This is a genomic window from Salinivibrio sp. IB643 (assembly GCF_001996105.1).
Taxonomy (GTDB): domain Bacteria; phylum Pseudomonadota; class Gammaproteobacteria; order Enterobacterales; family Vibrionaceae; genus Salinivibrio; species Salinivibrio costicola.
Genome location: NZ_MUFF01000018.1, coordinates 1 through 52,440 on the forward strand (window position 1 = coordinate 1; position 52,440 = coordinate 52,440).

The window sequence follows — 52,440 nt, forward strand, 5'->3', positions numbered from 1 at the left end:
GATTTATACAAAACAAACCATAAGAACAACACTTATCACGAGCGAAAAAGCACCGATAACAGTCCGACATTCATGCAAATGACATGTCTGTTCTTTAATGAATTATCGTCACTCCCTCACACTTTTTCGATTTATTATTACATTCATGTTATATGTTATAGCCAGCGCTTGACTGCCTAAAAGTATCTACTAAAGTGGATTGTGTGGTAGATAAATGACCAAGTTGGCTTCGGTCAGTCTGCGCCAGGGGGAATCCCAAGCTCAAGGCTAACCAGAAGCTGACAAGGCGTTTATCACGAGGTATGCAAAGTTTGATGCAAGAAGGATGTGTCGCATGGAAACTGGTACAGTAAAATGGTTTAACAATGCAAAAGGATTTGGCTTTATTTGTCCAGGAGAAGGGGAAGGAGACGTATTCGCTCACTACTCTACGATTCAAATGGATGGGTATAAGACATTAAAAGCGGGGCAAACCGTCAGCTACGAAGTCGAGGAAGGACCCAAAGGCTACCATGCCAGCCAAATTGTGCCAGTCGATCAAGAGGCAGTGAAATAGCACTGACCCCGATCGGCCAAATGGAAAAAAAGGCGAGCTGTTGCTCGCCTTTTTTGTCTTTTCAGTGTGTCACACCGGTTCCATTGCTCAGAGCAGTCCGAGCATCTGCTTGTAGTGGCGACGACAAACAGACACATAACGTTCATTGCCCCCAATCACAACCTGATCGCCATCTGCAATCGCGTTGCCTTCAGCGTCTTGCCGAATGACACGACTGGCTTTACGCCCACAATGACACACAGTTTTAAGCTCCACCAATTTGTCAGCCCACGCGAGTAAGTACTGTGACCCTTCAAATAATTCACCACGAAAATCGGTACGCAAACCATAACATAGGACAGGGATCCGCAATTTATCCACGACATCGGTCAGTTCCAGTACTTGCTGCTTAGTTAAAAACTGGCTCTCGTCAATTAACAAACAGTCGACTTTGTCCTGAGATAAAATGGCCGCCACATGCTCAAACAGCGACGTTTGGTTGTCATACAGATGTGCATCCGCGTCCAGGCCTATACGTGAACTTATTTTACCTTGCCCATAGCGATTATCGATCGCGGCGGTGAACAGTAAAGGCTGCATCCCACGCTCTTGATAATTGAACGCAGATTGCAACAAGGTGGTCGATTTACCGGCATTCATTGCCGAATAGTAAAAATATAACTGGGCCATAACTGTCTCTACACGTAACGCCCTACTTCAGGGCCAACATCATTCAATACACCGGCATGCTACCGAACCCGCAGAAAAAGAAAAGCCCCGTTTATGCGGGGCTTGAACGACTATCCTTTCAATTGACAGGGCCGCTTTTTAAGCCAAAGTAACCCAGAGCACAAAAGAATGAACGCCAGCGTCGACGCGGCTAATGACCATAACAAAGAGGCGGTAAAGCCAAGCACTAAGAAGCCAAATGTCGCAACGACTGCGCCTCCGATTGCATAAGGTAGCTGCGTGGCGACGTGGTCAATAAGCCCACAGCGCGCCCCTGTTGAGGATAAAATAGTGGTATCTGAGATAGGAGAACAATGATCGCCAAATACAGCACCAGCTAATACCGCAGACAGCATCGGCAACATCAGCGCAATATCCGTCGCTGCCGCAAGATCCCCCGCAATCGGGAGCATAATACCAAATGTGCCCCACGACGTGCCCGTGGCGAATGCCATCACTGCCGCCAATAAAAATAAAACCACAGGTAACAATTGAGCAGGTAAGTTACCTTGCACTAACGAGGATAAATATTTACCCGTTTGTAAATCACCAATGATATGGCCAATCGACCAAGCAAATAGCAATATAAGAATCGCACCAAACATTGATTTAGCGCCGACCCATAACGTCTTCGCAATATCGGGCTTAGCAATGCCTTGTTTAACCGTCATCACTAGCGCAACAAACAGGCCGGCCAGTCCGCCCCACAGTAATGACATGCCGACGTCGGTATTCTCAAACGCTCCCAGGATAGAGAATGCATGATGATCAGCTGCTAAAGATTGCGCACCGGTGTAAATCATGGCGCTAATCGTGGCGATCACTAGCACGACTATCGGAGCCACCAGATCCGCTACACTGCCATTTTCACTTTCTTCGATGCCTAAATCATCGCAAATATCAGCACAATGTTCGCTTTCATCACCTAATCGGCTGCCTTTTTTGGCTTGGTATTCAAATTGGCGCATGGGGCCAATATCAAGCTGAAACCAGACCACGGCAAACACTAACAGCAGCGCAAAAATGGCATAAAAGTTCATCGGAATCATGATGACAAACGCACCCAGTGCGGTGTAATCGGTAACACCATGCGCAACCAAGATAGAGCCAATAACGGTAATGATATAGGCTCCCCAGCTGGAGGCTGGTGTAATCACACACATAGGCGCCGCGGTCGAGTCGAGAATATAGGCAAGTTTTGCCCGTGAAACATGAAAACGATCCGTGACTGGGCGAGAAACGGCCCCCACCGCTAAGCTATTAAAGTAATCATCAACAAAGATGAATACCCCAAGAAAAGCAGCCAGTAACTTCGCACCACGTTTACTCTTAATCCGGCTTTGTGCCCAATTCGCAAACGCGCGCGTCCCCCCCGATAAGGATAATAACGCGGTAATCATGCCCAATAATATTAAAAAGGCGAGGATACTCAAGTTCCAGCTGTTTAAACCGCCATCAGCTATAAATAAGCCAGTGATCACGTTCAGTAAATACTGACTAGCGGGCAAAAGTGAAAAATCCGTCATTAATACGGTGCCAAGGATTATCCCCATACCCAACGACAGTAAGACACGTCGAGTTGCAATCGCGAGACCCAAGGCTAGCAACGGAGGAAGCAGTGATAAAGCGGATGAAGAAAAGTCTGTTAAGTTCATGATCTCAATATCAACCCGGTGGTTGGAGATCTACTGCAGAAACGAAGACGGTAAGGCGTGGTATTACACGGCAAACAACTTGCCTCCTACATACAGTAGCGCTCCATAGTGTGTTTCTAAGTACTATGGCAGTGCTGCTCCTATTCGGTAACAGCCCCAGCTCAATCGGTGTGATGACCTGATTGGCTTCGGCATTGTTTCCTTTTATGCGCCCTCATCGGTATCACCCTCTTGCGCACGACTCATAAACAACGCACCTCTACGTTAAGCGAAGAGCATTCTACACGTCGTGCTCACTATCGCAACTGTTTATGTTTGAAAAATCATCGGCTCGTTGTCAGGCGTTCTATTCCTTTTCCATGCCAATGATAAACGACGCGCATTCTATTTTTTTAGACACAAGAATCAAAATGCCAATAAAACTATACGCTAGGATTGCGAATAACTTGCAAATAATGAACAATGTGGCCTATTAATATATGTAATATTGTATATTTCATTTATACTGTTATCATTCTTCTATTAACAAATAAATTAAACAGGAACCAATAATGTCTGATGCAATGAAAGCATTACTCAACCTACGTAGCTTACGCGCTCTTGCCAAAGAGATGTCAACCGAGCAACTAAACGAAGCGTTAGAGAAACTACATACCGTGGTTGAAGAACGTAAAGAAATTGATCGCGAAGAAGAAGCAAAAGAACAAGAGCGTTTAGAAAAGCTAGAGAAATACCGCGAAATGTTAGTGGCCGATGGTATTGAGCCAGAAGAGCTCATGAAGCTATTAGGTGGCAGCACTAAAGCGAAAACACCAGGAAAGCGCGCAGCTCGTCCAGCTAAATACCAATATACTGATAATGATGGTTCACATAAAACATGGACAGGTCAAGGCCGTATGCCTAAGGTTATTCGCGAAGCGACGGAAAGTGGTTCTGCAACACTCGACGATTTCCTCATCCCTGGTCAAGAAGCATAAACTTTTTACCAAGGAAAAAGAAAAAAGAGGCCAAGGCCTCTTTTTTTTATAAAGTATCAATCAAATTTAATTCTATCGGCTAAATGACTAACCGCCAGAGCAAAGTAATGCGAGCGGTTCCACTTCAATAAGCTTTGATAATTATTGTAGACCAAATACGCTCTCCCCTTTTCATCATCAGGCTGAATCAGCCATGCTTTGATGTCGACCTTGGGTAACGCTTGGCCGTTCATGCGTCTTACGCCTTTCGTCTGCCAGTCACTTAACAATAAGCCCTTGTCTGCTCCGGTACCGAGTAGAGACCGATCAAGCTGTTCTGGAACTTGAACTTGCCGACCCCATGTATAGGTATCATCCCAACCGGCTTGTTTCAGATAATTCGCTGCCGATGCAAAAACATCGGCCTCCGTTTGCCAAATATCTTTTTTACCATCTTGGTTGCCATCCACAGCATAATTAATAAACGAACTGGGCATAAACTGAGATTGCCCCATTGCTCCCGCCCATGATCCTTTCATGTCTTCGGGGGCAATATGACCTTGCTGTAATATTGTCAGTGCTGCCATGGTTTCTTTACGGAAAAAAGCTTCTCGACGGCCATCAAATGCCAATGTCGCCAATGCCTCAATCACATTATAACTGCCTTGGAGCTTGCCAAAGTTACTTTCAACGCCCCACAGGGCAACAATAAAACGTGGTTGCACCTGGTATTGTTCACCCACTTTTTTTAATACGTCATAATGCTGATTGTAGAGCTTTTTCGCTTGCGCCACTTTCCAGTCTGGTACCGCTCGGGGAATATACTCGTCTAAAGTAAGGCGCCGCTCGGGTTGATTTCGATCTGAGCTCACCGCGCGTTCATGATATTCAATCCCGTCAAACGCTCGCTCGAGCAATGCATCGCTAATCCCTGCCTCACGAGCTTCATCTTTTAATGAGGCCACATATTGTTCAAATCCTGGCTTGGCCATCACTGGGCTAACGATTAATGCAGCCGCCATACAGGCTGAAATCATACCTTTGCGCATAGTCTTCCTTTTACAGTTTTTCGTTTCTATTACGAATAGCCTGCAGCGCTACGTCCGGAGGTGGGGGCAGCTGTACAAAAAACCCCTCCTCTTGCAGGCTTTGCTTTACCTTGGTGATATTGACCACCGCAAGCTTTTCACGCTTGTCTAAGTCAATCATCATTGCGAACTCTGGTTGCCCAAAGCTGTTCATCAGCGCCTCTGGCACGTCATCAAATTTATCTTTCTCTGCAAGATAAAGATAGGTGCCTTCTTTCTTTTTGCTTCGATAAATTGCGCAATACATCTCAAAAGTCCTCACGAGCATGCCATAAAACAGGCGATAAATTGTCATCCTCGGGCAAAGGTTTGTTAAACTTTACCGCAAAGTGTATCAAAACACGTATTTGCGGTGGTTTCTCACTATAAAGCTAAAAAACATCATTAAAACGAGAAATCTGACTCGAAAAGCAAACCTTGCTTGCCGCATCCGTGCTGTGAATATACCATGCTATTCAACGTCTGATAATGCGCGTCTGACTCGTGTTTTAACGACAGAACCGGGATCGAATCACATGCTTAAACAACCGGAGTTGAAAGGCTCTACTTTCACCCTATCCGTCCTCCATCTTGTTGACGATAACTTCGCCGCGGCGGCTGATGTGCTGGCCGAGAAGGTCACTCAAGCACCTGGTTTTTTTGAAGGTGCCCCCGTTGTGGCTGATGTTCAACGCCTTTCTCAATGTCCTGACATCAGTGCGTTAAAGCGCTGTTTACAGGCAACGGGAATGATTCTTATCGGACTGACTGGGGTCACGCACAACCATACACGCCAGCTTGCGCTAGACTCGGGACTGGCCGTGCTTAAATCAAGTAAGCAGTCACGGATCGCAGATCCGATACAAACGCCAGCAAAAGTGGTCACCGCGCCTGTTCGTTCCGGCCAGCAAATTTATGCTAAAAACGCAGATTTGGTCATCTTGAATCATGTTAGCGCCGGGGCAGAAGTGATTGCCGATGGCAGCATTCATATTTATGGCGTGCTACGAGGCCGAGCAATTGCCGGGGCATGCGGACAAAAACAAGCACGTATTTATTGTCAGAACCTTCAGTCAGAATTATTGTCAGTGGCAGGTAGCTATTGGCTGAATGATAAGATTCCACCAGAACATGTTGAGCGGCCAGCCATGGTGTCGCTTAATCAAGAAAGCTTACAGATTGACCCCCTCACGCTATAACAGAATAAGGACGAGGAATGGCACAAATTATTGTAATTACTTCCGGCAAAGGTGGCGTGGGAAAAACCACCTCAAGTGCAGCATTAGCGACCGGATTAGCATTAACAGGCAAAAAAACAGCGGTTATCGATTTTGATATCGGTTTACGTAACCTGGACTTGGTGATGGGGTGTGAACGCCGTGTTGTCTACGACTTTGTTAATGTCATTAATGGTGAGGCGAATCTCCATCAAGCATTGATTAAAGATAAACGCGTAGAAAACTTGTTTATTCTACCCGCTTCTCAGACACGCGATAAAGATGCGCTGACCAAAGAAGGGGTTGAACGTGTTTTAAAAGACATGGACGAGCTTGGTTTTGAATACATTATTTGCGACTCTCCTGCGGGCATCGAGGCTGGCGCATTAATGGCGCTGTATTTTGCTGATGAAGCAATTGTCACTACCAATCCTGAAGTGTCATCTGTACGCGATTCTGACCGTATTCTTGGCATTCTTGACTCTAAATCACGCCGCGCAGAAAACGGTGAGGAGCCGGTTAAACACCACTTATTAGTCACTCGTTATAACCCTGCACGTGTGACCAATGGCGAAATGCTAAGTGTCGAAGACGTTGAAGATATTCTACGCATTCCTCTGCTGGGCGTGATCCCGGAAAGCCAGTCGGTATTACACGCCTCGAACAAAGGTGAGCCTGTTGTGCTTGACCAAGAGTCTGACGCAGGCCAGGCCTACGAAGATGCCATCGCTCGTCTGCTGGGTGAAGAGCGCCCCTTCCGCTTTATTGAGGAAGAACGTAAAGGTTTCTTAAAACGCTTATTTGGAGGCTAATGTGGCATTGCTAGAATTCTTCCGGCCCACTAAGAAAAAGTCCGCCAACATCGCGAAAGAGCGTTTACAGATTATTGTTGCCGAGCGTCGTAGTGCCGATAGCCCTGCTCCAACCTATCTGCCTCAGCTTAAGCAAGATATCTTAGATGTCATCCGGAAATATGTCGATATTGCGCCAGACCAGGTATCGGTTAGCCTCGAGCAAGGGGATGATGATCTGTCTGTTTTAGAGCTAAATGTTACGCTCCCCGAGGAAGGAAAGGACCACTAATACGGCCCCTTTTTCTCAAAAACACGAAAGCGGTGCACGAGCACCGCTTTTTAGGTTTAGGCGGTTGGCTTTTTGGGAATAACCGCTAACAGGGCATCGCCAATTAATGTGTAACGCCATCCTTTTGCTAACTCGGGGCGTTTCTCTTCTTGACAATCGTCTCGCCATACCCAAGTAATCAGCTGATTCAGCTGTTTTTTGGATCCAATAAACTCTGGCGCTAATCCAGCGTTATCAGCCGCTTCTTGCACTTTTTCTTTAATTGCTTTGATCACCGCTTTATAGCCTGGTTCATCGACCAATCGTGTCAGCGCTGGCGGGCATTTATCCGCAGTCATCTTGTCAGCCTGTTTTGCGATTTTTATCAGTGTTTGTGCATGATAGCGAATTTCAAAGCGATCAAACCCATGTTCCTGCATTTGCTCTACTGTGCGTATATCGTATCGCGCCATTTTCCAAAGGTGCTGTTCTTTAACGATAAAATTAAGCGCCATGTCACGACGTCGTGCCTCTTTGGCTCGCCATTTTGCCAACGCTTGCAATACTGCCAATTGTTGTGGATTCAACTGCCACGCATACTTAATCTCTTGATACACGGCCTCATCCGATTTTGATTGATGCTTTTTACAGCACAGCTGTGCGCATTCCTCAACGAGAGCGTCTTGCCACGGTGTCTGCGCTAAGGCGTCAGACAACGCCTGATAAAGTGGCATCAAATAGTAAACATCTGCTGCGGCGTAGTGCTTTTGCTTGTCGGTCAGTGGTCGTGCACACCAGTCAGTGCGTGACTCGCCCTTGTCCAGCGCCACACCGACATAACGCTCAACTAAGCTTGCAAACCCTTCCGATACACCATGGCCTAAAAATGCTGCCATGATTTGGGTATCAATCATTGGTGTCGGTAGCGCACCCGCATGGTGTAGAAACACCTCTAAGTCTTCACTGCTCGCATGTAGTACCTTGGTCACGCTGACGTCGGCCATCAGTGCCCACAAAGGCGATAAATCGTCAATCGCGATAGGATCGACTAGCGCGAGGCACTCCCCGTCATAAAGCTGAACTAAGCCCAGCTGAGCATAGAAAGTGCGAGTGCGGACAAACTCGGTATCGACCATCACGGTTGCTTGCTGACGAAGACGCGTGCATATAGCCACGAGTTGTTGAGAAGAGGTGATCAGTTGATAGTTCACAAAAAAGCCCATAAAGAAAATGCCGGCGATGCCGGCATTTCGTGATTCGTTATCGCTAGTTTACCCTTTTCTGGGTCGGTTCGCATCAAGCCGACGCTTTTTGCGCAGGCGCCTCAGGCTCGTTCCTTAACTCACGACGCAAAATCTTACCAACATTGGTTTTAGGTAACTCATCCCTAAATTCCACTACACGCGGTACTTTATAGCCCGTAAGATGCTTACGACAGTGGGCAACGAGATCATCTCGCGTGAGCGAGGGATCTTTTTTCACCACACAGATCTTCACCAACTCGCCTGAGTTCTCGTCAGGCTGGCCAATCGCTGCAACCTCGAGCACTTTTTCGTGCAGGGCGACCACGTCTTCCACTTCATTTGGGTAAACATTGAAGCCTGATACCAAAATCATGTCTTTTTTGCGGTCAACAATGTGCAAGAAACCATCATCATCAAACTGCACCACATCACCGGTCGCTAACCAGCCATGTTCATCAATGCTCTCCCGTGTGGCTTCAGGCCGATTCCAGTAGCCTTGCATCACCTGTGGGCCACGTACTAGAAGCTCACCGGGTTGATTATCGGCGACATCGTTACCTTCATCATCGACAATACGGACCTCAGTCGAGGGCACGGGCAAACCAATTGAGCCATTGTAGTCTCGCAAGTCGTACGGATACGCGGCAACCAAAGGTGAGCATTCGGTTAACCCATATCCTTCGAGTAAGTGCTTACCCGTCAGTTTTTTCCAATTTTCAGCCACGGCACGCTGTACCGCCATGCCTCCTCCCACGGTCAAGCGTAGGTTTGAGAAATCGAGCTCATGGAAATCCTCGTTGTTGAGCAAGGCATTGAATAACGTATTCACGCCGGTGATCGCGGTAAAGGGATATTTTTGTAGCTCTTTCACAAAGCCGGGAATATCACGCGGGTTAGAAATCAGTAAGTTCTGCCCCCCCATCTCGATAAACAACAGGCAGTTTACGGTCAACGCAAAGACGTGATAAAGCGGTAATGCAGTTACCACCACTTCTTCACCGGCATTAAGCACCGGCTGGTAGGTACCTTTTGCTTGATAAACATTCGCCAACATATTGCGGTGGGTTAAGATAGCGCCTTTCGCCAACCCAGTGGTGCCACCCGTGTACTGGAGGAAAGCGACATCATCGCCTTTCAAGAAAGGCTTAACGTATTGCATCCGGCGACCACGACTCAAGGCTTTACGCATCGAAGTGGCATGCGGCAAATGATACTTGGGTACCATTTTCTTCACGTATTTCACCACGAAGTTCACCAAGGTGCCTTTGGCGCGCGGTAGTTGCTCGCCTAAGCTGGTCAAAATCACATGCTTGACTGGGGTATTGTCGACCACTTTTTCTAATGTATGGGCAAAGTTACTGACAATCACGATAGCCTTTGCTCCCGCGTCCGTCAGCTGGTGCTCTAACTCACGAGGGGTATATAACGGATTGACGTTAACAGCAACACAACCGGCACGTAAAATGCCGAATAAAGCAATCGGATATTGCAGCAGGTTTGGCATCATGATCGCGACACGATCGCCTTTTTTCAGCTTCAGCTCATTTTGCAAATAGGCCGCAAACGCGCGGCTACGCTCTTCCAATTTACGAAACGTCATCACCTGCCCCATGTTAATAAAGGCAGTTTGGTCGGCGTACTGCTGAACAGAATGTTCAAACATCTCGATAAGAGAGCGATGGGCATCTGGATCTATTTCCGCCGGCACATCCGACGGGTAACGATTAAGCCATACTTTTTCCACTGGCTTTCTCCTATGTTTTAGCTTGCAGGCTATATTGCTTGCTTCGATCGACGAGGCATAATTCAAACAGATGTTTAACCCGCCCACCATAGCGTTAACATTATTGTTACACGAGCATTTTAAGTGCGCGTTTGAATTTTAGTCACAAAATCTGTTATCAACGACACAGTTTGTTGCGGTTGTTGAAGGTGACAATGATGGGTGCCGGGAAGCTCAGCGAGGGTGAGTTGTTGAAACCACGTTGCCCGGATGGCCGCATCTGTTGAGCGAAATGCAGGATACCCATCTGTCGCTCGAATCGCCAGTACTGGGCAATTGATCGCTCGAATAATCGACTCACTGTGAGCTGGCGACATCCGATAAAGCGGTTCTGCGCCTAATTTGCGGTCATGACGCCAGCGTACGCCTTGTGTGCATACCGAAAGTCCTCGAGCCACCAAAGGCAGAAGTGACTCAAGTGACACTTTATTTATCGAGGCGCGTAACCGTAACGCCTTAAGCGCCGAATCAAAGTAACGGGGGGCCTTTGCTCGTAACATGGCCCGTTGATTCAAGCTGTTGGCAAAACGTTCAGTGACCGTCTGCTCAGGTTCCGCGATCGGGCCGAGCGCTTCAATGGTCACCATGGCATCAATACTATCGGGGAAACTAGCCGCATAACAGCTAGCGACTACCCCACCCAATGAATGACCCACCAGCACCACCGGCCCTGTGTGACCAAGCAGCGAGAGCGATGAGTGGTTCAGCACTTGGTGCAGATCATCAAGATAATCAAAAAACGGATAATAATAGTCACCCGGCTTGTGTTCCGATAAACCATGCCCTGGCCAATCAAACAAAATGAGCCCAACATCTTGCGGCAATAAAGGGAGCAGCGAATGAAAACTCGCAAGGTTATCTTGCCAACCGTGCATAAACACCAATGTCGGGGCGCCATAACTGGGCGTCCGCACAGCCGCCACTACCTGAATGTCTGCAAGCGGGATAGATGTGGCGACCAACCCCGAGCAAAGGCCCACTTGCTCGGGGGGCTGGGCTAATAAAGCATCAAGCTTTGCACTTAACGGTGTGGATAGCATGGCGACCCGTTATGGGTTAAGGAAGGGTAATCACGCTTTGCACATGCCCGGTACCGACACCGATACGAAGTCGAGAGCAATACAACCCGTAACAATACGGCCTGTCATCATCAATCACTTGTTGCTCAATATTCCATAATTGATGTCCTTTCACCTTCAGTACTGGGTAATCATAGGAATATGCATCAACCATCCCTTCTTGGCGTGAATCAAAGTCACCTAGAATGGTAATCGGTCGCCCTTTGGCATAGTCAGCAGGCTCCACAAACCCATCAAAAACAGCTTTAAATCGCCCGAGGGATGAGGCCTTTATATCGGGACGTCCCGCATCTGATATTGGTAAAGCTACGATCTCGACAACCGAGTCAGACTCCCGGTTGTTAACACTGACAATCAAACCGCCTAGGCGCACTTCTTCACCTTGTTGCGCCTCAGTCATTTTCGCCACAACGGGATATTCAGTCACGGGCTGATCCATGCGTCCTTTGAGTGTCTCTGGCAACGTTGAGCAGCCGGTTAAAGCCAAGGCACCAAGAACAACTAGCCAATAAAGTTTCATACAACACACTCCTTTTGTGCACCATTAAACGTATATATCGACCCCAACCAAGCTTAACAGTTCCTCTCGCCGTGTTTGGTTTAACACGGCGAAGTAAGATTCCATTGCCTGCCGACCTCGACCATCAGGTAAATCATATTGCACCTGTTGCTGCGCTTGCTCAGCCTGCGCAACCGACACTGGGTCAACGCGCTGGCGAACCGCGTTGGCAACTTGCGTCGTCTTCGGCGTTTGCTTACGTGTGACTTTCTGTTTGTTTGCCGCACGCTGGGATTGATTAGATCGGGTCGTCTGTGGGGACGATATACCGTTAATCGATACCATATTCGCTTCCTATGCTCACCGACCGACTACCGGCCTACTCTCGCCCGGGTAATTTCTTCCACGTGACTTTATCTCGCAAATAGGTAGGGCTGGCTAGCTCGGCGGCCACCGCTTCTCCTGACTGATACGCGTGTTGTGCAATCGCGATCATATCTTGCGCTTGCGGGTACAACACATCTGACCTGACGCTTTGCAATCCCAATTGGGCCTCTAGATCAGGATAGGCAGGCCAGCCGGTTCCTGCCAATGTCCAAACACCTTGGTTAGAGTGAGGTAAAAGCGCATCAGGTGCGACGACCATTTCCTCACCTAAACACTGCCAACGACCTGTTTGTGTGCGTTGGTACTGACCGACATATAACTCGCCCATCCGCGCGTCAATCGCAGCGAGGACATGGGTTGCGCCGCTCATTCGGTAGCTTTGTGCCGCCATCGCCTCTAGCGTCGACACGCCAATCATGGGCAAATCCGCGCCAAAAGCGAGTCCTTGGGCAATACCAATACCAATGCGTACACCGGTAAAACTGCCCGGCCCGCGGCCGAACGCCAACGCATCCACCTGGCTGAGTGCGACGTCGGCTTCTGCCAGGACTTCATCAACCATCGGCAGGATCTTATTCGTGTGTTCGCGTGGGGCGATTTCACTGCGTGAAATAACATGATCGCCACAACTAAGTGCCACTGAACAATTCTCCGTAGCCGTATCGACGGCAAGTATTTTTAGCGTCATTTAACCCTCTATAGGTTGATGTGATAAATGCGAGTGAACGGTTTTATTGTCCGCCTCTGAGGGCGACAAAAAATCGTCAATATGGTTAAGCTCCCGTGTCCGTGGGATAGCAGGTAAACTGCGTAAAAAGGTCGCGCCATAGGCACGGGTGACTAAGCGGTTATCACAGATAATCAATGCGCCATAGTCTTGTTGATCACGAATCAATCGCCCCACGCCTTGTTTAAGCGTGATCACTGCTTCGGGAATTTGTACCTGAGCGAAGGGATCACCACCTTGTAATTTGCAATCTTCAATGCGTGCTTTTAATAAAGGATCATCCGGCGACGCAAACGGCAACTTATCAATGATAACGCAACTCAAGGCCTGGCCTCGTACATCAATGCCTTCCCAAAATGCCCCTGTCGCCACCAGTAGCGCGTTACCTAAAGACAAGTATTCTGCCAGTAGGCGCTGTTTAGGCATTTCGCCTTGCATCAACACCGGTAATGACAACTGCTCGCGAAATAATGCCGAGAGCTCACGGACCATTTGGTGCGACGTGCAGAGAAAAAAGCAACGGCCTTGGTTACGTTCAATCACCGGCCCGAGCATGGCGGCCAATTTATTCGCACGGCGATAACTATTGGTCTCAGGCACATGACGTGGCACACACAATCGGGCTTGTTCGGGATAATTAAACGGGCTTTCCAGCGTCATTTGTTGTTTGGCATCGATCCCTAATCGGTGATTAAAGTGGCCAAAATCCCCCTCTACGGCCAAGGTGGCCGAGGTGAATATCCATGCACCGCCTTGTTCGGCCATTTGCTCACGAAAACGGTCCGCTACGGATAATGGCGTAATATTCAAGCTAAAATGATGGCGTGTGCATTCATACCAGTAGGAATATCCGGTTATCGACGTATCGCGAAGGCGCGTTAATCGGGCTTTAAACAACGTAATACGGTCAAACGCGGCATCCAGTAACTGGCTTCGCCCGAGTGACAATTTGACCACGTCATGAACTAAATCGAGGGCATCGGACAGTCGCACCAGTTCTTTTTCAACCACGGGCGATGCTTGAAGCTCGCGCCAATTGCCCCGGAAACCTGGCTCTCCCATCACTAACCGCATATCCATCGCCGCTTGCGAGAGACGGTCAGCCACTTTTTCCAGCTGGCGCGTATCACGAAGTTCAGTCCGGTAGGCAATATGAATGTCTTTCGCCGCATCTTGAAGTTGGCGACTTGATAAAGACTGGCCAAAATACTGGCTAGCGATGTCAGGCAGTTGATGCGCTTCATCAAACACCATCACATCGGCTTCTGGGATCAGCTCGCCAAAGCCGGTTTCTTTGATCGCCACATCAGCCAAAAATAAATGATGATTCACCACCACCACATCAGCATCCATCGCACGGCGTCGGGCTTTGACCACGTAACAGTCTTCATAGCTGGGGCAGTCTTTCCCTAGACAGTTATCATTAGTAGAGGTCACAACAGGAATGAGCGGACTGTCTTCAGCAAGCGCCTCACATTCACTCAAATCGCCCGATTCAGTATACGATGACCACTCACGAATTTTGACCAACTGACTCAATTGTCCCGGTTCGCTGTCTGGGCGGTGGCATTCGCTAATTTGCCGCTCTAAACGTTCAGGACAAAGATAATTCACCCGGCCTTTGAGTAGCGCCGTGGTACCGATATAGCCCAGCGCAGACTTCATCAAGGGTAAATCACGATGGTAGAGCTGCTCTTGCAGGTTTTTCGACCCGGTACTGATAATCGCTTTTTTACCGCTTAACAACACCGGGGCCAGATAGGCATAGGTTTTCCCGGTTCCTGTGCCCGCTTCAACCACTAACTGGCCTTGTTCACGAATGGCCGTATCGACAGCGATCGCCATATCTGTTTGCGGTTGGCGAGGCACGAAGCCGTTAATGGCTTTAGCCAGCGCGCCCGTCTCTGAGAAAACCTTACGGATCATTAGATAAATACACAGGGGAAAGAGAGCATTATGCCAAACCCCAAAAATGGATCAAACCATTCAGGGACGAAAGCCAAGATCACCACCAAAATCACTTTGACCTAACAGGCCAGAAAGGGTAAAACCAGGGGTTTAGTAATAAGCAGCACAGTATCAACATGGAACGAAAAACACTTCTCACGGATTGTCCTGACGCTCAAGGCTTAATCGCCACCATCACCAATATTTGCTACAAACACCAGCTCAATATTATTCATAACCGCGAATACGTTGATCACGCTACCGGGCAGTTTTATATGCGCACCGAGCTGGAGGGGATTTTCAACGATCATACCTTGCTATTGGATCTTGACCACGCATTACCACCCGGTAGTCAGCGTCAATTAGTCAGTTCGCGTCGCAAACGTGTGGTGATCATGGTCACCAAAGAGTCGCATTGTCTCGGCGATATTTTGATGAAAGCGTATGACGGATCGCTCGATATAGAGATTGCCGCTGTGGTAGGGAATTACGATAAGTTACAGCCTTTAACCGAGCGGTTTGATATCCCGTTTCACTTTGTTAGCCATGAAGGATTAAGTCGCGACGAGCACGAGCAAGCGATGATTAAGGCCATTCAAGGCCACCAGCCTGATTATATTATTCTCGCCAAATATATGCGGGTGCTAACGCCAGATTTTGTCGCCCAATATCCGCATCGCATTATTAATATTCACCATAGCTTTTTGCCTGCCTTTATTGGTGCACGCCCCTATCATCAAGCCTTCGAGCGCGGGGTCAAAATCATTGGTGCGACCGCCCATTTCGTGACCAACGATTTAGATGAAGGCCCTATTATTGGCCAAGATGTGATTCATGTTGATCATAGCTTTAGCGCACAAGATATGGCAAAAGCTGGCCGGGACGTAGAAAAAAGCGTGCTCAGCCAAGCGATCGCTCGCGTTATCGACGATCGCGTCTTCGTGCACGGCAATAAAACCGTGATCTTATAGCTCAGCCTTCTTATTTCACCAAACTGCCAAACATTGCCAGCGCGCCGGTGCTGGCCCACCCCTCATGCGTGAAATTACAGGAAAATGTGTCAGCAACTGATTGATTTTATCTAAAAAGTGGCGTCATCTCGCACTACGATTTTTCCTTTGATGGCATCATAATTGGTAACCTCCGAGAGGGAAAAAAGGCTCGTTGTATTCCGGCGCGTAAAGATATCAAGGAAGGCGGTGAATAACTATTGCCAATGCCTGCTGTTTTATGGGTATCATTAGGGATCATCCGCGTCGATGAACGTCATGGTTCGCGACAATACAGCATCCCGCCAACACTGTGTTTGCACGCTTCATTCTCGCGCAATACAGTGTTGGCGGATTCTTGTATTGATAAGCTGGAAACCCACATAACGGGTCATTCATAATCAGCCCGGCTAGTAGTAAAGGTAAGCAAGTGAATATTCAAAGTCTTCTTAACGAAAAAGTTTCTGCCGCCATGGTTGCGGCGGGTGCGCCTGAGGGCACACCAGCAGCAGTGCGTCAATCTGCAAAACCACAATTTGGTGATTATCAGGCCAATGGTGTGATGGGTGCAGCCAAAAAGATCGGGACGAACCCGCGTGAATTTGCCCAAAAGGTATTGGATGCGCTTGATCTCGGTGAGATGGCAAGTCGCGCAGAGATTGCCGGTCCAGGCTTTATCAATATCTTTTTAAACGATCAGTGGCTGGCTAAACAGGCGGATATCGCCCTGTCCGACGCGCACTTAGGTATCGAGAAACAAGATAAGCAAAATATTGTCGTCGATTACTCGGCACCTAACGTTGCTAAAGAAATGCACGTTGGTCATTTACGCTCCACCATTATCGGTGATGCGGTGGTGCGTACATTAGAGTTTTTGGGTCACAAGGTTACACGGGCCAACCACCTAGGTGATTGGGGAACGCAATTCGGTATGTTGATTGCTAACCTCGAGCTGCACGAGTCACGCGGTGATGATATCTCCATGGAGCTGGGCGATATTGAAAACTTCTATCGTGAGTCTAAAGCGCGCTACGATGAAGACGAAGCCTTTGCCGCCACCGCACGTGACTACGTGGTGCGATTGCAGCGTGGCGATGCCTATTGCAAAGAGAAGTGGGAAAAGCTCGTTAAAGTCACGTTAGAGCAGAACCAGCAGAACTATGACCGTCTAAACGTTTCCCTGACACCAAAAGATGTCATGGGCGAGAGCCTTTATAACGATATGCTGCCGGGTATTGTTGAAGACTTAAAAGCGAAAGGCATCGCGGTCGAAGACGATGGGGCTCAGGTGGTCTTTCTCGACGAATATAAAAATAAAGATGGCGAGCCGATGGGTGTGATCATCCAAAAACGTGATGGCGGCTTTCTTTATACCACCACCGACATTGCTTGCGCCAAGTATCGCTATGAACAATTTAACGCTGATCGCGTGATGTATTTCATTGATTCACGCCAGCATCAACACCTAATGCAAGCTTGGACCATTGTTCGTAAAGCCGAGTATGTTCCGGAAACCGTTAGCTTGGAGCACCATGCATTCGGCATGATGCTGGGTAAAGATGGCAAACCGTTTAAAACACGTGCGGGCGGCACAGTGCGTCTTGCTGACCTATTGGACGAAGCAGAAACGCGTGCCAAAGCACTGATTGCTGAAAAGAACCCTGATATGGATGCGGCCGAGCAAGCGAATATCGCGACGACGGTTGCAATGGCAGCGGTAAAATACTCCGATCTCTCCAAGCACCGTACTACCGATTATATTTTCGACTGGGATCATATGCTGGCCTTTGAGGGGAATACCGCGCCTTACATGCAATACGCATATACCCGCGTTGCCTCAGTCTTTGCAAAATCAGGCGTCGATCGGGATGCGCTTGACGGTGAGATGATCATTGAGCACGAAAAAGAAAAAGCATTGGTTGCTAAGCTACTGCAATTTGAAGAAGCCGTGAAATCTGTAGCCCGAGAAGGACAGCCGCACTTAATGTGTAGTTACCTCTTTGAGCTTGCAGGCTTGTTCTCTAGCTTTTATGAAGCTTGCCCAATCCTGCTCTCAGAAGGACACACTCGCCAAAGCCGCTTGCGCATGGCCGCACTCACTGCGAAAACCATCAAGCAAGGTTTGGCGCTATTGGGCATCAATACGCTTGAACGCATGTAATGGCTAAGCGGACGAGATAACCTAATAGCGAAAAGCCCACCTTGTCGGTGGGCTTTTTATTTGCCGTGACCCACTCGTCGGTTGTGATGTAAGCTGGCGAGATTCATTTCAATACGGAGTGGCTATGTCTTTTTCTCTTCACCCTCGTTTAGCCGCTGACAGCACGTATGTCGGCGATTTAGCATTGTGCCAATTACGTCTTGCAGGCGCAGATTTTGGTCCATGGCTTTTGCTTATCCCTCGTGTAAGTGGCATCGAAGAAATCCATCATCTCAGCCCAAGCGATCAACAAACACTCTGGCAAGAGTCCTCCCTGGTCGCAAGCTGTCTAGAATCTCTTTTTGCTCCCGACAAGCTCAATATTGCAGCAATTGGTAATCTGGTCCCGCAGCTTCATCTCCATCATGTTGCGCGATTTCGCGACGATGCGGTATGGCCCAATCCAATCTGGGGGCACCTCCAAGCGACGCCGCGCTCACCGTCACAACAAACAGCACTTGTGAGTCAGTTTAGAGAGGCGCTTGTTACTCAAGGACTAACGGTTTTGTCGTGATCACGTCACCCAGCATCTGAGGATTCCGCCAAGGCCTCCGTTGCACCCTCTCGTTTTTTAGTTTCACTCGGCACTGCGAGCGCTTGGTATTCAGTCCACATGGGTTTCAACGTGGACTGAAAAACCGGATATGCACCGGCATCATCCAAGGGAAAATCAGTATGCTCCCCAACCTGGTGCCGTTGTTTGAACGCTAACCTAACTGCGGCTAATACAATACTGACAAAGAGCATCAAAACGACACCGCTCACCAGGTAAGGCAATATCGGCATAGAGACTCTCATATCCAGTACAGTATGCAACGCACCATCACGCGGAATGGCAACCCGAAGCTGATAGTGCCCTCCGACCATATTCGCTAACGAGAAGGTTTCTCTTCCGGTTTGCTGCCAAGCGGCCAGCGGTTTAGCCAAAGACTGGCCAGATTGTCGGTCAGGGACCAATTGGTAGTGAATACGAGTGACCTGACGCTCAGGCGGCCAGCTTCCCCAAGACACGTTAACCGGGCTTTTTTCGAGCAGTGTGATTGCGGTCTGCTGGCGTGGGCCAACACGCCAGCGCTTATGTTGCTGCCATAGCGCCCCAATCACCACCTGAGGCGGTTTACGCAGCGAAAACGCGAGTTGGTCGGTTTCAATCACGTACTTATTTTCAGCGTCCAGAATGGTCAACTGATGCGGGCGAGACGCAAAACAAGCCACTTGCTCAGACTCAGAAGGCAGTCGGAAAGTGCGGATAAAACCTCGTGGTGCAATGTGGATTAAAGCCTGATTACTGTACGCCCAGATACCGTCTCGATTTCCAGTGATACAGCGAAAGGCTTCATTCTCCAATGCTAGGTACGCCACCGAGGTTGAATTAGATAAGTTTGGGTTGTATTGATATAGCCCCTTATTATTCACCAACCATACCCGCCCTTGCTCATCGGCATAGAGATCAACGATGGGTAGTAAGGCATCCATGAACGGTATCGGCTGGAACTGATCATGACGATAACGCGTCAGCCCTTGGCGATGACGAATCCAAACACTCCCTCTGCCATCATCATAAAAGCCTAATATATCACCCGCATCAGATTGCCAATTAGTGCCATAATCGATAACCTTTTCAGATTCAGGCCAATAGCGAATGAGGCGATCCTTGAACGCCAGCCACATAACGCCATTTGAGTCGACATATAAATGCTGAGCCGGGAGTGACGAGAGAGACTCGGGGAGCGTGAGGTCAGCGCTTAAATTCCGCCAACCGCCTGAATACAGCCCCCGCGAATCACTACTGGCCATAAAACCTTGTGTCATCACTGTTGGCACATCCTGATGTTGATGCGAAATCCAGCGTTGCCCAGGCGCGCGATAACGGGTTGTCTTATCGGTTGAAAACCAGACGCCGCCCTCAAAGTCGCCCCACAAAAAGGTGACTGACTTTCCCGGTATTAACCGAGCGCCGGGCTGCCATACGGGCGTTGCTTCCCCGCCAATAGAGAGAAAATAGACGCCATCGGCACGCGCCGCCCAAAGCCCACCGGAGCCGGCCGTTAAGCGCTGGTAACCCCCTTGGGTATTAAGTAGATGCCGTGCTTGAACCGCACGGTCTGATAACGCTAAGAGGTAGACGCCTCGTTCAGTACTGACCCAAGCTCTATCTCCCTTTGCCGTTATCGCAGTCACAGAGCTTGTAAAGCGCGTGAGTTGGCGAATACCGTCATCGGTAAGCTGATACAAACCTTTGCCAATCGCGACTAATCGGTGCTCAGCGGTAAGCCACGTATGGTCCGCACGCCATTGACCAGCTCGCCAAATACGAAATTGATTCTCTTTGACGTGATAACGGCTTAATTGTCCATCTTGGATATACCACAGCGTGTTATTCACCGCGGCTAATCGAGGTTGACTCTCGCCGCGTGTGTCTTTACCGCTGTCTGACAACTTATATTGGATTAGCGTATTGTCACCCGTGCGAAAGCGGTAAATACCTCGTTGGCCCGCAAGCCATAACGTTTGGTGAGCATAGGCGATGGTCACTATTTTTTCGTCAGGTAAGGTCAGCGTTTCGTCTAGAGGGTGGGATTGTTGTCCATCGAAGAAATAAATATCGCCTTGATGATTAAGCAGCCACATACCGCCTGAGGGTTGGACCGCGACATCTCGCACATCACCAACCGCACTGAGCCCCGGATAAGATTGAAATGACGATTGTAGTGGTTCGTGCGCATGCAAAGGCAGACAAAGGAGAACAAGAGCCAACCATAAAAAACAAAGACATTGGCGTTTCATGTATAAAATACGAGACAGGTTTGCAGGGTTCGGCCTTGTAGTGTCCTGCTAGTCACTACGAAAGAAAACCCTGCCTCCCCAAATGTGAGCGAGCCCTCACATTTTTAATATTTATTACCCATTAAGACGCTGCTCCAATGCTTGCTGCGCATGTTTTGCTTGACGCTGAAACTCACCTCTCTCCTGACTCGGCACGGGATGCGCTTCGGGCAACGGCACTTTCATGGCATTCACAGGGTGGCCGTACTTTAATAACTCAAAATGCAGGTGTGGGCCGGTCGAGCGTCCCGTGTTGCCACTGAGCGCAATCCGTTGTCCCATTGATACGTGGTCGCCAGGTTTCACCAAAATCCGGTGTAAATGGAGATAACGGGTTGAGTATTCACGACCATGTTTGATGACAACATAGTTTCCTGCTAACGGGTGTTTGCGCGCTTTCACCACCACGCCATCACCTGCCGCTAGCACCGACGTCCCAACGGGGGTAGCAAAGTCGGTCCCGTTATGCGGCGAGATACGCCCCGTAATGGGATGCTTGCGGTGAGGATCAAACGATGAGCTAATCCGGTAGCGTTTCGCCGTAGGGATGCGGCGCAGGGCACGATCTAAGCTTTGCCCTTGCTCATCATAAAAACGGCCATCTGTATGTCGATAAATGAAGATATCACGGTCTCCCGCTCGATAGAGCATGGCGGATATATCTCCAGATGAGACCGGTTTATTGTCAATAAACTCTTTATCCACCTGAATCGCAAACTGATCGCCTCGACGCGATTGGCGTCCAAAGTCAAACCGCCATTGTAATGCCGAAACCAGGTTTTGAATTTGATTAGGGGTTAGCCCCGCTTGGCGAGCTTGTTGGTAGAAACTGCTGTTGACACGACCAATCACGGTGACTTTTTCACGATCCCCTTTGGTTTCTAAACGCGCATACGCTACCTTCCCCTGCTCAAAACGATACTGATCCCGGTATTTGAGCGATTGGTACAGGGTGAACGTTAATAACCGTCCTTGTTCATCGACCTGCCATTCCATGTTTTGACCACGACGGATGTCACCCACGCGATCATTTTCATCAAGCATTTGATAAAGCTGGCTGATCGGAAGTCCGTATTGGGAAAAAATATCTCCCAAGGTATCGCCGGCAGCCACCGTGTGTTGGTGGGTGCGCGGTGCTTCCGAGATGATGTCTTTTTCTAATGCATCTTCCGGTACGCGAAGTGCAGGATCATCGGCATCCAGACCCTGCTCGATAGGCTCACTGTGCTCGACGGAGGTAATATTTTGCGTATCGTTCGGGATAGGTATCGGTTGGCGATCACGTGAAGAGGAAAAAGGATGGGGCTGCCACATCAAGGCAGCGCCAACTAAAAGAGATAATGATGCGAGTGCTAGCTTGTGCTGGCGTGGTAGCCGAGCCGTAGCAGCTAACCAGTTAGTGAGTAGTTTCATGCTTTAAACAACGTGCGAAACGATTTCCCATATCTTTTAAAAACACCTGATAAGCATCAGGCGTTACCTGAATTGACGTCGCCAATGGATCGAGTTCGAGGACATTGACGTCATTATGTCGGGTCACAGCATCAATCAGTGCAGGATTAAACTGCGGCTCAGTGAAGATACAGGTCGCATCATGATTAAGCAATCCTCGGCGAATGGTTACTAACGTCTTAGCGCCCGGTTTTTGGCTTGGATCCACGGTAAAATGGCCGGTTTTCTCGAGGCCAAAGGCCGTTTCAAAGTAGCCATAGGCATCATGAAAGACAAAGTAGCCTGACTGCATATGCGTGGATAACTCATCTTCAATATCCGCGACGGTTTGGGTTAGCTGGGTATTAAAACGGTTAAGGTTAGCCCGATAGATCGCCGCTTTATCCGGCGCCGCCTCAATTAAAGCCGCGGTAATCGCTTGCGCGGCTACCCGTGTGGTGTCTGGACCCAACCACAGATGAGGGTCGATGTTATGTTCACCGTGATCATGGCCATGATGATCATGGGCGCCGTCAAAATCACGCAGTGGCATCCCCTCAATCTGAGATAGCGTCAGCACCGAGGGCTTATCGGCTAATAGCTTATCGAGAAACAGTTCGAGTTCGGGCCCGACCCATAGGGTGATATCGGCTTGATTCAACGCGCGAATATCTGAAGGTTTTAGGGCGTAGCTATGCGGTGATGCGCCAGGAGGTAGCAGCACGTCTAAACGATCATCATCGGCAATGAGCCCTGCCGTAATAAGCTGAAGCGGTTTAATGGTTGTCATCACCGTGATCGCGTGAGCCGGCATCACCAGCAATAGCGCAAAAAGTCCACCAATAATACGAGCTGTCATCATTCCTCTCATTCTTTTGTTTTCTCGACGGGCAGAAATGTTATATTATAACAATTCCAATTCACAATGCTTTTTTTCACTATGACAAATTCGCTAGTCTCGCTTGACGCGGTGACGGTGACCTATAACGGCCGAAATGTGCTGGACAAGATCTCTATGCAATTAAAACGAGGACAGATTACCACGCTCATTGGTCCAAATGGCGCGGGGAAATCAACCTTGGTCAAAGCATTAATTGGTTTAGTGAAGCCTGCAGCGGGTATGGTTCACGTCGCTAAAGGGGTGAAGATAGGCTATGTGCCACAAAAACTTCAGCTTAACCAGACACTGCCTTTGACGGTTGACCGATTTATTCGCCTAGGAACACGCTATACCAATTCCCAAATTGATCACGCGTTGAAAACCGTCAACGCAGAATCATTGCAATACGCCAATATGCACACGCTTTCGGGCGGTGAAACACAACGTATTCTTTTGGCGCGTGCGATCTTAAAACAGCCGGATGTGCTGGTGTTAGATGAACCGGTGCAAGGGGTCGATGTCAGCGGCCAATTAGAAATGTATAGCCTCATCGCGCACCTGCGCGATACACTAAAATGCGCGGTATTAATGGTGTCACACGATTTGCATTTAGTCATGGCCAAGACCGATGACGTCATTTGCCTTCAACACCATGTGTGCTGCTCTGGCGCACCCGACGCCATATCTCAGCATCCATCCTATGTCGCGATGTTTGGTCGTCAAACCAGTGAACAACTGGCGTTATATCATCACCACCATCATCACCAACATGATCTTGCAGGCCAGCCTGTAAGCTGTGATCACCAAGAGCACCACCATGATTGAGTTCCTTCTTGCCCCTATTATGGGTGGCCTACTTATCGCTGCCATTGCTGGGCCATTAGGCTCTTTTGTGGTCTGGCGTCGGATGGCCTATTTCGGCGATACCTTAGCACACGCTTCATTACTTGGGCTTGCGCTTGGGTTTTTGCTCCAAATTGACTTAAATCTCGCGCTGGTAGTGACGTGTTTGCTTCTCGCGATCTTGTTGGTTGGTCTGCAACGCCAACATCTGGTTTCTACCGATACCTTACTCGGGATATTGGCACACAGCGCTCTGTCTTTGGGCTTAGTGGCGGTCAGCTTTTTAGACAACATGCGGGTTGATTTGATGGCCTATTTGTTTGGCGATCTGCTGGCGGTTTCATTTGCTGACCTTACCTGGCTCGCGGTCGGCGCCTGCTTTACGCTTGCTGTACTGGGATATTATTGGGAACAACTTCTATCGATGACCGTCAGTGAAGAGCTGGCTAAAGTCGAAGGGATAGCGGTCGAAAAACTGCGGCTTTTATTGATGCTATTGATTGGTTTAGTGATCGCATTGGCGATGAAGTTTGTTGGCGCGCTGATTATTACATCCATGCTGATCATTCCCGCTGCAACAGCCCGCCGACTGGCGTCTACGCCAGAGCAAATGGCGGCTTTTGCTAGCCTGATTGGCATGTTCGCCGTGATGCTGGGTATGGCTGGATCCTGGTTTTATGATACGCCCGCAGGGCCGTCAGTAGTGGTTGCTGCAGCCAGTGTATTTATGCTCACGCAGCTGGTCCCCTCTCGCGCCGTTACCTGAGTATCTGCGACCACGGCCTGAATGCGATGATGCTCTGAATGCGATCATAGCCTGAACGAGTCTAAACGTTAAACACGTTTATGCTGTGAAAACGCGCAGGCCTTTGCTAACGCCTTAACGTCTTCCCTGTAACGACAAAAGCCGCTCACATGAGCGGCTTTGGGCTTTGCGTGACTGGAAAATTACATTACCAGTTGGTTTTTTCACGTAATGCTTTGCCAATATCGGCCAAGCTTTTCACTGTTGTCACGCCTGCCGCTTCCAAGGCCGCAAATTTATCGTCTGCGGTACCTTTACCACCAGAAATGATTGCACCCGCATGGCCCATACGTTTGCCTGGAGGCGCAGTCACACCAGCAATATAAGCCACAACCGGCTTGGTAACATTCGCTTTAATGTACGCGGCGGCTTCTTCTTCGGCGGTACCACCGATTTCACCAATCATTACAATGGCTTCGGTGGCTGGATCCTTTTCGAACATCGCAAGGATGTCGATAAAGTTTGAGCCTGGAATCGGATCACCACCAATTCCAACGCACGTTGATTGGCCAAAGCCTTCATCGGTTGTTTGTTTTACCGCTTCATAAGTCAAGGTGCCTGAGCGTGAAACAATGCCTACCTTACCCGACTGATGGATATGTCCTGGCATAATGCCAATCTTAGACTCATCGGGGGTAATCACACCGGGGCAGTTAGGGCCGATCATTCGCACCCCTGCTTGATCCAGTTTCACTTTCACTTCCAGCATATCCAGCGTTGGAATACCTTCGGTAATACAGACGATCAGCTCAATCCCGGCGTCAATCGCTTCTAAAATGGCATCTTTACAAAAAGGCGCTGGCACATAAATGACCGAGGCAGTGGCGCCGGTCGCTTCAACCGCGTCTGCCACGGTATTAAAGACCGGAAGGCCGAGGTGAGTCGTGCCGCCTTTGCCCGGTGATACGCCACCGACCATTTGGGTTCCATATTCAATCGCCTGCTCGGAATGGAAGGTTCCTTGACCGCCCGTAAATCCTTGGCAGATAACTTTGGTTTCTTTATTGATTAGCACTGACATTGTTATTTACCCTCCGCGGCAGCAACGACTTTCTGTGCGGCTTCGGTTAGCGACGTTGCCGCAATGATGTTCAAACCACTATCGGCCAGTTTTTTGGCGCCTGAGTCTGCGTTATTCCCCTCAAGGCGAACCACAACAGGCACTTTAACGCCGACTTCTTCAACCGCACCAATAATGCCATCTGCAATCAGATCACAGCGCACAATGCCGCCAAAGATGTTCACCAGTACCGCCTTTACGTTGCTATCAGACAGAATGATTTTAAAGGCTTCTGTCACACGCTCTTTTGTCGCACCGCCTCCCACATCGAGGAAGTTGGCAGGGCTACCACCATGTAAGTTAACAATGTCCATGGTCCCCATTGCCAAGCCAGCACCATTCACCATACAACCAATGTTGCCGTCTAGCGCAACATAGTTCAGCTCCCACTGCGCCGCATGCGCTTCGCGCTCATCGTCTTGACTCGGGTCGTGCATCGCACGCACCTTCGGCTGACGATATACCGCATTACTGTCAATCGCTAGCTTTGCATCCAAGCAATGCAAATCGCCTTGTTCAGTAATCACCAGCGGGTTTACCTCAACCAAGGCAACATCTTTATCCAAGAACAGTTGACCAATCCCGACAAAGATCTTAGTGAACTGCTTGATTTGGTCACCTTCTAAGCCAAGTTTAAATGCCAGTTGGCGACCCTGGTAAGGTTGTGGGCCAACCAAAGGATCAATCGATGCTTTGTGAATCAGCTCTGGCGTTTCTTCGGCGACTTTTTCTATTTCAACACCGCCTTCGGTGGATGCCATGAAAACAACGCGACGCGAGCCACGGTCGACCACGGCGCCCAGGTAAAGCTCTTTAGCGATATCGGTGCAAGACTCAACCAAAATTTTGCTGACTGGTTGGCCATTCTCGTCCGTTTGAAATGTCACCAGGTTTTTACCTAGCCATTTCTGTGCAAATTCGCGGATTTCTTCTTTTGAGTTTGCGAGTTTCACCCCGCCCGCTTTTCCGCGGCCACCGGCGTGAACTTGGCATTTCACAACCCATTTGTTGCCGCCAATTTTATCGGCTGCTTCAGCAGCTTCTTGTGGTGTATCGCAGGCATAGCCCTCTGAAACTGGTAGACCATATTCAGCGAACAGCTGCTTTGACTGATATTCGTGCAGATTCATGATGTTCTATCCGTGTTAGTGTCCATTATTGTATCTTTATGCTTTCCAAAGAAGGGGACCTCCGTCCCCTTCAAAACGGTTTATTTCCCTCAAAAAGAGGTCGATAACACCATTAAACGTCTAGGAGCAGACGTGTTGGGTCTTCAAGGAGCTCTTTGATGGTGACCAAGAAACCCACCGACTCACGACCATCAATAAGACGGTGATCATAGGAAAGCGCAAGGTACATCATCGGCAAGATTTCAACCTTGCCATCTACCGCCATGGGGCGATCTTGAATTTTATGCATGCCAAGAATGGCAGCTTGAGGTGGGTTAATGATCGGCGTTGACATTAATGAGCCGAACACACCGCCATTGGTCAGGGTAAAGTTGCCTCCGGTGAGTTCATCAACGGTCAACTTGCCGTCACGCCCCTTTATGGCTAAGTCACGAATACCTTTTTCGATATCGGCAAAGCCTAGTTTATCGCAGTCGCGCAATACAGGCGTTACCAAGCCACGCGGAGTAGACACCGCCATACTGACGTCAAAATAGTTGTGATACACAATCTCGTCACCATCAATCGACGCATTCACTTCTGGATAACGCTTAAGGGCTTCAACAACCGCTTTGACGTAAAAAGACATAAAGCCAAGGCGAATATCATGACGCTTTTCAAACGAATCACGGTACTGCTTACGCAATTCCATAATTGGCTTCATGTTCACTTCGTTAAACGTAGTAAGCATCGCGGTGCTGTTTTTTGCTTCGAGCAAACGCTCTGCCACTCGCTTACGCAAACGGGTCATCGGCACACGCTTCTCGCCTCGCTCCGCCACGGGCGGTACGTCTTGGGTCGCCGCTTTCTGCTCACTACTTTGCGCGGGCTGCTTCTTCAGGTGCGCTTCCACATCTTCTCGGGTAATGCGTCCGCCTACACCCGTGCCTTTCACCGCATCCGAAGAAAGATCATGTTCAGCCAATAAGCGACGGACGGCAGGGCTCAGTGAGTCATTGCTCTCTTCTTCTAGTGACGCAGTGTGGCGCTTATCCGGTGATGCCTCTGATTCAGCGGGCACATCTTTGGTTGGTTCACCCGCGACTGCCCCTTCTTTCAGCTTGGCGATCGCTTGTTTGCCCAGCACGGTTGACCCTTCATCTTCAATGATGGATTCCAGTACCCCATCTGCAGGAGCGGGAACTTCTAGCACGACCTTATCTGTTTCAATATCAACCAGTACTTCGTCACGGGTTACCGAGTCACCTGGCTGTTTATGCCATGTGGCAATCGTTGCGTCAGCCACAGATTCGGGTAAATCGGGAACCAGAATGTCGATTGTCATATCGTATTTATCCTTAATGTTCTAGTTCTTACTTTAGGGTCAGAGCGTCTTGTACTAACGCTTTTTGTTGTTTCTGGTGTACAGACATATAACCTACCGCTGGCGATGCCGAGGCGGCACGCCCAGCGTAGCTGAGTGTGGCACCATCCGGTAAGGCTGCACGGAAATTGTGCTGGCTGCTGTACCAAGCCCCTTGGTTTTGTGGCTCTTCTTGACACCATACAAAGTCTTTTGCATTGCCGTAAGGCGCAATCACTTCTTTCACCGCCTCAAGCGGGAACGGATAAAGTTGCTCGATACGAACAATGGCTACGTCATCGATTTCTTGCTCGCGGCGTGCTTTCAGCAAATCGTAATAGACCTTACCGGCACACATAACCACCCGTTTCACCTTGCTTGGATCCAGATCATCCATTTCACCGATAGCGGGTTGGAAATCGCCCTCTGTCAGATCGTCTAGGCTGGATACACAAAGCGGATGGCGTAGCAAGGATTTAGGTGACATAACCACCAATGGTCGACGCATCGGGCGAACAACTTGACGGCGTAGCATATGATAAACCTGAGCGGGGCTCGAGGGCACCACGACCTGCATATTTTGCTCGGCGCATAATTGCAAATACCGCTCTAAGCGGGCGGAAGAGTGCTCAGGGCCCTGCCCTTCATAACCGTGAGGGAGCAACATGGTTAAACCACACATCCGGCGCCACTTCTGCTCGCCAGAGCTGATGAACTGGTCAATCACAACTTGCGCGCCATTACCAAAATCGCCAAATTGCGCTTCCCATACCGTTAAGCCACCCGGCTCTGCGGTCGCATAACCATACTCAAATGCCAGGACGGCCGCTTCAGACAACACAGAGTCATAAATTTCGAACGGCCCTTGCTTGTTATGGATATTGGCAAGGGGGACATAGGTACTGCCATCGCCTTGGTTATGTAATACCGCGTGACGATGGAAGAAAGTACCACGACCACTATCTTGGCCCGTAATACGAATACGCTTGCCGTCGTCCACCAGCGTGGCATAGGCCAATGTCTCGGCCATCCCCCAGTCAACAGGTTTTTCACCATCAATCATCGCTTTACGATCTTTGTAAAGCTTACCGACTCGGCTGTGTAGCGTATGGCTATCTGGCAATTGACAGATACGGTTACCAAGCTCTTTCAGCCGTTTGGCATCGAACTTGTTCGCCCACTCAACCGTCCAGTCGTGGCCGAGATAAGGGGTCCAGTCGACCGAGTGCAACACCATTGGGCGCCACTCTTTCACTACGCATTCACCGCTGTCCAACAGATCACGGTATTCGTTGATCAATTCGGTCGCTTTTTCTAGGTTAGCAATGCCTTGTTGATCAAGCACATCCGCATAGAGTTTACGCGGCGTTGGATGTTTTTTGATCTTCTGGTACATCATCGGCTGCGTGGCATTCGGTTCATCCGCTTCGTTATGGCCATGACGACGATAACAGACCAAATCAATGACCACATCGCGTTGAAACTCATTACGAAAATCAAGCGCTAAACGCGACACAAATGCAACCGCTTCGGGATCGTCGGCATTGACGTGAAAAATCGGCGCCTGAACCATTTTCGCGATATCGGTGCAGTACTGGGTTGAGCGAGAATCTGCCGGATTTGAGGTTGTAAAACCAATCTGATTGTTCACCACAATCCGCACCGTGCCGCCCACTTGGAAGCCCCGCGCTTGAGACATATTAAAGGTCTCTTGCACCACGCCTTGTCCCGCAATCGACGCATCGCCATGAATGGTGATCGGCAGTACGCTTGAGCCTGTGCTGTCTTCGAGTCGGTCTTGACGCGCACGCACGGAGCCCATGACCACTGGATTAACAATTTCAAGGTGTGACGGGTTGAACGCTAAAGCAAGATGAACGTCACCACCTGGGGTCGCAAAGTCAGACGAGAACCCCTGATGATATTTCACATCACCGGTTCCCCAACTTTCATCTTGTTTCCCTGCGAACTCATCAAATAACTCTGACGGCTTTTTACCCAGCACATTGACTAAGACATTGAGTCGACCACGGTGAGCCATCCCAACAACCACTTCACGCCCACCTTTACTCCCCGCGTGGCGAATAAGCTCTTTGAGCATAGGAATGAGCGAGTCGCCCCCTTCAAGCGAGAAACGTTTTGCCCCAGGGAATTTAGCCCCCAAATACCGTTCAAGGCCTTCTGCTGCCGTTAGCTCTTCCAAAAAGGTGAGCTTCTCTTCCTCGCTAAATTGTGGCTGCCCCACAACTGATTCGAGGCGGCTTTGAATCCAACGCTTTTCTTCGGTATCTGTAATGTGCATGTACTCAGCACCAATTGACCCGCAATAGGTCTTTTGCAGTGCGTCATACAACTCACCTAATTGCATATTGTCTTTGCCAATTGCAAATGAGCCGACATTAAAGGTCTCGTTAAAATCCTGCTCGTTAAGAGAATGGAAGTCAGGTGACAAATCGGGGACAGGTTTACGTTTCCATAATCCGAGGGGGTCTAAACTGGCCTGTTGATGGCCACGGAAACGGAACGCATTGATCAGTTGAAGAACTTTGACTTGTTTCGCGTCTACATCTGGATCATTGACTGAAGCACTTGCACGCGATGTATCGGTAGCTAAGCGTCGAAAGTAATCGCGAACTCGAGAGTGGGGTTGTTCTACCGCGGTATCACTCACCACTGGTAGCTGGTCAAAGACCGCTCTCCATTCTTGATCAACTAACTCCGGGTCACTGAGGTACATTTCGTAGAGATCTTCTACGTACGTTGCATTGGCGCCAGCCAAATGAGAAGACTCTAACCAAGCCTTCATCACGCCATTTTGCATTGTTATCCCTTAACCACTAGTTATTTATCCAAACACCGGTTCTAAGCCGGGTTACCTGTTATTAAGCCCCGTCCTAGAACGGGGCATTTTTTATCTACGTTATTGGTTCAGCGTTTTAAACGCCGCGCTGAATCAGCATTGACTTAATGTGCCCAATTGCCTTGGTTGGATTAAGCCCTTTTGGACATACACTGACACAGTTCATTATTCCGTGGCAACGGAAGACACTAAAAGCGTCGTCTAGATCAGATAACCGTTCTTCAGTTGCCGTATCACGGCTATCTGCTAGCCAGCGATAGGCAGCAAGAAGGCCTGCAGGGCCGACGAACTTGTCAGGGTTCCACCAAAAAGACGGGCAAGAGGTGCTACAGCAAGCACACATGATGCACTCATACAAACCATCAAGCTCTGCTCTATCTTCCGGCGCTTGAAGGTTCTCACGCGACGGTGGTGTCTCATCGTTGATCAAATAAGGTTTGACGCGCTCATAGTTCTCATAGAACTGCCCCATATCGATAATCAGATCACGCACTACGGGCAAACCAGGCAACGGACGAATAACAATCTCCGACTTATCCATTAGCGAGGATAAAGGCGTGATGCATGCCAGCCCATTTTTACCGTTCATATTGACACCGTCAGAGCCACAGACCCCCTCTCGACACGAGCGACGGAATGACAGGGTTGGATCCTGCTCTTTGAGTTGAAACAGCGCATCCAAAAGCATCATATCTGACCCTTCAGGGACGTCGAGTGTGTAATCCTTCATGTATGGCGCATCGTCCACATCTGGATTATAGCGATAGACTGAAAAATTAACGTTCATCGTTTCGACCCCCTTAATAAGTACGTGCTTTCGGTGGGAAAGCGTCACGATGCACAGGCGCCATATTGACGTCGCGCTTGGACATGGTTTCCGTTTCTGGGTTATAGATGGAGTGACACAACCAATTCTCGTCATCACGCTCTTGGTAGTCGAAGCGCGCATGAGCACCACGGCTTTCCGTCCGATAATACGCGGAGACCGCCGTTGAATAGGCAGTTTCCATCAGGTTCTCCAGCTCCAAACACTCGACGCGCTGGGTGTTAAACTCTGTTGATGTATCATCAAGGCGTGCTGTTTTGAGTCGCTCACGGATAGCATCCAACTCTTTCAGCCCTTTTTCCATCGCTTCACCTTCTCGGAACACCGAAAAGTTTTCTTGCATACACGCTTGAAGGTCTTTGCGAATTTCTACTGGGTCTTCACCCTGCTGAGTACTATTCCAGCGATTGACGCGAGCCAGAGAGGCTTCAATATCTGATTCACTGGCGTCTCTTGCTTCCACCTGCGCTGCCAAAGTTTCCCCTAGGTGTAACCCTGTTGCACGGCCGAAGACAACCAAGTCTAAGAGCGAGTTGCCCCCTAAGCGGTTAGCGCCATGTACAGAGACACTGGCGATTTCACCGCAGGCAAAAAGCCCTTGAACTTCGATATCATTGCCCAGTGGATCTTGTTTAATGGCTTGGCCGGATACTTGCGTTGGAATGCCTCCCATCATGTAGTGACACGTTGGGATAACAGGAATCGGCTCTTTGATCGGGTCGACATGTGCAAAAGTGCGCGACAAATCCAAGATACCCGGCAAGCGCGATTCCAGTACATCTTTGCCGAGATGGTCGAGCTTCAGCTTAATGTGTGGGCCCCATGGCCCCTCACAGCCGCGTCCTTCACGGATCTCGATCATCATTGATCGGGCAACCACGTCACGACCCGCAAGGTCTTTTGCATTAGGCGCGTAACGCTCCATGAAGCGTTCACCATCTTTATTAAGTAGATAGCCACCCTCACCACGACAGCCTTCTGTCACCAAGACACCGGCACCCGCAATGCCTGTGGGGTGGAATTGCCACATTTCCATGTCCTGCATCGGTACGCCAGCACGGAGCGCCATACCGACACCATCACCGGTATTGATGTGCGCGTTGGTGGTTGACTGGTAAATACGGCCTGCGCCCCCAGTCGCCAACACGGTTGCTTTCGATTTGAAGTAACAAATCTCACCCGTTTCCATGCACATCGCCGTTGCACCGACAATCACGCCATCTTGGTTTTTGACCAGATCAAGGGCATACCACTCTGAAAAAATCGTGGTTTTATTTTTGATGTTTTGTTGGTAAAGCGTATGCAATAAGGCATGGCCAGTTCGGTCTGCCGCCGCGGCGGTACGTGCCGCTTGCTCGCCCCCAAATTGTTTTGATTGACCGCCAAAGGGTCGTTGATAGATCGAACCATCTTCAAAGCGAGAAAAGGGCAATCCCATTTTCTCTAGCTCAATCACTGACTGCGGGCCTGTTTTACACATGTATTCGATAGCGTCTTGATCACCGATATAATCGGAGCCTTTAACGGTGTCGTACATATGCCATTGCCAATTATCCTTGTGCGAGTTACCCAGTGCCACTGTAATCCCGCCCTGTGCTGACACAGTATGCGAGCGAGTTGGGAACACTTTAGATAACAGCGCACACGTTAGGCCCTGCTCGGATATTTGCAGTGCCGCGCGCATACCGGCGCCACCTGCTCCAATAACGATTGCATCAAATTCGCGAACTGGAATACTCACTTACACACCCCACAATACAAAGAAACCGGCAAACACATAGATGAGAAGCGTGGCGACAACAGCAAGCTGTAATACACCGCGCAGCAAGGCTGGCTTTATATAATCAGTCAACACCTGCCACATCCCAATCCAGCCGTGGATCAGCACAGAGACCAGGGCCAACATGGTAAAGACCTTCGTGCTGGTCTGGCCGAAAAACGCTGTCCATGAGGCATACGTAATCTCAGGGCCAAAGACGGCAAAACCGACCATATAAAGTGTGTAAAGTGTGATGAGAATCGCAGTCGCTCGGACCAGCACATAATCGTGCACACCGTTGCGACCCACCGATGAAATGTTTTTTGTTACCATACTAAAACCCCCGCCAACACAGCTAGCACGCCTGCAATTACAAACGAGACTTGGGCACTTTTTGCCCCCGACTCCAGCTCTTCAAAGTAACCCAGGTCTTGGATTAAATGACGAATCCCGCCAACGATGTGATAAGCCAGCGCCGTCAAAATGCCCCAAAGTACGAGCTTGACGAAGAAGGTATCGAGTATCGCAGCAGCAGATTGAAATCCATCAGGAGAAGAGAGAGACAGGCTAAGCAGCCACAGTAGGATGGCAATCGAAACAAAGGTGATCACACCTGATATCCGATGCAAAATAGACGCAATCGCTGTAATGGGGAAGCGAATCGTCTTAAGGTCGAGGTTTACGGGTCTTGACTTTCTTTCTTTCACGATATTGCCCACTCAGCTCTATTGAGCATTTATAGTTATTACACTCTCTGAACCTCAGTACTCAAAGCGTAAGACCTGCAACATCTGCGTAACGCGCTTCATGTACCTTATTGCTTATAACTGCAATTCTTGGTGAATGGATCACGTCAGTTAGGAAAGGTGTTTGAGCCCCTAAACGCTCTAGGATACTGATTTGCCCAGAGACCTCGAAAAAGTATACGTGGCGTAACAGACAATTACAAACGCACAAAATTGACCGGAATCTCACAACAGATATTTAACCCCCATTGCAAATAAGTTATTAACTAACGCACATAAGTTATTAACTGACGCACACATCGATAGGTTAAAAATTGACATAATAGAGGTCGATCGGTAAAACGGATGGGTCCGTATCCTGGATGGGATTATAAAATAACAAAGGAGATTGTTATGGCAGAGAAGAAAGCTACCCTACATATCGAAGGGAAAGCACCAATCGAACTGCCGATTATCGGAGGCACTGTCGGCCCGGATGTGATCGATGTGCGTAAGCTAGTCAATGAAGGTTACTTCACGTTTGATCCGGGGTTTGTTGCGACAGGATCTTGCGATTCGCAAATCACCTACATCGACGGCGAAGCGGGTGTTTTGCTGCACCGTGGTTTTCCAATAGATCAACTTGCCAATAACGCTGATTACTTAGAAGTCTGTTACATCCTGCTCTACGGCGAAGTCCCTACAAAAAAACAATACGATGGTTTTCGTTCTATGATCGTGCGCCACACCATGGTTCACGAACAAATCGCGAGTTTCTTCCATGGTTTCCGTCGTGATGCTCACCCTATGGCCGTTATGGTCGGGGTTGTAGGGGCGCTTGCCGCGTTCTACCACGATTCTCTCGACATCAACAATGATACACACCGTGAAATTACGGCGTTTCGTTTGCTGTCGAAGATGCCTACTCTGGCGGCTATGTGTTACAAGTATTCGATTGGCCAGCCATTTATTTATCCACGTAACGATCTGGACTATGCAGAGAACTTCCTTCATATGATGTTTGCCACACCATGTGAAGAATATGAGGTGAATTCGGTAGTTGCGCGCGCGATGGATAAGATTTTCACCCTACACGCGGATCATGAGCAAAATGCCTCAACATCCACGGTACGCCTAGCGGGATCATCGGGAGCCAATCCGTTTGCTTGTATTGCTGCCGGTATCGCGTCCTTGTGGGGGCCGGCACATGGCGGGGCCAATGAAGCTTGCTTGCGCATGCTCGAGCAAATCGGCCATGTCGATAACATTCCTGAGTACATTGAACGCGCTAAGGATAAAGATGATCCTTTCCGCTTAATGGGCTTTGGTCACCGGGTTTACAAGAACTATGACCCACGTGCAACGGTCATGCGCGAAGCATGTCATGAAGTGCTTGAAGAGCTACAAATTCAAGACCCGTTATTGGATGTGGCGATGGAATTAGAACGCATCGCACTCTCCGATCAATACTTCATCGACAAGAAATTGTATCCGAATGTCGATTTCTACTCGGGCATCATCCTCAAAGCCATCGGTATTCCCACATCGATGTTTACCGTTATCTTCGCGATGTCGCGGACGATCGGTTGGATTGCTCATTGGAACGAAATGCATACGGATCCACACAAGCGCATTGGTCGTCCACGCCAGCTTTACTCAGGCTATACCCAGCGTGAATTCACGTCGATGGATAAACGCGATTGATTGCGACACCTTGATGATAGAGCTAACGAAGCCGCCTCGATGGGCGGCTTTTTTTATGCCGGATTGTCGATATCGACAAAGTGCGTGGTAAGCCCATGATGGTCAGCTAACCACTCACCCAACGCTTTAACCCCATAACGTTCTGTTGCATGGTGCCCCGCGGCAACATAATGTACACCCTGCTCGCGCGCTGAAAACGTGGTTCGCTCAGAAATTTCACCCGATAAATATGCATCCATGCCTTGCTCGGCAGCTAAGTCGATAAAGTCTTGCGCCCCTCCCGTGCACAGGCCGACGGTCTCAATCCGTGCTGTCCTGCCACCGTCAACGACAAGTGGCGTTCGGTTAAGCACGGTCGCAACTTGTTGCTCGAATTGGCCAAGAGTCATCGGTGTTGATAATTTGCCATAGACAGGAATGGAGACTGGATTATTGGGCTCCAAGCCACCTATGAGCTCAATCCCCAATCGTTTGGCTAGCTGGGCGTTATTGCCTAATGTGGGATGGATATCAAGCGGCAAATGGTAACCGTATAAGTTGATACCGTTTTCAATCAACATCTTAATCCGTTGATACTTCATGCCGCGTATTGATTGCGACTCACCACGCCAAAAGTAGCCATGATGAACCAAGATAGCATCGGCTTGATATTCAATTGCTTTATCAATTAGGTCTTGGCAGGCCGTCACGCCAGTAACAATGGTTTGTACATTATCGCGGCCTTGAACTTGTAATCCGTTTGGGCTGTAGTCTTTAACTTGTTCAGGTTTCAGTTCAGCGTTAAGCAGGGCTTCTAGCTGGAAATTATTCATAGCAATCACATTCACTTGCGAGACAATGGCAACAGTGTAACCTGACAAGTAAAGATAAAAAAAGCGGCTAGCATTGATGCTAACCGCCTTTTTCAACCACACGAAGTTGTGCGTTTAAGTTACGTCTTCGCGGGTTACAGATAGCCCCCAGCTTTCTCGGACTCAGCCAGCCATACAGGTTTGGTGCTGTCTTTAAGCCATACTTGGTGCAAATGGCTATAAATACGAGAAGCCAGCGATGGCGCAATCAGCGTTGGCAGGCAAGTGATGCCCGCCACTACGACAACACAACGACGCAGAACAACACGGGTTTTATCGAACGGTTTATACATAGCGAACCTCACTCATCTGACCAGTTATGTGTGAAGTCTATCATTAGCTTTGTAGTATTACTACATTTTGCTGATTTTTTTATCCTAAAAATACGCTTTTGGTGTTAACAAACGATTAACAAGGTAATTAAATTACATTATGGATTATCTGCGGTCACACCATTCACCGGACACGTTGTTTGCCAATCGGGAACAAATACAGGCGGATATAAAATGGCTACAACGCCAATTTCCGTTGTTGTCTTCTGAGCAGTTTTCGCTGGTGCCGCACGGACTTTTCTCGGCCGTCTCGGTATCGGCATCTAAACCGTACGCGGGCCCTAAGCGAATTGGCTTTTATTATCAATGGTTGCTCACTGAGTTAATCCATCATCATCCGCACTTGCGACTAGAAGCAGAGGAAATACAGGTTAATGAGGCTGGAAAAACACGAGGTGCCATTGATTTTTTGATTGAGTACCAAGGGCAGTTAGAGCACTGGGAAGTCGCGGTAAAATTTTATCTTGCTCACCAGAATCGCTGGCTGGGTCCGAACGCCAAGGACGCACTCGATATTAAAGTTGCGCGCATGATTGACCATCAATTGGCTCTGTCGAGTCATCCAAGCTTTTGCCAACAGTTTCCTCATTGGCGGCCCGCCCAAAAACGCTTAATGGTCCAAGGCCGGCTTTACCGTCATTACAGCCAGGATACTGACCTGCCCGACTGGCCTCCCGTTAATGCGGCAAGTGTCGGTGGTTGGTGGTRCTGGCCTGACGAACTGCCAACAGACAAAGAATTTGCCATGTTGGCCCGCGATCAATGGTTATCTCTGCCAGAGTTTGGTGAGTTATCCCCCATTGTCCCAGGCAGTCTCGGTAACATAGACCGCACGTGTCATTTGTTAGATAACACACAAACACCTTGGTTCGTGGTGCCGAACACTTGGCCTAACAACGCACCTTCGCCCGCCCCCAAAAAATAAAAAGCGCGCACTTAATCGTGCACGCTTTTTGCAAACGGAGAACGGAAACAGCGCGCTAGACGCCCTGTTGCTCAAACACGCGATCGACAATTTGTTGCGCTTCCTGTTCAATCAAGCGCAAGTGTTGCTCGCCTTTAAAGCTCTCACAGTAAATTTTATAAATGTCTTCGGTTCCTGATGGGCGAGCCGCAAACCAACCATGATCCGTGACCACTTTGAGTCCGCCAATTGCCGCGCCGTTACCCGGTGCATGAGTCAATTTAGCAGTGATGACATCCCCTGCTAAGGTGTCAGCTGTCACCATTTCCGGACGCAGTTGGCTCAGCACCTGCTTTTGTTGCGCGTTGGCGACCGCTTGCAAACGGTTATAGGCAGGATCCCCATGTTTATCCGCCAGCTTTTGATAATAAGCCTGTGGTGTCAGCCCCGTCACCGCCAGGATTTCTGCCGCCAGTAAGCAAAGAATAATACCATCTTTATCGGTAGACCAAGGCTGACCATCAAAGGTTAAAAACGACGCCCCCGCACTCTCTTCACCGCCAAAGCCAAGCGTCCCCTCATGCAAACCAGGCACGAACCACTTGAAGCCGACCGGAACTTCAACCAGCGGGCGTGATAAGTCATTGACGACTTTATCGATGATGGCACTAGACACCAGTGTTTTACCGACACCTAACCCTGCAGGCCACTGCTGACGATGTCGGAATAAATAATCAATGCACACCGCCAAGTAATGATTAGGATTCATCAAACCGGCGGGGGTCACAATGCCGTGACGATCAAAGTCGGGATCATTACCAAAAGCCAAGTCATAATCGTCTTTATAAGCGAGCAACCCAGCCATCGCATAAGCAGACGAACAATCCATCCGGATAACGCCATCACTATCGCGCGGCATAAAGCCAAACGTCGGGTCGACATGATCGTTAATCAAGGTAATATCGAGTTGATACTGAGTCGCAATCTGTTGCCAATAGGCGATACCTGCACCACCTAAAGGGTCAACAGCCAGCTTTAATCCCGCTTTTTGAATGGCTTCAATATCAACCACCTGCGTCAGACCGACAACATAAGGGGTCACGAGATCTTTTTCAACGTAATAGTCGCTGGCCATCGCCGCATCAATATCGATGTGTTGAACACCCTCTAAATAGGTATCGATGTATCGATTGGCTCGGGATTCAATCGCCTTGGTGATTTCTCCCTCTGCCGGCCCGCCATGTGGTGGATTATATTTAATGCCGCCATCTTGCGGTGGATTATGTGACGGGGTAATGACAATGCCATCCGCTTGTTCAGCATGATCACGATTATAAGCCAGAATTTGCTGGGAAATGCCCGGTGTTGGCGTATAGCCCTGATTTGCCTGTGCGATAATTTGCACCTGATTCGCCGCCAACACTTGTATGACCGCCCCAAACGCAGGCGCAGACAATGCATGCGTATCTTTACCGACAAACACTGGCCCTGTGATGCCACGGGCTTGGCGTTCATCACAGATTGCCTGTGCAATCGCTAAAATATGATCACGATTGAAGGTGGTATTTAATGCGCTCCCGCGATGACCTGACGTACCAAAAGCAACTTGTTGTTCGGGTTGCCCTGGCCGAGGTTGAGCTTGGAAAAAACGCGTAACAAGCGCAGGAATATCACACAAGTCTGCTGCTTGTGCGCGTTGTCCTGCTTGGGGATGCACTGCCATATTTCTCTTCTCCCATGAGTGGCATAGATTAAATCGCGTTCACAACCTTCTCGGTCAAATCACTGGGGAACTGCATTTTTTCCATCAACTGCTCCACCATTTGGCGTTTGCGACCAGTGTTGGTATTGGTGATGACCCAAAAAGGTGTATCTGGAATCTGTTTAGGTTTGGTTGTTTTGCCGCTTTCCAACAGTGTTTGTGGATTATCGGAAAAATACAGACGAGTGCGTCCTTTTAACGCCATACCGTCCGCAAAACCTTGCTGATCAACACGGTATAAAGTGGTTAGGACAAGCATAAAACGGCCTATGGCACGATCTTGTGCGGCAAACTCATCTGAGTTCAAAAGCGTTCGCATCGCTTTGACACGATCAGTGGATACACTCCGTCCAGCATCTTTACTGACAACAATGCCACTAGAACGAGAGGACGTCGTCGGCGCAGCTTGGCTGGGCTGCGGTGCCGCATCCGACAGTAATAGGCGACGTAAAATGTCTGATGCACTTTCGCCAATATGCTGGGTTTGGCTGGCAATATAACGGTATAGATCGTCGTCAACCTCAATCGTTTTCATTGTTTTTCATCGCGTCCTGTTTATCGTTTGACGGGGCGATTATACAGAGATAGATAGGTATACTCTACGTTAAAGCCAGTAATCTGAGAGAAAAGCAACGTGTTGTTAAATGGAAAATCTCGTGGTGAGGGGTCACCACTCGTATTAATCCACGGTTTATTTGGGGATCTGGATAATTTAGGTGGGCTAGCTAAAAGCCTTGCTCAGCATTTTTGTGTCTATCAGATTGATCTCCCCAACCATGGACAGTCCTATCATACTACGAGTATGGATTATCAAAGCCAGTCAGATGCTGTGATTGCTTGGATGAACGCACAACATCTTGAGACGGTCACGCTGGTGGGCCATTCGATGGGCGGCAAAGTCGCCATGGCTATCGCCCAGCGTTTTCCCGAACGCGTCTCGCAGCTGGTAGTGATGGACATTGCCCCCGTCGACTACCAAGTTAGCCGACATGACAATGTCTTTAACGCACTACGCGAGACCCAAACAGTTACCTTAGAAAATCGCCAGCAAGCGCAATCGATCATGAATCGATCGATCGAAAACCCAGGTGTAACCCAATTTTTATTGAAATCACTCTATAAAACCGATCACGGTCACTACGACTGGCGCTTTAATATTGATAATCTTTATCACGGTTATCGTGACATCATGGGGTGGACAGCCTTTGGACCGTATTCAGGCCCAACATTATTTGTTAAAGGACAGAACTCTGAATACATCCAGTCTGAGCATCGCGATACCATTGTCGCGCAGTTCCCCCATTCAAAAGCGCACATGGTGGCAGGCACAGGGCATTGGCTACATGCAGAAAAGCCAGCCATGGTCGCAAGTGTCATCGAACGCTTTTTAATGCCGGGCGAGCGTTAACAGTTAAGCAACCCTTGTGGTATATTGCGCCGCAGAAGTCGGTGCTCAATGGAGGCACGCATGCTTTACGAGCACTTTCAATTGCTCGAAAAAATTGGTCTAGATCTCGTCTTCGCCGCGATTTTCTTTTTTATCGGCATGGCAATTAAAGACGTGTTACGTGAGGGCAACGTACCAGTATTCGGTCGACGAATCGTCTGGTTTGTGCTCACGCTAGGCTGTGTCGGCTTTATCGTAAAAGGGGTTATTCAATTGGTTTGGGAAGGCGTCGGTATCGGCTAACCCAACGGAGAATAATCGCCTATACATATGGGTGTGAAAAAGCACGGCTTTTTCTTAAATTCGAGTTAGTTGCAAACAGCAACCCACTGACAAAAACGGGTATTTTTATATGGCGAGTGTAGGTCTCTTCTTTGGTAGTGACACAGGCAACACTGAAGCAATTGCGAAAAGCATTCAAAAGCAGCTGGGCAAGCAAATGGTCCACGTGCAAGACATCGCGAAAAGCAGCAAAGAAGATATTGATAACTTCGATCTGCTGCTGATCGGGATCCCAACTTGGTATTATGGTGAAGCGCAGTGTGATTGGGATGATTTCTTTCCCGAGCTAGAGCAAATCGACTTTTCCACCAAACTCGTTGCCATTTTCGGCTGTGGTGACCAAGAAGATTACGCAGAATACTTCTGTGACGCAATGGGCACAGTGCGTGATATTATTGAAGCCAAGGGCGCGACCATCATTGGTCACTGGCCAACGGAAGGATACGAGTTTGAAGCCTCGCAAGCCCTTGTGGATGATAGCCACTTTGTCGGCTTATGCGTTGATGAAGATCGCCAACCAGAGTTGACCGACGAACGTGTGAGCAAATGGGTTAAGCAAATTCACGAAGAAATGTGTTTAGCCGAACTCGAAGACTAAAACACACTGATTCGAGAGACGAAGAAACGCCAAGACGAGCTTAGCCTTGGCGTTTTTTATTACGCAGCTTCTTTGGGCGAGATATCACGGTATTGCCGTTTCTTTCTCACATACAGCGTGCGCTTGACTTCTGCAACTACCTCGCCATGTGCATCTTTCACATGCACCACAAATTCGGGTAACACCTTGTCACCCCGCCCTGCCTTATGCTGAATATCGGTTAATACCGCTTCGCTGATCACAAAATCTGCATATAAATCGGTGGTCCCAGGCTTGATGAAATTGATATCAGCTTGCTTGTCCCACACATGGTACTGTGGCCCTAAAATGCCCATTAACATCAATGCGTAAACAGGATCAGTTAAGGAGAAGATACTGCCGCCATATTGAGTACGATTGGCATTTTTGTTCCACCAACGTAACTTTAATCGCATATTGACACGTTTAAAGTCAGGGCTGATGTTTTCAATACGAATACCGGCCCCCCAAAACGGTGGCCAGCTATTAAGTGCCCACTTCACCACTCGTGGCTTATAGAAACGATTCATGGTTTATTGACTTCCTTATCTGGTCCAACCAGGCAATATTCACATCTTGTAAACATTGATGCAACCAAAGATGGACAATTTTCGTGCGCAGAAAGCATGGCTGATGTAGCGAGAGCAGTGCAATTTTGATAGTCTTATAGAATATTTTCTTGCTAATCCAACTGTCTTCACAGAGACAGAAAACAGGTAGATACACATGTCAGACAATAACCAGGCGTTGAAGCAAGCTGGACTGAAAGTCACGCTCCCACGACTCAAGATCCTAGAAGTGCTGCAACAGCCAGATTGCCAACACATCAGTGCCGAAGACCTGTATAAGAAGTTAATTGATCTAGGCGAAGAAATTGGCCTAGCGACGGTCTACCGCGTATTGAACCAATTTGATGATGCGGGCATTGTAACGCGTCACCATTTTGAAGGCGGTAAATCGGTCTTTGAACTCGCGACACAGCATCATCACGATCACTTAGTTTGCCTTGATTGCGGTAAAGTCATTGAGTTTTCTGACGACTTAATTGAAGAGCGTCAGAAAGAGATTGCCGCCCGTTTTAATGTGAAATTAACCAACCATAGCCTGTATCTGTATGGCCACTGTCAGGAGGGCGACTGCAAAGCCGATCCTTCCATTCACAACGCAGATTAATCGATGCTCACCGACTAACGGTGTGACATAACAACAAAAAAGCCGGCGTGATAAACACGCCGGCTTTTTATTACTTCCCTTCTATTTTCGCCCAAGTATCCCTTAGGCTCACTGTTCGGTTAAAAACAAGTGCATCGGGTTGGCTATCTTTGTTATCGACACAGAAATAGCCCGTCCGCTCGAACTGATAACCCTTTTCAGCCGGCGCATTCTGCATACTTGGCTCGACATAGCCTTGCTGTATTTGCAGTGACTCTGGATTAATCGTCTCGGCAAAGTTATCTGCACTTGCTGGATTAGGTACCGTAAAGAGGCGATCATACAAACGGAACTCAGCAGGTAACGCCTTATCGGCAGATACCCAATGGATAACGCCTTTGACTTTACGACCATCGGCTGGGTCTTTCCCTAACGTATCGGGGTCGTAGCGACAATACACCGTGGTAATATTGCCGTCTTCGTCCTTGTCACAGCGTTCTGCTTTCACCACATAGGCATTACGCAAACGCACTTCTTTGTCTAACACCAGACGCTTATATTTTTTGTTTGCTGATTCGCGGAAGTCTTCGCGCTCAATCCAGATTTCACTCGAGAAGGGTACCTGGCGGGTTCCCATTTCGGGTTGGTTCGGATGATTCGGCGCGTCAAGCCACTCAACACCGTCTGCTTTGTTTTCAATCACCAGTTTAATGGGATCAAGAACAGCCATTGCGCGCGGTGCGTTGTCGTTCAAGTCGTCACGGACACAAGACTCCAAAGAGCTCATTTCAATGGTGTTGTCTTGCTTAGTGACACCAATGCGCCGACAAAACTCACGAATCGACGCCGGTGTATAGCCGCGACGACGTAAGCCAGAGATAGTCAGCATACGTGGGTCATCCCAACCTTTAACGAGTTGTTCTTCCACTAATTGATTGAGTTTACGTTTTGACATCACCGTATATTCGAGGTTCAGACGGCTAAATTCATACTGATGAGGCGTACACTCAATGGTGATGTTTTCCAGTACCCAATCATACAATCGACGGTTGTCTTGAAACTCTAACGTACAAAGAGAGTGAGTAATGCCCTCAAGCGCATCAGAAATGCAGTGGGTGAAGTCATACATTGGGTAAATGCACCACTTATCCCCAGTTTGGTGATGATGGACAAAACGAACGCGATAAAGCACAGGATCACGCATCACCATAAACGGCGATGCCATGTCTATCTTGGCTCGTAGACAGGCTTTTCCTTCTTCGAACTCCCCCGCGCGCATTTTTTCAAACAGTGCGAGGTTTTCTTCAACAGTACGCTCACGGTAAGGGCTATGTTTGCCCGGCGCCGTCAGGGTACCGCGATACTCGCGGATCTCATCGGGCGTGAGCTCTTCAACATACGCCAATCCTTTTTTAATCAACTCGATGGCATAACCATAAAGCTTATCAAAGTAGTTTGAGGAGTAACGCACCTCTCCCGCCCAATCAAAGCCTAGCCACTGCACATCACGCTTGATTGATTCGACATACTCAACGTTTTCTTTCTCTGGATTGGTATCGTCAAAACGCAGGTTACATTCACCCTGATAGTCTTGCGCAATCCCAAAATTCAAACAAATTGATTTAGCATGGCCGATGTGCAAATACCCATTCGGCTCCGGTGGGAAACGTGTCACGATCGCTGTGTGTTTCCCTTCCGCCAAATCTTTATCAATGATTTGGCGAATAAAGTTAGTGGGACGAGCTTCAGCATCACTCATCAAGGTTACCTCGTATCAAAAATGCGAATTTTAAAGCTACATAAATGTTATGATCGCTCATTCCGCCCTCTGACTCAACCCGTTGTTGTGATTGTCTTTGCTACGCCCTCTTAATTGTTACTTTTTTAGACGAAACCAACATGCTCCGTGGATAAAAAAACGCCCAGCAACCCGCTGAGCGTTTTCATCGTCATTATTTATCATTCAAACTAAGTTTAAGGCAACGACACCTTGGAGAGATCTTCATCTTCAGGGATCTGCTTGAGCTCCCCGGCAATAATCTCTGCCAATGGACCGAGGATAACCTGCAAGTTATTTTCGCCGAGTTTAACCACGCCCATCGCACCAATCGCTTTCAGCTTCGCTTCATCAACAATATCACGGTCAGCAACTGACAGACGCAAACGCGTAATACAGGCATCAATCGAAGTCAGGTTTTGATGGCCGCCTAATGCTTTCAAATATTGACGCGCAAGTTCACGATTATCACTCTTGCCACTGTTGTTGGCAGGCGCACTTTCAACCGCGTCATCTTCTCGACCTGGCGTTTTCAAGTTCATTGCCATGATAGCCGCTCGGAAGGTGGCATAGTAGAGCACAAAGAACACCAGCCCCATGACAGGAAGCATATACCATTCGTTGGCGACAGGGTTTTTCGAAGACAACACCAAGTCAACAAGGCCTGCCGAGAAACCAAAGCCTGCCGTCCAATTGAACGTTGCAGCAATGAACAACGAAATACCGGTCAAGAACGCATGCAAGACAAATAGCACTGGCGCGACGAACAGGAAGGCAAACTCAAGCGGTTCAGTCACCCCGGTAAAGAAAGCCGCAAAACCTGCCGCAATCATGATCGATGCTACACGTGCTTTATTCTCTGGGCGAGCGGTGTGATACATAGCCAACGCTGCACCCGGTAGGCCAAACATCATCACGGGGAAGAAACCGGCCATATACATACCTGTAGCGCCTTTAATCGCCTCACCAGATTCTAGGCCTTGCGCACCGAGCCAGAAACGACCCAAGTCATTAATCCCGACGGTATCGAACCAGAATACCGCATTCAGCGCATGATGCAGCCCGACTGGAATAAGTAGGCGGTTAAAGAAGCCGTAAAGACCAGCACCGGCGGCGCCTAAGTTGGTAATGCTTTCACCGAAGTGAACCAGGCCACCAAACACCACAGGCCAGACAAACATCAGTACAAACGAAATGGCGATAGCCACCACAGATACCAGGATAGGTACCAAGCGTTTACCACTAAAGAAGGCCAACGCTTTTGGCAGCTCAACGCCGCTATAGCGATTATAAAGCTCAGCCGATACCACACCAATCAAGATACCGATAAACTGGTTATTGATTTTGCTAAACGCTAACTCATTGTTACCCAGAGAAATATCGATTAAACCAATTTGGCTAACCGCGCCTGGGGCACATAACGTGGTGATCACCATAAAGCCAACAAAGCCCGCCAGTGCCGCCGCACCGTCTTTATCTTTTGACATCCCATATGCCACACCAATGGCAAATAAGACGGACATGTTATCAATGATCGCCGCGCCTGACTTAATCATAAAAGCAGCAAGGGCATTATTTGCGCCCCAACCGGTTGGATCCAGCCAGTAACCGACCCCCATTAAGATCGCAGCTGCAGGTAGTACCGCTACCGGCACCATCAGCGCACGACCTATACGTTGTGCATAACCAAGAATATTCACCGTCGTTCCCCCTGTGTATTTTTCTGTGTTCAGCAATTGTGCGTCTATGCGCCTTTGCTGGAACCACCACTTGAGCATTCACTCAAGGACTTTTTATTAAATCACTTCTTTTGTAAAGCAATGTTATTCACTTGCAGTTTATGGCAATAAATTCGCTTCGCAAATTAAACCCGTGCTATTTGTGAGCATCATCACCGAACAACCCCAAAACAGAAGAAAATTGTTAGCCTGATCATAAAACTTATTTTATGATGAAAATAAATGTACATATCCGTTATGCTAGAGCCTAGATTCCGGAACCGATTACCGAGGTGACTCATGCGACTCATTCCTTTACAAACCAGCCAGCAAGTTGGTCTTTGGTCGGCGCGTTACATCGTCGATACCATTAACCAGTTTGCCCCGACCGCAGACCACCCTTTTGTGTTAGGTTTGCCGACCGGTGGCACCCCACTGAATACCTACAACCAATTGATTAAACTTCATAAAAAAGGCGAAATTAGCTTTGAACATGTGGTGACATTCAATATGGACGAATACTGTGGTATCCCGGCCAATCATCCGCAGGCCTATCGTACCTTTATGTATGAAAACTTCTTTAACCACATTGATATTCAAGAAAAAAACATCAACCTGCTTGATGGAAATGCGACCGATATCGAGGCGGAATGCCAAGGCTATGAAGAAAAAATCAAAGCCTACGGCAAAATTCATCTCTTTATGGGCGGTGTGGGTAACGATGGCCACATTGCATTTAATGAACCGGCCTCTTCGTTAGCATCGCGAACTCGGATCAAAACCTTGACCGAAGACACGCGTGTGGCAAACTCTCGCTTCTTTGATAATGATATCAATCAAGTGCCAAAACACGCGCTCACCATTGGTGTTGGTACGCTACTCGATGCCGAAGAAGTCATGATTCTGGTTACTGGTGCCAATAAAGCGCAAGCGCTCGAAGCGGCGGTGGAAGGGTCAGTCAATCATCTTTGGACCGTCTCGGCACTGCAGCTTCATCCCAAGGCCATGATTGTGTGCGATTCGCCCTCAACCGCAGAGCTAAAAGTCAAAACGGTGAAGTACTTTCAAGAGCTTGAAGCCCAAAATATCCATCATTTATAAGGAATTTAAGCATGTATGCTCTAACCCACTGCCGGATTTTTACTGGCCATGAGGTACTTGATGATCATGCCATCGTCATTCGGGAAGGCCTGATTGCAGACGTGTGCCCACAACATGCGCTTTCCACTGACATTGAAACACGCAGTCTAGAAGGTGCGATGGTTAGCCCTGGTTTTATTGATCTGCAGCTGAATGGCTGTGGCGGCGTGATGTTTAATGATGACATTACGTCCGATACCATCGACACCATGCACCAAGCGAATCTTAAATCAGGTTGCACTAATTTCCTGCCTACCCTGATCACCAGCTCTGATGCCGACATGAAAGCCGCTGTCGCCGCAATGCGGGACCATAAAGCCAAGCACCCGCATCAAGCACTTGGATTGCATTTAGAAGGGCCTTATTTAAATACTCAAAAAAAAGGAATTCATAGCGCCGATTATATTCGCCCAAGTAGCGATGACATGATTGCCTACTTATGCGATAACGCAGACGTCATTACAAAAGTTACCGTCGCGCCCGAGCTCACCCCCCGCGCCCATATCCAGGCGCTGACAAAGGCAGGGATCATCGTCTCGGCAGGACATACCAATGCGACCTACGCTGAAGCGAGAGAGGGCTTCGCCAATGGTATCGGCTTTGCTACGCACCTGTTTAATGCCATGACATCGATCACAGGGCGCGAGCCTGGGATGGTCGGTGCGATTTATGATACCCCCGATGTTTATACCGGCGTGATTGCCGATGGCTTTCATGTGTCATATGCCAATATTCGACTCGCGCACCAAGTAAAAAGGGATAAATTAGTGTTGGTTACCGATGCAGTCGCACCAGCAGGAGCCGACATGGATCACTTTATTTTTGTAGGTAAGAAAGTATATTACCGCGACGGTAAGTGTGTTGATGAAAATGGTACACTTGGCGGCTCAGCATTGACGATGGACCGAGCGGTGCATAACAGTGTTGAGCATGTAGGGATCGCCTTGGATGAAGCCTTGCGGATGGCGACGCTCTATCCTGCTCGCGCAATGGGCATTGATCAGCATTATGGCAGTATTCGTCCCGGAAAAGTCGCGAATCTTGCCATTTTTGACCGTTCAATCAACATTCAAGCAACGATCGTAAACGGGCACTATTTACACAGCTAGGACACCTATGACTGGCGGAAAAATTGGGAATGTCGATCTCGTAAAGCAACTGAACGGCGCAGCCGTTTATCGACTCATTGATCAACAAGGGCCTATTTCACGCATACAAATTGCTGATGTGAGTCGACTGGCTCCTGCAAGTGTGACAAAAATAACCCGCCAACTCCTGGAAAGAGGCCTGATCAAAGAAGTGGCACAACAGGCCTCAACCGGTGGACGTCGCGCCATTTCACTGACCACCGAGTGCGTCCCTTTTCATACGCTTGCCGTGCGATTGGGGCGTCATTTTATTGAGCTATCTTTGTATGACTTAAGCGGTGCCTCACTGGCTGAGCACGGTGAAACCTTTCATTACCAAGATCAAGATCAGTTGGTCAAAGGCTTAATCGATATCGTGAGCCAATTTATTGATACTCACCAACATGCCATTCGAGAGCTCATTGCCATTTCAGTTGTGATGCCAGGTTTGGTCGACCCAGATACTGGTGTGGTCGAGTACATGCCCAATATTAATATTCAGCAACTCGCGCTCGCCGATACACTGCGCGATGAATTTGGCGTGCAAGCCTTTGTTGGCAACGATATTCGAGGACAAGCACTCGCTGAGCACTACTTTGGCGCCAGTCAAGACTACTACGATTCAATGCTGGTCAGTGTGCATCACGGAACCGGGGCAGGGATTATCGTCAATGGCCAGATCTTTCTCGGTCACAACCGGAATGTGGGTGAACTCGGCCATGTTCAAATCGACCCTCTCGGTAAAAAATGCCAATGTGGTAACTTTGGCTGCCTGGAAACCGTCGCATCAAACGAGGCCATCATTGAGCATGCGCAGCAATTATTGGCTCAAGGTCATCCCAGCAGCCTAACGCACGATCAAACGTTAACCATCGAGGCCATTTGCCAAGCCGCCGAGCAAGGCGATGAGCTGGCCCGTCAAGTCTTAGTCAAAGTCGGTAATCATTTGGGTAAAGCGATCGCGATGACGGTGAACCTGTTTAACCCGCAGCTGGTTGTCATTGCGGGTAAGATCACCGCCGCCAAAAGTGTGGTATTCCCCGCCATTGAGCGCTGTGTAGAAAACCAGTCACTGCCAAGCTTCCACCAAAAACTGGCGATCGTTAGCGCGGATTTACAAACTCAGCCGACTATGGCGGCGTTTGCTTTAGTCAAGCGTGCGATGCTAAACGGTGAACTCCTTCAACAGTTACTCGAAGAATAATGCTATCGGGCTTGCTCCTCTGTAAGCCCGTTTTTCTCCCTTTTCACATCTATCCCTCATCGGCCAAGTTAGTGACTATTTTACATTCACAGATTGACCACAAAACGTGTACATTATAGCCACGTGACAGACAAGACGTTGTCTCATTCAACTCTGGAATAAGTATAAAATATGGAACTGGTTTTTATCTCAACCGCTTTTGTCAGTGGCTACATATTAATGCGCTGCCACCTTCCCCCTTTAGTTGGCTTTCTGCTCGCCGGTTTTGCTCTCCATGCAATGGGGTATCAATCCACCCCCGTGATCACCCAGCTAGCCGAACTAGGGGTCACCCTTCTCCTTTTCACAATTGGGTTGAAGCTCGATGTCAAAACGCTGTTTGCCAAAGAAATTTGGTTTGGCGCTACCGCGCACAATGTGCTGACAACCGGCTTTTTTACCTTAGCGCTAATGGGCCTGAAAGCCTTGAGTCTTCCCATGCTATCAAGCATGGGCCTGTCAGAGATGCTGCTACTCGGTTTTGCGTTATCTTTTTCTAGCACCGTCTTTGCGATTAAAGCCTTACAAGATAAAGGCGAACTCAACGCGACGTATGGCACCTTGGCGATTGGCATGCTGATCATGCAAGACATCTTCGCGGTGATCTTTTTGACAGCCACCTCAGGAAAAACACCTGATTTGACCGCATTATTGTTATTCGCTTTGCCTCTGCTCAAGCCCGTACTCGGCAAGCTACTCGATAAGGCAGGTCATGGGGAAATGCTGGTACTCTACGCTATTTTCCTTGCACTGGTTGCTGGCGCCGGGCTATTTGGCGCGGTCGGGATCAAGCCTGATTTAGGCGCGCTCATCTTGGGAATGTTACTCGCTAGCCATCCCCGCGCATCAGAAATGGCTAAATCTCTATTTAATATTAAAGAGTTATTCTTAATCTGCTTTTTCCTCAATATTGGCTTATCCGAGCAACCTACTTGGCAAAGTTTTAGTTTTGCGTTGATTTTAATGTTACTGCTGCCGATAAAAGGCATTTTGTATTATTGGGTCGTTAGTGGTTTTCGCTATCGTGTGCGCACCGCGCTGTTTACCACCCTTACCTTGTTCAACTTCAGTGAATTTGGTCTCATTGTCGGTGGACTGGCGTACCAAACCGGATTAATGCCTGGGCCGATTCTTGTCTCTATTGCTATCGCAGTCTCGCTCAGCTTTATCTTCTCTGCGCCGCTAAATACCTTTAGTAACGCGTTGTATACATGGGCCTCGCGCTGGTTACCCGAGCGTGCTCCAGATAAACTTCACACCAGTGAACAACCCATTAATCTCGGTGACGCCAGCATATTGGTATTGGGGATGGGGCGTATCGGCACAGGCGCCTACGATGAACTGGCGACCACTCATCAACAGCCCATCGTGGGGATTGATACCCGAGAGGAATCCGTCGCTCACCACCAGCAAGAAGGACGGCGGGTGATCCTAGGTGATGCCACCGACCCCGACTTTTGGTCCCGAGCGGTCTCAAATGGCAACGTATCACTGATTTTACTTGCTATGCCCAATAGCCAAGCCAATACACTGGCACTGGAACAAATCCGACAAACGCCCTTTAAGGGCAAAGTGGCCGCGATTGCTAAGTACCAAGATGAGTTGGAACAACTTAAGGCTCTGGGTGTGGACGAAGCCTTTAATATCTACCAAGAAGCAGGCAGTGGCTTTGCCCGCCATGTGCGAGAGCGCTTTTCGTCATCGGCTGACTAGCGCCGTTTTATCGCTGTTTTCTCCCTTATGACGCACAAGACGCTGACGCTTCTTGTGCGTTTTTGTATGTTATCTGTGCTATTTTTAGTTTTTATTCGCTATTTATCAT

Annotated in this window: 49 protein-coding genes and 1 riboswitch; of the genes, 20 read left to right on the forward strand and 29 right to left on the reverse strand. The window is 48.8% G+C overall.

All coding sequences use genetic code 11. The features are described from left to right. Nucleotides 1-334: 334 nt before the first annotated feature. Nucleotides 335-556 carry a cold shock domain-containing protein CspD gene (gene cspD, locus BZG77_RS09240; protein WP_021022429.1) on the forward strand — a complete coding sequence of 74 codons (222 nt, stop codon included), beginning with the start codon at nt 335-337 and terminating at the stop codon, nt 554-556. Between the two features lie 87 nt (nt 557-643). Here the strand turns inward: cspD and BZG77_RS09245 are convergent, their stop codons facing one another. Together BZG77_RS09245 and BZG77_RS09250 are read right to left on the reverse strand one after the other, a co-directional pair. Continuing rightward, the gene (locus tag BZG77_RS09245) at nt 644-1,225 is read right to left on the reverse strand and encodes a thymidine kinase (protein WP_021022430.1); all 582 of its coding nucleotides are present in this window, start codon (nt 1,223-1,225) and stop codon (nt 644-646) included. A gap of 110 nt (nt 1,226-1,335) precedes the next feature. After that, nucleotides 1,336-2,919 (reverse strand): Na+/H+ antiporter NhaC family protein, encoded by a 1,584-nt coding sequence (locus tag BZG77_RS09250; protein WP_077647030.1) that lies wholly within the window; start codon nt 2,917-2,919, stop codon nt 1,336-1,338. Between the two features lie 88 nt (nt 2,920-3,007). Next, nucleotides 3,008-3,189, reverse strand: a riboswitch (Lysine riboswitch). A gap of 281 nt (nt 3,190-3,470) precedes the next feature. On the opposite strand from BZG77_RS09250, the gene BZG77_RS09255 reads away from it, so the two are divergent. Then, nucleotides 3,471-3,896, forward strand: a complete 426-nt coding sequence (locus tag BZG77_RS09255; RefSeq protein ID WP_021022432.1) for an H-NS family histone-like protein — start codon at nt 3,471-3,473, stop codon at nt 3,894-3,896. 56 nt (nt 3,897-3,952) lie between these two features. On the opposite strand, the gene BZG77_RS09260 is transcribed toward BZG77_RS09255, so the two are convergent. Together BZG77_RS09260 and BZG77_RS09265 are read right to left on the reverse strand one after the other, a co-directional pair. Next, nucleotides 3,953-4,924: a lytic murein transglycosylase gene (locus BZG77_RS09260; protein WP_077647031.1), complete on the reverse strand. Its 972-nt coding sequence runs from the start codon at nt 4,922-4,924 to the stop codon at nt 3,953-3,955. A 10-nt stretch (nt 4,925-4,934) separates the two neighbouring features. Beyond that, nucleotides 4,935-5,210: a YcgL domain-containing protein gene (locus tag BZG77_RS09265; RefSeq protein ID WP_021022434.1), complete on the reverse strand. Its 276-nt coding sequence runs from the start codon at nt 5,208-5,210 to the stop codon at nt 4,935-4,937. A 268-nt stretch (nt 5,211-5,478) separates the two neighbouring features. Here BZG77_RS09265 and minC point away from each other — a divergent pair, with 268 nt between their 5' ends. Genes minC through minE form a run of 3 tightly spaced genes read left to right on the forward strand, consistent with a single transcriptional unit; the run spans nt 5,479 to nt 7,242 of the window. Beyond that, the gene (gene minC / locus BZG77_RS09270; protein ID WP_077460183.1) at nt 5,479-6,141 is read left to right on the forward strand and encodes a septum site-determining protein MinC; all 663 of its coding nucleotides are present in this window, start codon (nt 5,479-5,481) and stop codon (nt 6,139-6,141) included. A 17-nt stretch (nt 6,142-6,158) separates the two neighbouring features. After that, entirely contained in the window at nt 6,159-6,971 is an 813-nt protein-coding gene (minD, locus tag BZG77_RS09275; protein WP_077647032.1) for a septum site-determining protein MinD, read from the forward strand. Between the two features lies 1 nt (nt 6,972). Further along, the gene (minE, locus tag BZG77_RS09280) at nt 6,973-7,242 is read left to right on the forward strand and encodes a cell division topological specificity factor MinE (protein ID WP_021022437.1); all 270 of its coding nucleotides are present in this window, start codon (nt 6,973-6,975) and stop codon (nt 7,240-7,242) included. Nucleotides 7,243-7,298: 56 nt separating this feature from the next. Here the strand turns inward: minE and rnd are convergent, their stop codons facing one another. The 7 genes from rnd to BZG77_RS09315 form a co-directional block, all read right to left on the reverse strand. Next, nucleotides 7,299-8,432 (reverse strand): ribonuclease D, encoded by a 1,134-nt coding sequence (gene rnd / locus BZG77_RS09285; RefSeq protein ID WP_077647058.1) that lies wholly within the window; start codon nt 8,430-8,432, stop codon nt 7,299-7,301. 85 nt (nt 8,433-8,517) lie between these two features. Then, entirely contained in the window at nt 8,518-10,209 is a 1,692-nt protein-coding gene (gene fadD / locus BZG77_RS09290; protein ID WP_077647033.1) for a long-chain-fatty-acid--CoA ligase FadD, read from the reverse strand. Nucleotides 10,210-10,328: 119 nt separating this feature from the next. Continuing rightward, entirely contained in the window at nt 10,329-11,288 is a 960-nt protein-coding gene (locus tag BZG77_RS09295; RefSeq protein ID WP_241844139.1) for an alpha/beta fold hydrolase, read from the reverse strand. Between the two features lie 16 nt (nt 11,289-11,304). Continuing rightward, a complete protein-coding gene (locus BZG77_RS09300) occupies nt 11,305-11,847 on the reverse strand; it encodes a Slp family lipoprotein (RefSeq protein ID WP_077647034.1) in 543 nt (180 codons plus the stop codon). A 24-nt stretch (nt 11,848-11,871) separates the two neighbouring features. Continuing rightward, nucleotides 11,872-12,171 carry a hypothetical protein gene (locus tag BZG77_RS09305; protein ID WP_077647035.1) on the reverse strand — a complete coding sequence of 100 codons (300 nt, stop codon included), beginning with the start codon at nt 12,169-12,171 and terminating at the stop codon, nt 11,872-11,874. A gap of 34 nt (nt 12,172-12,205) precedes the next feature. After that, complete coding sequence (gene tsaB / locus BZG77_RS09310; protein ID WP_077647036.1) at nt 12,206-12,901, reverse strand: tRNA (adenosine(37)-N6)-threonylcarbamoyltransferase complex dimerization subunit type 1 TsaB; 696 nt, start codon at nt 12,899-12,901, stop codon at nt 12,206-12,208. Then, a complete protein-coding gene (locus tag BZG77_RS09315; RefSeq protein WP_077647037.1) occupies nt 12,902-14,866 on the reverse strand; it encodes an ATP-dependent DNA helicase in 1,965 nt (654 codons plus the stop codon). It abuts the gene before it with no gap. 158 nt (nt 14,867-15,024) lie between these two features. On the opposite strand from BZG77_RS09315, the gene purU reads away from it, so the two are divergent. The 3 genes from purU (at nt 15,025) to BZG77_RS09330 (ending at nt 18,590) form a co-directional block, all read left to right on the forward strand. Next, nucleotides 15,025-15,858: a formyltetrahydrofolate deformylase gene (gene purU / locus BZG77_RS09320; RefSeq protein ID WP_021022444.1), complete on the forward strand. Its 834-nt coding sequence runs from the start codon at nt 15,025-15,027 to the stop codon at nt 15,856-15,858. Nucleotides 15,859-16,306: 448 nt separating this feature from the next. After that, nucleotides 16,307-18,037 (forward strand): arginine--tRNA ligase, encoded by a 1,731-nt coding sequence (gene argS, locus BZG77_RS09325; protein WP_077460177.1) that lies wholly within the window; start codon nt 16,307-16,309, stop codon nt 18,035-18,037. A 124-nt stretch (nt 18,038-18,161) separates the two neighbouring features. Beyond that, a complete protein-coding gene (locus BZG77_RS09330; RefSeq protein WP_077647038.1) occupies nt 18,162-18,590 on the forward strand; it encodes an HIT domain-containing protein in 429 nt (142 codons plus the stop codon). 5 nt (nt 18,591-18,595) lie between these two features. On the opposite strand, the gene BZG77_RS09335 is transcribed toward BZG77_RS09330, so the two are convergent. The 3 genes from BZG77_RS09335 to znuA all read right to left on the reverse strand — a co-directional run bounded on the left by BZG77_RS09335 (nt 18,596) and on the right by znuA (nt 23,195). Beyond that, complete coding sequence (locus tag BZG77_RS09335; RefSeq protein WP_077647039.1) at nt 18,596-20,863, reverse strand: hypothetical protein; 2,268 nt, start codon at nt 20,861-20,863, stop codon at nt 18,596-18,598. Nucleotides 20,864-20,977: 114 nt separating this feature from the next. Further along, complete coding sequence (gene mepM, locus BZG77_RS09340) at nt 20,978-22,315, reverse strand: murein DD-endopeptidase MepM (protein WP_077647040.1); 1,338 nt, start codon at nt 22,313-22,315, stop codon at nt 20,978-20,980. After that, nucleotides 22,299-23,195 carry a zinc ABC transporter substrate-binding protein ZnuA gene (gene znuA, locus BZG77_RS09345; protein ID WP_241844140.1) on the reverse strand — a complete coding sequence of 299 codons (897 nt, stop codon included), beginning with the start codon at nt 23,193-23,195 and terminating at the stop codon, nt 22,299-22,301. The genes mepM and znuA overlap by 17 nt, the downstream gene beginning before the upstream one ends. 78 nt (nt 23,196-23,273) lie before the next feature. On the opposite strand from znuA, the gene znuC reads away from it, so the two are divergent. Both znuC and znuB read left to right on the forward strand, forming a co-directional pair. Continuing rightward, the gene (gene znuC, locus BZG77_RS09350) at nt 23,274-24,038 is read left to right on the forward strand and encodes a zinc ABC transporter ATP-binding protein ZnuC (RefSeq protein WP_077647042.1); all 765 of its coding nucleotides are present in this window, start codon (nt 23,274-23,276) and stop codon (nt 24,036-24,038) included. Beyond that, on the forward strand, nt 24,031-24,822 hold the full coding sequence (znuB, locus tag BZG77_RS09355) for a zinc ABC transporter permease subunit ZnuB (RefSeq protein ID WP_077460171.1): 792 nt from the start codon (nt 24,031-24,033) through the stop codon (nt 24,820-24,822). The genes znuC and znuB overlap by 8 nt, the downstream gene beginning before the upstream one ends. 187 nt (nt 24,823-25,009) lie before the next feature. Here znuB and sucD read toward each other — a convergent pair whose 3' ends face one another. The 8 genes from sucD to sdhC form a co-directional block, all read right to left on the reverse strand. After that, a complete protein-coding gene (gene sucD, locus BZG77_RS09360; RefSeq protein WP_021022452.1) occupies nt 25,010-25,882 on the reverse strand; it encodes a succinate--CoA ligase subunit alpha in 873 nt (290 codons plus the stop codon). A 2-nt stretch (nt 25,883-25,884) separates the two neighbouring features. Beyond that, on the reverse strand, nt 25,885-27,051 hold the full coding sequence (sucC, locus tag BZG77_RS09365; RefSeq protein ID WP_077647043.1) for an ADP-forming succinate--CoA ligase subunit beta: 1,167 nt from the start codon (nt 27,049-27,051) through the stop codon (nt 25,885-25,887). Between the two features lie 112 nt (nt 27,052-27,163). Further along, nucleotides 27,164-28,375: a 2-oxoglutarate dehydrogenase complex dihydrolipoyllysine-residue succinyltransferase gene (odhB, locus tag BZG77_RS09370; RefSeq protein ID WP_077647044.1), complete on the reverse strand. Its 1,212-nt coding sequence runs from the start codon at nt 28,373-28,375 to the stop codon at nt 27,164-27,166. Nucleotides 28,376-28,403: 28 nt separating this feature from the next. Continuing rightward, complete coding sequence (gene sucA, locus BZG77_RS09375; protein WP_077647045.1) at nt 28,404-31,214, reverse strand: 2-oxoglutarate dehydrogenase E1 component; 2,811 nt, start codon at nt 31,212-31,214, stop codon at nt 28,404-28,406. A 115-nt stretch (nt 31,215-31,329) separates the two neighbouring features. Beyond that, nucleotides 31,330-32,040 (reverse strand): succinate dehydrogenase iron-sulfur subunit, encoded by a 711-nt coding sequence (locus BZG77_RS09380; RefSeq protein ID WP_021022456.1) that lies wholly within the window; start codon nt 32,038-32,040, stop codon nt 31,330-31,332. Between the two features lie 13 nt (nt 32,041-32,053). Next, nucleotides 32,054-33,820, reverse strand: coding sequence for a succinate dehydrogenase flavoprotein subunit (sdhA, locus tag BZG77_RS09385; RefSeq protein ID WP_077647046.1), 1,767 nt, complete (start codon nt 33,818-33,820; stop codon nt 32,054-32,056). Beyond that, nucleotides 33,821-34,171 (reverse strand): succinate dehydrogenase, hydrophobic membrane anchor protein, encoded by a 351-nt coding sequence (gene sdhD, locus BZG77_RS09390; protein WP_021022458.1) that lies wholly within the window; start codon nt 34,169-34,171, stop codon nt 33,821-33,823. Next, the gene (gene sdhC, locus BZG77_RS09395; protein ID WP_021022459.1) at nt 34,165-34,557 is read right to left on the reverse strand and encodes a succinate dehydrogenase cytochrome b556 subunit; all 393 of its coding nucleotides are present in this window, start codon (nt 34,555-34,557) and stop codon (nt 34,165-34,167) included. Before sdhC ends, sdhD begins: the two co-directional genes overlap by 7 nt. Before the next feature lie 420 nt (nt 34,558-34,977). On the opposite strand from sdhC, the gene BZG77_RS09400 reads away from it, so the two are divergent. Then, nucleotides 34,978-36,267, forward strand: coding sequence for a citrate synthase (locus BZG77_RS09400; protein ID WP_077647047.1), 1,290 nt, complete (start codon nt 34,978-34,980; stop codon nt 36,265-36,267). Nucleotides 36,268-36,320: 53 nt separating this feature from the next. On the opposite strand, the gene BZG77_RS09405 is transcribed toward BZG77_RS09400, so the two are convergent. Both BZG77_RS09405 and BZG77_RS09410 read right to left on the reverse strand, forming a co-directional pair. Continuing rightward, nucleotides 36,321-37,079 (reverse strand): Nif3-like dinuclear metal center hexameric protein, encoded by a 759-nt coding sequence (locus BZG77_RS09405; protein WP_077575960.1) that lies wholly within the window; start codon nt 37,077-37,079, stop codon nt 36,321-36,323. 134 nt (nt 37,080-37,213) lie between these two features. After that, a complete protein-coding gene (locus BZG77_RS09410; RefSeq protein WP_021022462.1) occupies nt 37,214-37,411 on the reverse strand; it encodes a DUF2517 family protein in 198 nt (65 codons plus the stop codon). A 139-nt stretch (nt 37,412-37,550) separates the two neighbouring features. Between BZG77_RS09410 and BZG77_RS09415 the strand changes: the two genes are divergently transcribed. Next, a complete protein-coding gene (locus BZG77_RS09415) occupies nt 37,551-38,375 on the forward strand; it encodes a DUF1853 family protein (RefSeq protein ID WP_077647048.1) in 825 nt (274 codons plus the stop codon). 55 nt (nt 38,376-38,430) lie between these two features. Here BZG77_RS09415 and pgm read toward each other — a convergent pair whose 3' ends face one another. Beyond that, on the reverse strand, nt 38,431-40,077 hold the full coding sequence (pgm, locus tag BZG77_RS09420; RefSeq protein ID WP_077647049.1) for a phosphoglucomutase (alpha-D-glucose-1,6-bisphosphate-dependent): 1,647 nt from the start codon (nt 40,075-40,077) through the stop codon (nt 38,431-38,433). A gap of 28 nt (nt 40,078-40,105) precedes the next feature. Further along, the gene (gene seqA, locus BZG77_RS09425; protein WP_077647050.1) at nt 40,106-40,651 is read right to left on the reverse strand and encodes a replication initiation negative regulator SeqA; all 546 of its coding nucleotides are present in this window, start codon (nt 40,649-40,651) and stop codon (nt 40,106-40,108) included. A 99-nt stretch (nt 40,652-40,750) separates the two neighbouring features. Here seqA and BZG77_RS09430 point away from each other — a divergent pair, with 99 nt between their 5' ends. From BZG77_RS09430 to fldA, 3 genes are all read left to right on the forward strand, one after another. Beyond that, a complete protein-coding gene (locus BZG77_RS09430; RefSeq protein ID WP_077647051.1) occupies nt 40,751-41,524 on the forward strand; it encodes an alpha/beta fold hydrolase in 774 nt (257 codons plus the stop codon). 60 nt (nt 41,525-41,584) lie between these two features. Then, nucleotides 41,585-41,806 (forward strand): DUF2788 domain-containing protein, encoded by a 222-nt coding sequence (locus BZG77_RS09435; protein ID WP_021022467.1) that lies wholly within the window; start codon nt 41,585-41,587, stop codon nt 41,804-41,806. A 109-nt stretch (nt 41,807-41,915) separates the two neighbouring features. Next, nucleotides 41,916-42,443: a flavodoxin FldA gene (gene fldA, locus BZG77_RS09440; protein ID WP_077460163.1), complete on the forward strand. Its 528-nt coding sequence runs from the start codon at nt 41,916-41,918 to the stop codon at nt 42,441-42,443. Between the two features lie 59 nt (nt 42,444-42,502). Here the strand turns inward: fldA and BZG77_RS09445 are convergent, their stop codons facing one another. Then, nucleotides 42,503-42,991 carry a DUF4442 domain-containing protein gene (locus BZG77_RS09445; RefSeq protein WP_077460162.1) on the reverse strand — a complete coding sequence of 163 codons (489 nt, stop codon included), beginning with the start codon at nt 42,989-42,991 and terminating at the stop codon, nt 42,503-42,505. 196 nt (nt 42,992-43,187) lie between these two features. Here BZG77_RS09445 and fcrX point away from each other — a divergent pair, with 196 nt between their 5' ends. Beyond that, nucleotides 43,188-43,634, forward strand: a complete 447-nt coding sequence (gene fcrX, locus BZG77_RS09450) for a ferric iron uptake transcriptional regulator FcrX (protein ID WP_021022470.1) — start codon at nt 43,188-43,190, stop codon at nt 43,632-43,634. Between the two features lie 70 nt (nt 43,635-43,704). On the opposite strand, the gene glnS is transcribed toward fcrX, so the two are convergent. Both glnS and nagE read right to left on the reverse strand, forming a co-directional pair. Next, a complete protein-coding gene (gene glnS, locus BZG77_RS09455; RefSeq protein WP_077647052.1) occupies nt 43,705-45,372 on the reverse strand; it encodes a glutamine--tRNA ligase in 1,668 nt (555 codons plus the stop codon). A 215-nt stretch (nt 45,373-45,587) separates the two neighbouring features. After that, on the reverse strand, nt 45,588-47,090 hold the full coding sequence (gene nagE / locus BZG77_RS09460) for an N-acetylglucosamine-specific PTS transporter subunit IIBC (RefSeq protein ID WP_077647053.1): 1,503 nt from the start codon (nt 47,088-47,090) through the stop codon (nt 45,588-45,590). Between the two features lie 318 nt (nt 47,091-47,408). Between nagE and nagB the strand changes: the two genes are divergently transcribed. From nagB to BZG77_RS09480, 4 genes are all read left to right on the forward strand, one after another. Continuing rightward, entirely contained in the window at nt 47,409-48,209 is an 801-nt protein-coding gene (gene nagB / locus BZG77_RS09465; RefSeq protein WP_077647054.1) for a glucosamine-6-phosphate deaminase, read from the forward strand. A gap of 11 nt (nt 48,210-48,220) precedes the next feature. After that, nucleotides 48,221-49,357: an N-acetylglucosamine-6-phosphate deacetylase gene (gene nagA / locus BZG77_RS09470; RefSeq protein WP_077647055.1), complete on the forward strand. Its 1,137-nt coding sequence runs from the start codon at nt 48,221-48,223 to the stop codon at nt 49,355-49,357. Nucleotides 49,358-49,364: 7 nt separating this feature from the next. Then, nucleotides 49,365-50,579: a DNA-binding transcriptional regulator NagC gene (gene nagC / locus BZG77_RS09475; protein WP_077647056.1), complete on the forward strand. Its 1,215-nt coding sequence runs from the start codon at nt 49,365-49,367 to the stop codon at nt 50,577-50,579. A 171-nt stretch (nt 50,580-50,750) separates the two neighbouring features. Further along, a complete protein-coding gene (locus BZG77_RS09480; protein WP_077647057.1) occupies nt 50,751-52,331 on the forward strand; it encodes a cation:proton antiporter family protein in 1,581 nt (526 codons plus the stop codon). Nucleotides 52,332-52,440 lie beyond the last annotated feature (109 nt).

Bases quoted from the DNA above. Each gene is read 5' to 3' on its own strand.
- BZG77_RS09405 (WP_077575960.1), bottom strand. From the start codon at position 37,079: ATGAATAATTTCCAGCTAGAAGCCCTGCTTAACGCTGAACTGAAACCT.
- sdhD (WP_021022458.1), bottom strand. From the start codon at position 34,171: ATGGTAACAAAAAACATTTCATCGGTGGGTCGCAACGGTGTGCACGAT.
- BZG77_RS09255 (WP_021022432.1), top strand. From the start codon at position 3,471: ATGTCTGATGCAATGAAAGCATTACTCAACCTACGTAGCTTACGCGCT.
- purU (WP_021022444.1), top strand. From the start codon at position 15,025: ATGGAACGAAAAACACTTCTCACGGATTGTCCTGACGCTCAAGGCTTA.
- tsaB (WP_077647036.1), bottom strand. From the start codon at position 12,901: ATGACGCTAAAAATACTTGCCGTCGATACGGCTACGGAGAATTGTTCA.
- minC (WP_077460183.1), top strand. From the start codon at position 5,479: ATGCTTAAACAACCGGAGTTGAAAGGCTCTACTTTCACCCTATCCGTC.
- nagC (WP_077647056.1), top strand. From the start codon at position 49,365: ATGACTGGCGGAAAAATTGGGAATGTCGATCTCGTAAAGCAACTGAAC.
- BZG77_RS09295 (WP_241844139.1), bottom strand. From the start codon at position 11,288: ATGCTATCCACACCGTTAAGTGCAAAGCTTGATGCTTTATTAGCCCAG.
- glnS (WP_077647052.1), bottom strand. From the start codon at position 45,372: ATGAGTGATGCTGAAGCTCGTCCCACTAACTTTATTCGCCAAATCATT.
- seqA (WP_077647050.1), bottom strand. From the start codon at position 40,651: ATGAAAACGATTGAGGTTGACGACGATCTATACCGTTATATTGCCAGC.
- BZG77_RS09435 (WP_021022467.1), top strand. From the start codon at position 41,585: ATGCTTTACGAGCACTTTCAATTGCTCGAAAAAATTGGTCTAGATCTC.
- znuB (WP_077460171.1), top strand. From the start codon at position 24,031: ATGATTGAGTTCCTTCTTGCCCCTATTATGGGTGGCCTACTTATCGCT.
- BZG77_RS09260 (WP_077647031.1), bottom strand. From the start codon at position 4,924: ATGCGCAAAGGTATGATTTCAGCCTGTATGGCGGCTGCATTAATCGTT.
- minD (WP_077647032.1), top strand. From the start codon at position 6,159: ATGGCACAAATTATTGTAATTACTTCCGGCAAAGGTGGCGTGGGAAAA.
- odhB (WP_077647044.1), bottom strand. From the start codon at position 28,375: ATGACAATCGACATTCTGGTTCCCGATTTACCCGAATCTGTGGCTGAC.
- BZG77_RS09265 (WP_021022434.1), bottom strand. From the start codon at position 5,210: ATGTATTGCGCAATTTATCGAAGCAAAAAGAAAGAAGGCACCTATCTT.
- BZG77_RS09410 (WP_021022462.1), bottom strand. From the start codon at position 37,411: ATGTATAAACCGTTCGATAAAACCCGTGTTGTTCTGCGTCGTTGTGTT.
- pgm (WP_077647049.1), bottom strand. From the start codon at position 40,077: ATGGCAGTGCATCCCCAAGCAGGACAACGCGCACAAGCAGCAGACTTG.
- BZG77_RS09315 (WP_077647037.1), bottom strand. From the start codon at position 14,866: ATGATCCGTAAGGTTTTCTCAGAGACGGGCGCGCTGGCTAAAGCCATT.
- sucC (WP_077647043.1), bottom strand. From the start codon at position 27,051: ATGAATCTGCACGAATATCAGTCAAAGCAGCTGTTCGCTGAATATGGT.
- BZG77_RS09335 (WP_077647039.1), bottom strand. From the start codon at position 20,863: ATGAAACGCCAATGTCTTTGTTTTTTATGGTTGGCTCTTGTTCTCCTT.
- nagB (WP_077647054.1), top strand. From the start codon at position 47,409: ATGCGACTCATTCCTTTACAAACCAGCCAGCAAGTTGGTCTTTGGTCG.
- sucD (WP_021022452.1), bottom strand. From the start codon at position 25,882: ATGTCAGTGCTAATCAATAAAGAAACCAAAGTTATCTGCCAAGGATTT.
- BZG77_RS09245 (WP_021022430.1), bottom strand. From the start codon at position 1,225: ATGGCCCAGTTATATTTTTACTATTCGGCAATGAATGCCGGTAAATCG.
- sucA (WP_077647045.1), bottom strand. From the start codon at position 31,214: ATGCAAAATGGCGTGATGAAGGCTTGGTTAGAGTCTTCTCATTTGGCT.
- mepM (WP_077647040.1), bottom strand. From the start codon at position 22,315: ATGAAACTACTCACTAACTGGTTAGCTGCTACGGCTCGGCTACCACGC.
- znuA (WP_241844140.1), bottom strand. From the start codon at position 23,195: ATGATGACAGCTCGTATTATTGGTGGACTTTTTGCGCTATTGCTGGTG.
- nagA (WP_077647055.1), top strand. From the start codon at position 48,221: ATGTATGCTCTAACCCACTGCCGGATTTTTACTGGCCATGAGGTACTT.
- BZG77_RS09380 (WP_021022456.1), bottom strand. From the start codon at position 32,040: ATGAACGTTAATTTTTCAGTCTATCGCTATAATCCAGATGTGGACGAT.
- cspD (WP_021022429.1), top strand. From the start codon at position 335: ATGGAAACTGGTACAGTAAAATGGTTTAACAATGCAAAAGGATTTGGC.
- BZG77_RS09250 (WP_077647030.1), bottom strand. From the start codon at position 2,919: ATGAACTTAACAGACTTTTCTTCATCCGCTTTATCACTGCTTCCTCCG.
- fcrX (WP_021022470.1), top strand. From the start codon at position 43,188: ATGTCAGACAATAACCAGGCGTTGAAGCAAGCTGGACTGAAAGTCACG.
- BZG77_RS09480 (WP_077647057.1), top strand. From the start codon at position 50,751: ATGGAACTGGTTTTTATCTCAACCGCTTTTGTCAGTGGCTACATATTA.
- BZG77_RS09300 (WP_077647034.1), bottom strand. From the start codon at position 11,847: ATGAAACTTTATTGGCTAGTTGTTCTTGGTGCCTTGGCTTTAACCGGC.
- BZG77_RS09305 (WP_077647035.1), bottom strand. From the start codon at position 12,171: ATGGTATCGATTAACGGTATATCGTCCCCACAGACGACCCGATCTAAT.
- BZG77_RS09330 (WP_077647038.1), top strand. From the start codon at position 18,162: ATGTCTTTTTCTCTTCACCCTCGTTTAGCCGCTGACAGCACGTATGTC.
- BZG77_RS09400 (WP_077647047.1), top strand. From the start codon at position 34,978: ATGGCAGAGAAGAAAGCTACCCTACATATCGAAGGGAAAGCACCAATC.
- fldA (WP_077460163.1), top strand. From the start codon at position 41,916: ATGGCGAGTGTAGGTCTCTTCTTTGGTAGTGACACAGGCAACACTGAA.
- znuC (WP_077647042.1), top strand. From the start codon at position 23,274: ATGACAAATTCGCTAGTCTCGCTTGACGCGGTGACGGTGACCTATAAC.
- BZG77_RS09445 (WP_077460162.1), bottom strand. From the start codon at position 42,991: ATGAATCGTTTCTATAAGCCACGAGTGGTGAAGTGGGCACTTAATAGC.